Annotated in this window: 54 protein-coding genes and 1 pseudogene (2 of these 55 running past the window's edge); 26 read left to right on the forward strand and 29 right to left on the reverse strand. The window is 64.1% G+C overall.

The genetic code is table 11. The features are described 5' to 3' along the window. Nucleotides 1-505 carry the beginning of an FAD-dependent oxidoreductase gene (locus EYW42_RS08695; protein WP_135534878.1) on the reverse strand. The gene continues 731 nt to the left of window position 1, outside the view, so only the first 505 of its 1,236 coding nucleotides appear in the window; it begins with the start codon at nt 503-505; its stop codon lies off the left edge, out of view. Between the two features lie 155 nt (nt 506-660). On the opposite strand from EYW42_RS08695, the gene EYW42_RS08700 reads away from it, so the two are divergent. Then, a complete protein-coding gene (locus EYW42_RS08700; RefSeq protein ID WP_135534879.1) occupies nt 661-1,503 on the forward strand; it encodes a polyprenyl synthetase family protein in 843 nt (280 codons plus the stop codon). Nucleotides 1,504-1,534: 31 nt separating this feature from the next. On the opposite strand, the gene EYW42_RS08705 is transcribed toward EYW42_RS08700, so the two are convergent. After that, complete coding sequence (locus EYW42_RS08705; RefSeq protein WP_135534880.1) at nt 1,535-2,641, reverse strand: DUF373 family protein; 1,107 nt, start codon at nt 2,639-2,641, stop codon at nt 1,535-1,537. A gap of 82 nt (nt 2,642-2,723) precedes the next feature. After that, nucleotides 2,724-3,731, reverse strand: coding sequence for a PhoU domain-containing protein (locus tag EYW42_RS08710; protein ID WP_135534881.1), 1,008 nt, complete (start codon nt 3,729-3,731; stop codon nt 2,724-2,726). A gap of 303 nt (nt 3,732-4,034) precedes the next feature. Between EYW42_RS08710 and EYW42_RS08715 the strand changes: the two genes are divergently transcribed. From EYW42_RS08715 to EYW42_RS08740, 6 genes are all read left to right on the forward strand, one after another. After that, on the forward strand, nt 4,035-5,006 hold the full coding sequence (locus EYW42_RS08715; protein ID WP_135534882.1) for a PstS family phosphate ABC transporter substrate-binding protein: 972 nt from the start codon (nt 4,035-4,037) through the stop codon (nt 5,004-5,006). Nucleotides 5,007-5,036: 30 nt separating this feature from the next. Next, nucleotides 5,037-5,975 carry a phosphate ABC transporter permease subunit PstC gene (gene pstC, locus EYW42_RS08720; protein ID WP_135534883.1) on the forward strand — a complete coding sequence of 313 codons (939 nt, stop codon included), beginning with the start codon at nt 5,037-5,039 and terminating at the stop codon, nt 5,973-5,975. A 37-nt stretch (nt 5,976-6,012) separates the two neighbouring features. Further along, nucleotides 6,013-6,921: a phosphate ABC transporter permease PstA gene (gene pstA / locus EYW42_RS08725; protein WP_135534884.1), complete on the forward strand. Its 909-nt coding sequence runs from the start codon at nt 6,013-6,015 to the stop codon at nt 6,919-6,921. A 5-nt stretch (nt 6,922-6,926) separates the two neighbouring features. Next, nucleotides 6,927-7,802: a phosphate ABC transporter ATP-binding protein PstB gene (pstB, locus tag EYW42_RS08730; protein ID WP_135534885.1), complete on the forward strand. Its 876-nt coding sequence runs from the start codon at nt 6,927-6,929 to the stop codon at nt 7,800-7,802. 70 nt (nt 7,803-7,872) lie between these two features. Further along, nucleotides 7,873-8,865 (forward strand): radical SAM protein, encoded by a 993-nt coding sequence (locus EYW42_RS08735; protein WP_135534886.1) that lies wholly within the window; start codon nt 7,873-7,875, stop codon nt 8,863-8,865. A gap of 285 nt (nt 8,866-9,150) precedes the next feature. Next, on the forward strand, nt 9,151-9,981 hold the full coding sequence (locus tag EYW42_RS08740) for a DUF1109 domain-containing protein (RefSeq protein ID WP_135534887.1): 831 nt from the start codon (nt 9,151-9,153) through the stop codon (nt 9,979-9,981). 111 nt (nt 9,982-10,092) lie between these two features. Here the strand turns inward: EYW42_RS08740 and EYW42_RS08745 are convergent, their stop codons facing one another. Next, complete coding sequence (locus EYW42_RS08745) at nt 10,093-10,689, reverse strand: hypothetical protein (RefSeq protein WP_135534888.1); 597 nt, start codon at nt 10,687-10,689, stop codon at nt 10,093-10,095. An 89-nt stretch (nt 10,690-10,778) separates the two neighbouring features. On the opposite strand from EYW42_RS08745, the gene EYW42_RS08750 reads away from it, so the two are divergent. From EYW42_RS08750 to EYW42_RS08760, 3 genes are all read left to right on the forward strand, one after another. After that, nucleotides 10,779-11,255, forward strand: coding sequence for a TRAM domain-containing protein (locus EYW42_RS08750; protein ID WP_135534889.1), 477 nt, complete (start codon nt 10,779-10,781; stop codon nt 11,253-11,255). A 73-nt stretch (nt 11,256-11,328) separates the two neighbouring features. Further along, nucleotides 11,329-11,817 carry a Tfx family DNA-binding protein gene (locus EYW42_RS08755; RefSeq protein ID WP_135534890.1) on the forward strand — a complete coding sequence of 163 codons (489 nt, stop codon included), beginning with the start codon at nt 11,329-11,331 and terminating at the stop codon, nt 11,815-11,817. A gap of 100 nt (nt 11,818-11,917) precedes the next feature. After that, the gene (locus EYW42_RS08760) at nt 11,918-12,703 is read left to right on the forward strand and encodes an SDR family oxidoreductase (RefSeq protein ID WP_135534891.1); all 786 of its coding nucleotides are present in this window, start codon (nt 11,918-11,920) and stop codon (nt 12,701-12,703) included. 23 nt (nt 12,704-12,726) lie between these two features. On the opposite strand, the gene EYW42_RS08765 is transcribed toward EYW42_RS08760, so the two are convergent. The 6 genes from EYW42_RS08765 to EYW42_RS08790 form a co-directional block, all read right to left on the reverse strand. Then, nucleotides 12,727-13,755 carry a mannose-1-phosphate guanylyltransferase gene (locus EYW42_RS08765; protein ID WP_135534892.1) on the reverse strand — a complete coding sequence of 343 codons (1,029 nt, stop codon included), beginning with the start codon at nt 13,753-13,755 and terminating at the stop codon, nt 12,727-12,729. A 30-nt stretch (nt 13,756-13,785) separates the two neighbouring features. Next, the gene (locus EYW42_RS08770; protein WP_135534893.1) at nt 13,786-14,064 is read right to left on the reverse strand and encodes a DUF7091 family protein; all 279 of its coding nucleotides are present in this window, start codon (nt 14,062-14,064) and stop codon (nt 13,786-13,788) included. Between the two features lie 64 nt (nt 14,065-14,128). Continuing rightward, on the reverse strand, nt 14,129-14,980 hold the full coding sequence (locus EYW42_RS08775) for a hypothetical protein (protein ID WP_135534894.1): 852 nt from the start codon (nt 14,978-14,980) through the stop codon (nt 14,129-14,131). 3 nt (nt 14,981-14,983) lie between these two features. Continuing rightward, nucleotides 14,984-16,000 (reverse strand): alkaline phosphatase family protein, encoded by a 1,017-nt coding sequence (locus EYW42_RS08780; protein ID WP_135534895.1) that lies wholly within the window; start codon nt 15,998-16,000, stop codon nt 14,984-14,986. Continuing rightward, nucleotides 15,997-16,563 (reverse strand): methyltransferase domain-containing protein, encoded by a 567-nt coding sequence (locus EYW42_RS08785; RefSeq protein WP_135534896.1) that lies wholly within the window; start codon nt 16,561-16,563, stop codon nt 15,997-15,999. Before EYW42_RS08785 ends, EYW42_RS08780 begins: the two co-directional genes overlap by 4 nt. Then, nucleotides 16,541-17,329: a glycosyltransferase family 2 protein gene (locus EYW42_RS08790; protein ID WP_135534897.1), complete on the reverse strand. Its 789-nt coding sequence runs from the start codon at nt 17,327-17,329 to the stop codon at nt 16,541-16,543. Before EYW42_RS08790 ends, EYW42_RS08785 begins: the two co-directional genes overlap by 23 nt. A 268-nt stretch (nt 17,330-17,597) precedes the next feature. Between EYW42_RS08790 and EYW42_RS08795 the strand changes: the two genes are divergently transcribed. Beyond that, nucleotides 17,598-18,527 (forward strand): replication factor A, encoded by a 930-nt coding sequence (locus EYW42_RS08795; protein WP_135534898.1) that lies wholly within the window; start codon nt 17,598-17,600, stop codon nt 18,525-18,527. Then, a complete protein-coding gene (locus EYW42_RS08800) occupies nt 18,528-19,166 on the forward strand; it encodes an RPA family protein (protein ID WP_135534899.1) in 639 nt (212 codons plus the stop codon). A 425-nt stretch (nt 19,167-19,591) separates the two neighbouring features. Here EYW42_RS08800 and EYW42_RS08805 read toward each other — a convergent pair whose 3' ends face one another. Further along, a complete protein-coding gene (locus EYW42_RS08805; RefSeq protein ID WP_135534900.1) occupies nt 19,592-20,506 on the reverse strand; it encodes a TIGR03571 family LLM class oxidoreductase in 915 nt (304 codons plus the stop codon). A gap of 96 nt (nt 20,507-20,602) precedes the next feature. Here EYW42_RS08805 and EYW42_RS08810 point away from each other — a divergent pair, with 96 nt between their 5' ends. Beyond that, nucleotides 20,603-21,160: a hypothetical protein gene (locus tag EYW42_RS08810; protein WP_135534901.1), complete on the forward strand. Its 558-nt coding sequence runs from the start codon at nt 20,603-20,605 to the stop codon at nt 21,158-21,160. Between the two features lie 181 nt (nt 21,161-21,341). On the opposite strand, the gene EYW42_RS08815 is transcribed toward EYW42_RS08810, so the two are convergent. Next, nucleotides 21,342-21,671 (reverse strand): DUF7344 domain-containing protein, encoded by a 330-nt coding sequence (locus EYW42_RS08815; protein WP_135534902.1) that lies wholly within the window; start codon nt 21,669-21,671, stop codon nt 21,342-21,344. Between the two features lie 136 nt (nt 21,672-21,807). Between EYW42_RS08815 and EYW42_RS08820 the strand changes: the two genes are divergently transcribed. Continuing rightward, nucleotides 21,808-21,996, forward strand: a complete 189-nt coding sequence (locus EYW42_RS08820; protein ID WP_135534903.1) for a hypothetical protein — start codon at nt 21,808-21,810, stop codon at nt 21,994-21,996. 96 nt (nt 21,997-22,092) lie between these two features. Here EYW42_RS08820 and EYW42_RS08825 read toward each other — a convergent pair whose 3' ends face one another. The 5 genes from EYW42_RS08825 to hutU all read right to left on the reverse strand — a co-directional run bounded on the left by EYW42_RS08825 (nt 22,093) and on the right by hutU (nt 28,835). After that, nucleotides 22,093-23,013, reverse strand: a complete 921-nt coding sequence (locus EYW42_RS08825) for a ring-cleaving dioxygenase (protein WP_135534904.1) — start codon at nt 23,011-23,013, stop codon at nt 22,093-22,095. 168 nt (nt 23,014-23,181) lie between these two features. Further along, nucleotides 23,182-24,816, reverse strand: coding sequence for a histidine ammonia-lyase (hutH, locus tag EYW42_RS08830; RefSeq protein WP_135534905.1), 1,635 nt, complete (start codon nt 24,814-24,816; stop codon nt 23,182-23,184). Then, complete coding sequence (gene hutI / locus EYW42_RS08835; protein ID WP_135534906.1) at nt 24,809-26,068, reverse strand: imidazolonepropionase; 1,260 nt, start codon at nt 26,066-26,068, stop codon at nt 24,809-24,811. Before hutI ends, hutH begins: the two co-directional genes overlap by 8 nt. Continuing rightward, on the reverse strand, nt 26,065-27,027 hold the full coding sequence (gene hutG / locus EYW42_RS08840) for a formimidoylglutamase (RefSeq protein ID WP_135534907.1): 963 nt from the start codon (nt 27,025-27,027) through the stop codon (nt 26,065-26,067). Before hutG ends, hutI begins: the two co-directional genes overlap by 4 nt. Then, complete coding sequence (hutU, locus tag EYW42_RS08845; RefSeq protein ID WP_135534908.1) at nt 27,024-28,835, reverse strand: urocanate hydratase; 1,812 nt, start codon at nt 28,833-28,835, stop codon at nt 27,024-27,026. Before hutU ends, hutG begins: the two co-directional genes overlap by 4 nt. A gap of 85 nt (nt 28,836-28,920) precedes the next feature. On the opposite strand from hutU, the gene EYW42_RS08850 reads away from it, so the two are divergent. Continuing rightward, complete coding sequence (locus EYW42_RS08850) at nt 28,921-29,565, forward strand: helix-turn-helix domain-containing protein (RefSeq protein WP_135534909.1); 645 nt, start codon at nt 28,921-28,923, stop codon at nt 29,563-29,565. Between the two features lie 153 nt (nt 29,566-29,718). Here EYW42_RS08850 and EYW42_RS08855 read toward each other — a convergent pair whose 3' ends face one another. Further along, nucleotides 29,719-31,182, reverse strand: coding sequence for a YjiH family protein (locus EYW42_RS08855; protein ID WP_135534910.1), 1,464 nt, complete (start codon nt 31,180-31,182; stop codon nt 29,719-29,721). Nucleotides 31,183-31,400: 218 nt separating this feature from the next. On the opposite strand from EYW42_RS08855, the gene EYW42_RS08860 reads away from it, so the two are divergent. Continuing rightward, on the forward strand, nt 31,401-31,820 hold the full coding sequence (locus EYW42_RS08860) for a CopG family transcriptional regulator (RefSeq protein WP_135534911.1): 420 nt from the start codon (nt 31,401-31,403) through the stop codon (nt 31,818-31,820). Between the two features lie 364 nt (nt 31,821-32,184). Next, nucleotides 32,185-33,405 carry a twin-arginine translocation signal domain-containing protein gene (locus tag EYW42_RS08865; RefSeq protein WP_135534912.1) on the forward strand — a complete coding sequence of 407 codons (1,221 nt, stop codon included), beginning with the start codon at nt 32,185-32,187 and terminating at the stop codon, nt 33,403-33,405. A gap of 67 nt (nt 33,406-33,472) precedes the next feature. Here the strand turns inward: EYW42_RS08865 and EYW42_RS08870 are convergent, their stop codons facing one another. Then, complete coding sequence (locus EYW42_RS08870; RefSeq protein WP_135534913.1) at nt 33,473-35,572, reverse strand: DUF4129 domain-containing protein; 2,100 nt, start codon at nt 35,570-35,572, stop codon at nt 33,473-33,475. A gap of 101 nt (nt 35,573-35,673) precedes the next feature. Between EYW42_RS08870 and EYW42_RS08875 the strand changes: the two genes are divergently transcribed. Genes EYW42_RS08875 through EYW42_RS08885 form a run of 3 tightly spaced genes read left to right on the forward strand, consistent with a single transcriptional unit; the run spans nt 35,674 to nt 38,500 of the window. After that, nucleotides 35,674-37,131, forward strand: coding sequence for a DUF58 domain-containing protein (locus EYW42_RS08875; RefSeq protein ID WP_135534914.1), 1,458 nt, complete (start codon nt 35,674-35,676; stop codon nt 37,129-37,131). After that, nucleotides 37,128-37,598 carry a hypothetical protein gene (locus tag EYW42_RS08880; RefSeq protein ID WP_135534915.1) on the forward strand — a complete coding sequence of 157 codons (471 nt, stop codon included), beginning with the start codon at nt 37,128-37,130 and terminating at the stop codon, nt 37,596-37,598. The genes EYW42_RS08875 and EYW42_RS08880 overlap by 4 nt, the downstream gene beginning before the upstream one ends. Continuing rightward, the gene (locus EYW42_RS08885; RefSeq protein WP_135534916.1) at nt 37,595-38,500 is read left to right on the forward strand and encodes a hypothetical protein; all 906 of its coding nucleotides are present in this window, start codon (nt 37,595-37,597) and stop codon (nt 38,498-38,500) included. The genes EYW42_RS08880 and EYW42_RS08885 overlap by 4 nt, the downstream gene beginning before the upstream one ends. Nucleotides 38,501-38,504: 4 nt before the next feature. Here EYW42_RS08885 and EYW42_RS08890 read toward each other — a convergent pair whose 3' ends face one another. The 3 genes from EYW42_RS08890 to EYW42_RS08900 are packed head-to-tail and all read right to left on the reverse strand — an operon-like array spanning nt 38,505 to nt 40,859. After that, nucleotides 38,505-39,515, reverse strand: a complete 1,011-nt coding sequence (locus tag EYW42_RS08890) for an AAA family ATPase (protein ID WP_135534917.1) — start codon at nt 39,513-39,515, stop codon at nt 38,505-38,507. Beyond that, on the reverse strand, nt 39,508-40,581 hold the full coding sequence (locus EYW42_RS08895) for a DUF4350 domain-containing protein (RefSeq protein WP_135534918.1): 1,074 nt from the start codon (nt 40,579-40,581) through the stop codon (nt 39,508-39,510). Before EYW42_RS08895 ends, EYW42_RS08890 begins: the two co-directional genes overlap by 8 nt. After that, nucleotides 40,581-40,859: a hypothetical protein gene (locus EYW42_RS08900; protein WP_135534919.1), complete on the reverse strand. Its 279-nt coding sequence runs from the start codon at nt 40,857-40,859 to the stop codon at nt 40,581-40,583. The genes EYW42_RS08895 and EYW42_RS08900 overlap by 1 nt, the downstream gene beginning before the upstream one ends. A 90-nt stretch (nt 40,860-40,949) precedes the next feature. Between EYW42_RS08900 and EYW42_RS08905 the strand changes: the two genes are divergently transcribed. Continuing rightward, nucleotides 40,950-41,510 (forward strand): metal-dependent hydrolase, encoded by a 561-nt coding sequence (locus EYW42_RS08905; RefSeq protein ID WP_135535251.1) that lies wholly within the window; start codon nt 40,950-40,952, stop codon nt 41,508-41,510. A 9-nt stretch (nt 41,511-41,519) separates the two neighbouring features. Here EYW42_RS08905 and EYW42_RS08910 read toward each other — a convergent pair whose 3' ends face one another. From EYW42_RS08910 to EYW42_RS08925, 4 genes are read right to left on the reverse strand one after another with little or no spacing between them, the layout of a single operon-like run. Continuing rightward, a complete protein-coding gene (locus EYW42_RS08910; RefSeq protein ID WP_202613853.1) occupies nt 41,520-42,764 on the reverse strand; it encodes an ABC transporter permease in 1,245 nt (414 codons plus the stop codon). Continuing rightward, a complete protein-coding gene (locus tag EYW42_RS08915) occupies nt 42,761-44,002 on the reverse strand; it encodes an FtsX-like permease family protein (RefSeq protein WP_135534920.1) in 1,242 nt (413 codons plus the stop codon). Before EYW42_RS08915 ends, EYW42_RS08910 begins: the two co-directional genes overlap by 4 nt. Then, on the reverse strand, nt 43,995-44,729 hold the full coding sequence (locus tag EYW42_RS08920) for an ABC transporter ATP-binding protein (RefSeq protein ID WP_135534921.1): 735 nt from the start codon (nt 44,727-44,729) through the stop codon (nt 43,995-43,997). The genes EYW42_RS08915 and EYW42_RS08920 overlap by 8 nt, the downstream gene beginning before the upstream one ends. 44 nt (nt 44,730-44,773) lie before the next feature. Beyond that, nucleotides 44,774-47,326: a PGF-pre-PGF domain-containing protein gene (locus tag EYW42_RS08925; RefSeq protein WP_135534922.1), complete on the reverse strand. Its 2,553-nt coding sequence runs from the start codon at nt 47,324-47,326 to the stop codon at nt 44,774-44,776. 278 nt (nt 47,327-47,604) lie between these two features. On the opposite strand from EYW42_RS08925, the gene EYW42_RS08930 reads away from it, so the two are divergent. Both EYW42_RS08930 and EYW42_RS08935 read left to right on the forward strand, forming a co-directional pair. After that, nucleotides 47,605-48,699, forward strand: a complete 1,095-nt coding sequence (locus EYW42_RS08930) for a hypothetical protein (protein WP_135534923.1) — start codon at nt 47,605-47,607, stop codon at nt 48,697-48,699. A 41-nt stretch (nt 48,700-48,740) separates the two neighbouring features. Further along, nucleotides 48,741-49,763: pseudogene (locus EYW42_RS08935) on the forward strand (DUF1616 domain-containing protein); the annotation flags it as partial. Between the two features lie 170 nt (nt 49,764-49,933). Here EYW42_RS08935 and EYW42_RS08940 read toward each other — a convergent pair. Further along, nucleotides 49,934-50,716 (reverse strand): helix-turn-helix transcriptional regulator, encoded by a 783-nt coding sequence (locus EYW42_RS08940; protein WP_135534925.1) that lies wholly within the window; start codon nt 50,714-50,716, stop codon nt 49,934-49,936. A gap of 369 nt (nt 50,717-51,085) precedes the next feature. Here EYW42_RS08940 and EYW42_RS08945 point away from each other — a divergent pair, with 369 nt between their 5' ends. The 3 genes from EYW42_RS08945 to EYW42_RS08955 all read left to right on the forward strand — a co-directional run bounded on the left by EYW42_RS08945 (nt 51,086) and on the right by EYW42_RS08955 (nt 54,907). Beyond that, on the forward strand, nt 51,086-52,120 hold the full coding sequence (locus tag EYW42_RS08945; RefSeq protein ID WP_375137128.1) for a glycosyltransferase family 2 protein: 1,035 nt from the start codon (nt 51,086-51,088) through the stop codon (nt 52,118-52,120). A gap of 95 nt (nt 52,121-52,215) precedes the next feature. Beyond that, nucleotides 52,216-53,373 carry a glycosyltransferase family 4 protein gene (locus EYW42_RS08950; RefSeq protein WP_202613854.1) on the forward strand — a complete coding sequence of 386 codons (1,158 nt, stop codon included), beginning with the start codon at nt 52,216-52,218 and terminating at the stop codon, nt 53,371-53,373. A 112-nt stretch (nt 53,374-53,485) separates the two neighbouring features. Further along, the gene (locus EYW42_RS08955; protein WP_135534927.1) at nt 53,486-54,907 is read left to right on the forward strand and encodes a hypothetical protein; all 1,422 of its coding nucleotides are present in this window, start codon (nt 53,486-53,488) and stop codon (nt 54,905-54,907) included. A gap of 281 nt (nt 54,908-55,188) precedes the next feature. Here the strand turns inward: EYW42_RS08955 and EYW42_RS08960 are convergent, their stop codons facing one another. Next, entirely contained in the window at nt 55,189-56,283 is a 1,095-nt protein-coding gene (locus EYW42_RS08960) for a glycosyltransferase family 4 protein (protein WP_135534928.1), read from the reverse strand. Then, nucleotides 56,270-56,874: the 3' portion of a glycosyltransferase family 4 protein gene (locus EYW42_RS08965; RefSeq protein WP_135534929.1), read on the reverse strand. 460 nt of this gene lie beyond the right edge of the window; only the last 605 of its 1,065 coding nucleotides appear in the window; its start codon lies off the right edge, out of view; its stop codon occupies nt 56,270-56,272. The genes EYW42_RS08960 and EYW42_RS08965 overlap by 14 nt, the downstream gene beginning before the upstream one ends.

A 56,874-nucleotide genomic window follows, 5' to 3' on the forward strand; every position in this document is an offset into this window, starting at 1 on the left:
CCGGGGCGTTCGGTCGGATCGTCGCACCGTGCTCGCGGGCGCTCGCCGCCGTGGCCGCGACGAGCCGCGACGGGTAGATCACGCCGTCCGGAACCACCATGATGCGCTCGGCGTCGTCGGTCAGGTCCGGCACCTCGTCCCCGACTTCGTCGGGCGTACGCACCTCGGCGGGGACGTTCAGGTCGCGACAGGCGGAGAGTTTCTCGTCGAAGTACGCCGGGTCGTCGTCAGTCAGTTGCACGAAGTAGCCGCAGTCGCACCCGATGCAGTGCCCGGCGATGTCCCGCAAGATTCGGTTTTCCCGGATGCACTCACTGGCCCCGCTCGGGTCGTTCTCCGCGTAGCGCGCGCCGCTGTGGAGGAGGCCGTGCGACCGGCCGGTCGTCCCGCTCCCGAGGCCGCCGCGGTCGACCAGCGTCACGTCGACGCCGCGCATCGCGAGGTCCCGGGCGGTTCCGACGCCGGTGCCGCCGCCGCCGACCACGAGCGCGTGTGAACTGTCCATAGCCGTCGTACGGACGCCAGCGACAAGAGTGGGCGGCCACAGAAAGACGGCGACGTGATCGAGCGCGACGGCGACGGGACGCCCCGCGCGCCGGCGGACGCCGGCAACACGCGATTCCGTCACGTACTTGCGGGACCGGTCCTAACGCCGCAGTAATGGAGTTTCTCGAGCGTCGACAGTCGCTCATCGAAGATCGGCTCACGGCCGTCATCGACGGCGTCGAGCCGGCGGAGCTCGAAGACGAGGTTCGCCACGTGGCGCTGTCCGGCGGCAAGCGGGTTCGACCGATGGTGACGCTGCTCGCCTGTGAGGCCGCAAGCGGCGAGGCCGAGGACGCCGTCGACTTCGGCGTGGGCGTGGAACTCGTCCACAACGCCTCGCTCGTCGTCGACGACATCATCGACCGGTCGGACGTCCGCCGCGGCGTCGACAGCGCCTGGGCCAAGTACGGCTACGGACCAGCGATTATCTCTAGCGACGGGCTACTCGGAGAGGCGTTCGACCTGTTTTCCCCGAACCCGCAGGCGATGCAGATCGTCGCCGAGGCGATGGTCGAACTCGGAGAGGGCGAAGCGACGGAACTCGTGGCGAAACCCGAGTCCGAATCCGAGTACATGGAACTGGCCCGCCGGAAGACGGGCGCACTGTTTCGTGCCGCGGCCGAACTCGGCGCGGTAGCCGCCGACGCTGACGCGTTCACAGTCGAGGCGTTCGGCGAGTACGCCGAGCGCGTCGGCGTCGCGTTCCAGATCCGGGACGACGTACTGGACGCGACGGCTGACGCCGAGGAACTGGGGAAACCGACCGGTCTCGACGCGGAGATGGACCGCCCCTCGGTCGTTCAGGTGACGGACCTGACGCCGGACGGAGCCAACGAACGCGCCCGACACGAAGCGGACCAAGCGCTCGCCGCGTTAGAGCGCGTGGATACGACGGACACGCAAGCGGAGGAGTATCTGCGTGATCTGGCGAAGTTCGTTGTCGTTCGCGAGCGGTAACCGCGAGGCACTGACGAGTCACGCGCCGCCGTCAGACCGGTTCGCCGTCGCGGTCTGCCTCCGCGTCCTGGGGGAACCGAGACTCCATGATAGCGAACACGAGCGTACTCACGAGTCCGAGCAGCGTCCCGCCCGTCAGCGCGGCCGCGAGGACGGAAAGGCCCGCCATATCGAGGAAAAATGCGCTGACGGCGTCTAACACGATTGCGATAGAGAGCACGTAAAACGGCGCGTTCAGGTATCGCCACTCCAGACGGTCGGCGAGGTACTCGTCGGTGATCTGGCCGAGACTCGTGGTGATTCCGGCGGCCGCAAACCACTGGACGGAGCCGTGGACGAGCGCGGCGGCTACTTCGATCGCCCCGAGCGTCCCGTTCGTCTCCATCTGCGTCGCTTCGAGCTGGTTCAGACCGTCGACGCCGCCGATAACGAGTAACACGGCGGCGACGAGGTAGGTGATGATCGTCACTCGGCCCGCGTAGAGGCTGTTTCGCGCCCGACCGACGAGCGTGTCGAGCGTCTCCGCGATACCGAGTCCACGAGAGAGGAAGTAGAGTCCGAGCATCGCAGACACGATTCCGAACACGGCACCGCCGGGGAGTTCCAGCATGCTGGCGATGACCGCGAGCGGATAGATCAACAGCAGGATCCCGAGCGGTACGAGCACCGTCCCGCGCGTTTCGGGGTCGTTCAGCACCTGCTTCATCGTGTAGTAGACGGACTCCAGGTCCTGGGCCTGCCGGACGACGACGCGTCTGACGCCGTCGATCGTGACCCGAGAGCGGATCACCGGGACGACGCTCTCGTCCTGCGCACCGTCGGTGACCACGAGCGCCGTGACGCCCTCGCCGGTACGCAGACTGGCGAGCACCTCGTCGACCTCCTCGCCGACCTCGCGGTTGGCGCTCACGTCGCCGCCGTCGTTGCCCGTCACGGCAGCGACTTCGACCTCTTCGTCGGTTATCTCCTCGGCGATGTGTAACCCCTGGAACAGCACGTTGACGTCGCTGTCCTCCGGGTCGGTCGTGGCGAGGGCGACTGCGGCCTCCTCGACCGGATCTCGACCGACGACCGGGGTTCCGACGGTGGTCTTTCGACCGATGTCGTCGTCCAGGTCGACACAGAGCACCAACAGCATCGGGTGACAGTTCACGGCTTGCGCTTATTTGCTTTTGGGCACGGCGGTCAGCCGCGCCGCGTGGCATGGTTTCGGAGAGCGGTCACGGTCGCGGCGCTGCCCGCTGCAGCGCCGTCTCGGCGACGTTGCCGCCGTAGTCGGCGCTCCGCGACAGCGAGTCGACGACCAGGCCGAGGAGCTGAGCCTCTCCGGGGTCCAGATCGCGGAGATGCCTGCGTAGCTCGCGGGTGTGCTCGTCGATAGCGAGAATGGATTCGCGCGCCTCGTTGGCGAGTTCCTCCGACCGGTCGGAGTCGTCCATGAACAGCGCGTCCATGGCGTTGTTGATCACCGTGGTGGAGTCCTCGTGGAGAGCCTCTAATCCCGAGGTAACGTCGTCAGTGACGCCGTCGGGAACGTCGCCGAGTTCCAGCGCGAGGTGGGCTATCTTCGCGGCGTGGTCGGCGATCCGTTCGAGTTGGCGGGCGGAAGAGTGATAGTCGAAACACACCTCTCGCGGGAGTCCGAGTTCCTTGGCCGCTCGCGGCGAGCGCAGCGTCGCCCGGAAGATGCGCGACACCACGAAGTACAGCCTGTCCACGTCGTCGTCGCGCTCGATCACGTCCCGTGCCAGGTCGTCGTCGTTCTCGACCAGCGCCGTCACCGCGTCTTCGAGCATCGACCGGGAGATGAGCCGCATCCGCGTCACCGCGTTCTTGATCGACAGTTCGGAGGAGTCGAGTAGCTCCTGAAGGACTACCCGCTCGCTGGTCTCTTCGAGTACTTCGAGGCCGACGAGGCCCTGGACCGCGTCGCGGATGGCCCGGCGCTGGTCTGTCGTGATGCGATTGGCCTCTAGCGCGATGATGTCGAACCCGCTGACGTACATCGTCATCACCGCGCGGGTCAGCTGTTCGCCCTCCAGTTCCGACACGTCGAGTGACCCTTCGACTCGTTCGGAGTCGCTGCGCGGCGTGAGCAAGAGCGTGTCCTCTTCCGGATAGAACTCGACTTCGCTTCCGGCGCTAACCTCGTTGTCGTTCGCCCACGATTTGGGGAGCGAAACAGTGAACGTCGATCCGCCGGTGACCTGGACCTTTCGGGTCTCCATATCCGACAGTGCCGGCTCGTCCGGAATAAATCCACCTATTTCTATATATCTATGGTTCTTTCCAGCCATATTCTCTACTTTAACTACTCCGGCCGCCAGTACCTACGTATACATCTGAATGTCCCGGCCACTTTCAGAACGCTACTTTGGCGGCTAATTACCCCAATTTACCGCCTATAACGTCCCATATTATCGCAGAAACGACTGAGTTTGTAGTGGTGTTGGTATCAATCCATACCCCCACATACGTCTATATAGATTTCATAGCAGATTACTTATTATGACTACAGGATGGTTCAGATGATGCCAGAGCACACTGACAAGGTGCCCGGCGTGTCGCGACGTAAGTTCCTCGCCGCATCCGGCGTGGCAAGCGCAACGGCGCTTGCAGGGTGTAACGTACTCGGGGACGAAAGTAGTGACCTCTCCGGAGAGGTCAACATAACCGGATCGAGCACGGTGTACCCGATTTCCGTGGCGTTCGCCGAGGAGTTCAAGAAAGACCACTCGGACGTGGACATCTCGGTGGACCCGACCGGGAGCGGCGGCGGTTTCGAGAACCACTTCTGTCCGGGAAATAGCCACATCAACGGTGCCTCCCGCCCGATCAAGGACGAGGAGGTCGACCACTGCAGCGAGAACGGCGTGGAACCGCTCGAGTTCGAGATAGCGGGCGACGCGCTGACGGTCGCAGTGAACCAGAACGCGGACTGGGTCGACTGTCTCACGGTGGACGAACTCCACCAGATCTGGCAACCCGACGGCGCGGAAACCTGGAGCGACGTCCGCGACGAGTGGCCCGACAAGGAGTTCGAACTGTACGGCGCGGCCTCGACATCGGGGACGTTCGACTGGTTCACGGAGTACGTCAACGGCGAGGTCGGTGCCCACCGCGACGACTACGAGGCGACGGAGGAGGACAACCGCATCGTTCAGGGTATCGAAGGCTCCGATTACGCGATGGGGTATTTCGGCTACGCGTACTACGCCGAGAACAAGGACCGCATCAAAGCCGTCGAGATCGACGCTGGGGATGGCTGCACCGAGCCGAGTCTCGAAAACGCGAAGGACGGCTCGTACCCGATGGCGCGACCGCTGTTCATCTACCCCGCTAAGGACGCCCTCGAAGAGGAACAGGTCCAGGAGTTCCTGAAGTACTACCTCGAGAGCGCCGAAACCGACATGGTGAGCGAGATCGGCTACGTCCCCTCCAGCGAGGAGCAGATGAACGAGAACCTGGACAAACTCGAATCGAACATCGAGGACGTCTCGTAACGTAACGCGGGCGCTTCTTTCTCCCATCTCATGAGTAGAGAATCCACTCACGTCGATCTGACAGGGGACGCAGTGAGCCGCTCGGCGAAAGAACGCGGCGTGTGGCTGTTGTTGCTCACCTGCGCAGCCCTGTCGGTGTTCGTCACGTTCGGTATCATCGGTACCTTGCTCTTCGACGCGATCGATTTCTTCACCGAGGTGTCCCCGGTGGCGTTTTTCACCGGTACCGACTGGAGTCCGGCGATCAAGCCCTACTCGTTCGGGGTCCTACCGCTCGTGACGAACACACTGTTGGTCACGGTCCTGTCTGCCCTGATCGCACTGCCGCTCGGCGTGGCATCGGCGATCTACCTGAGCGAGTACGCGAGCGACCGCGTCCGCTCGGTTCTTAAACCCGGTCTGGAGGTTCTGGCGGGGATCCCGACGGTCGTCTACGGCTACTTCGGACTCGTGTACATCACGCCAGCGCTCGACGCCGTACTTCCGGTGAGCACGTTCAACGCGCTCTCGGCGTCCATCGTCGTCGGCATCATGATCATCCCAATGGTGTCGTCGATCAGCGAGGACGCGATGAGTTCCGTCCCGGACTCGCTCAGAGAGGCGGGGTACGGACTGGGCGCGACGAAGTTCGAGGTGTCGACCGGCGTGGTCGTTCCGGCCGCAGCCTCCGGGATCGTCTCGTCGTTCGTCCTCGCGCTGTCGCGGGCGATCGGCGAGACGATGGCAGTCGTCGTCGCGGCCGGGCAGTCGCCGACGATGATCACCCCATCGAACGTCGACACCGTGTTGTTCAACTCGATCCAGACGATGACATCCGCGATGATCGAACTCGGCGTCAGCGACCTGTCGGGCGGAACGACCGCGTACAAGGCGCTGTTCGCTATCGGTCTGACACTGTTTTCGATCACGTTCGTCATGAACCTCATCAGCACTCTCGTTGCCAGGCGCTTCCAGGAGGAGTACCAATGACGCTACACGCTCGTTTCCGAACGGAGGTGACCGCCTGATGGCGACTGACAGCGGGCGGGACTGGTTCGGGTCCGAGAAGACGACCGGCTACGCGAAAGGTCGCGCGTTCGAACTCGGCTGTCTCGCGGCGACAGTGTTCGGCATCTTCATGGTGTTCGTGTTACTGCTGTACGTCGTCGTCGACGCGTTCGCGCTGACCACTCCCGAGTACGGGCCGTGGCTCGACGGCGACTTCCTCACAAGCGCGCACTCGCGGTTCCCTGAGAAGGCCGGAATCTACCCCGCGCTGGTCGGGTCCGTGATGATGCTCATCGTGATCGCGCTGTCGGCCTTTCCGATCGGCGTCGGAACCGCGATCTATCTGGAGGAGTACGCGTCCGACAACCCGATAGCGACGCTCATCGAGATCAACATCGGGAACCTCGCTGGCGTCCCATCGGTCGTGTACGGCCTCCTCGGTCTCGCGCTGTTCATCCGGTTCGTCGGCCTCGGCACCGGGACGGTCGTCGTCGGCGGGTTCACGGTCGGCCTGCTCATCCTTCCGATCATCATTATCTCCGCTCAGGAGGCGATCCGGAGCGTGCCGGATTCGATGAGAACGGCGTCGTACGGGATGGGCGCGACCCGCTGGCAGACCGTCTGGCGAGTCGTCCTTCCGGAGGCACTGCCGGGTATCCTCACGGGGACTATCTTGGCGCTCGGTAGAGCGATCGGCGAAACGGCCCCGCTGATCATGATCGGTGCGGCGGCGACGGTGTTTAGCCCGCCGTCGTCCTTCTTCGACCGGTTCAGCGCGATGCCCCGGCAGATCTACGCCTGGGTCAGCTTCCCGAAATACGAGTTCCAGTACGGTGTGATGGCCGCGGGCGTCGTGACGCTGCTGACCGTGTTGCTCCTGATGAACGCCACGGCGATACTCATCCGAAACAGATACCAGCGGCAGTGATACCCATGTCACAGGAAACCATATCCGGCACCGACCCCAGTCCCGACGCGGACGACGAATCGCTGATCTCGCCGTCGCCGGGAGCCGACGCGGTCGGACACGAGCGAACCACTGGCGAACAGAGCGAAACCAGAACAGTCGTCGAAACGCAGGCGCTTGACGTGTACTACGGCGAAGAGCGAGCGCTCCAGGAGATAGACATCGAGATACCCGCGGAGAAGGTAACGGCGATAATCGGGCCGTCCGGTTGCGGGAAGTCGACGTTCCTGCGGTGTATCAACCGGATGAACGACCTGGTTGATTCGGCGCGCGTCGAGGGCGAGTTGCTGTTCGAGGGGAAAAACGTCTACGACGCGGACGTGGACCCGGTCGCGCTCCGACGGCGGATCGGGATGGTGTTTCAGGCACCGAACCCGTTTCCCAAGAGCATCTACGACAACGTCGCGTACGGACTCCGAGTGCAAGACGACACGGAGAACCTCGACGAGCGCGTGGAGACGGCGCTGCGCCGCGCGGCGCTGTGGGACGAGGTCAACGACCGCCTCGACGAATCGGCGCTCGACCTCTCGGGAGGCCAACAACAACGGCTCTGTATCGCCCGTGCCATCGCGCCCGACCCCGACGTCCTCCTGATGGACGAACCCGCCAGCGCGCTCGACCCCGTCGCCACCTCTCAGATCGAAGACCTCATCGAAGAACTCGCCCAGGACTACACCGTCGTCATCGTCACCCACAACATGCAACAGGCCGCACGCATCTCCGACAAAACCGCCGTCTTCCTCACCGGCGGCGAACTCGTCGAGTTCGACGACACCGGCGTCGTCTTCGAAAACCCCGAACACCAGCGCGTCGAAGATTACATCACCGGTAAGTTCGGGTAGCGACGCGTATCGGGAAGTCGCAACCGCGTTCCGGATAGCTTTTGAGCGTGCGACGTGTATCGGGAGACGAATGATATCGGAGGGCTGCGAACAGTGCGCCAAGGGCGGGAAGATGGTGATGTTCGTCTACGGCTACTGTGACCAGCGGGACTGTTTCTACTGTCCGCTCGGCGAGAACCGCAAGAACGTCACTGACGTGTACGCCAACGAGCGGAAAGTCGAGTCGGACGAGGACGTCATCACCGAAGCCAAGCGCATGGACGCGCTCGGCACCTCCATCACGGGCGGCGAACCGCAGGAAGCGCTGGACCGCACCTGCCACTACCTTGAACTGCTGACCGAGGAGTTCGGGGACGAGCACCACACGCACCTCTATACGGGTATCCCCGGCGGACGGGAGAACATGCGCCGCCTCTCCGAAGCGGGACTGGACGAGATCCGATTCCACCCGCCGCTGGAACTCTGGGGCGACATGCACGGCACGGAGTGGGAGGAGATCCTCTACATCGCCCGCGAGGAAGGGCTCACGCCCGCCTTCGAGATCCCGGGCATCCGCGCCGAGGAGGAGTTCCTGGAGTTCCTCGACGAGGGGGCCGCCGACTTCTGTAACGTCAACGAGTTCGAGATGAGCGACGGCAACTACCGCCGGATGCAGGAGAAAGGGTACGAACTGCAGGACGGCCACATGAGTGCCGTCGACGGGTCGAAGGAGATACTGGACGTGATGGGCGACCACGAGCGCGTTTACTTCTGTACGAGCGTGTTCAAAGACGCCGCTCAGCACCGCAACCGCATGAAACGGATGGCCGAGAACATCCAGCGCGAGTTCGACGAGGTGACCGACGACGGGACGCTCGTCTACGGCAAGACCCGAGCACCGGTCGAACGTCTCGACGAACTCGGCGTCCCCGAGGAGTTCTACACTGTGAAGACGGAACACGTCGAACTCGCGTGGTGGCTACTTGAGGAGATGGTCGAGGAAGGCGACGTCGAGGACGGCGAAATCGTCGAGCAGTATCCGACCGTCGACGGCACCGTCGTAGAGCGCACGCCGCTGGCGTGACGAACGTCGCTTGCGCCTCGAACGTCACTGGTGGACCTATCGTACACCTGCAAGCACCCGAGCGCCGCGAGGATCGATCGGTTTGTGGCCGAGTTTTTCGACGAGCGATTCGCCGAAGGCGAATAGGCGAAAAGGTCGTCCCGCGTCGCTGAATCCTGATAGACACGTTCCGGCGGGTCGAGTCTGACCGGAACTCTCGGCGTACGTCACCTCGTCGGAACGAATTCCTTTCAAGGACAGATTTAATACGCGTCTGAGTTATTCTTAATTACCCGGATTTGACCTATGGATTTCGAAATAGACGACGTCAAGATACTGTACGGACTCGGCGTGCTGTTCGGTCTGGGCGCGTTGGTCTACTTCGGCCGTGATCTGGTGTTCGAGCTGTCGGTACCGGTCAAATCGCTGCTGCTGTTGCTCGGATTCGTCGCGTTTTTCGCGGCCGCAAGCGCGATCGATCGCCCGACGCTCGACAGCGTGCTCTACGTACTGAGTGGGGGTGCGTACCTCATGTTTCTCGGCTACACGATCGACCGGTACGACGTCGGCGACACCGGCGTCTTTCTGGCGCTCGTTTTCTCCTCGATGCTGTTCATCGGGCTCGGCTACCTGCTGCGAGAACGAGAGGCCGGCCTACCGTGGCGACAGAGCCGGTACGTACTCGCCGTCGTCGCGATTGTCGCCGGCCTGCTGATCGTCGCCGACCTGCTCGGCGGTGGCGTCGTCTACACGGCCGCACTAGAAAACGAGGTGACGAGTACCCCCGACGATCCACAGATGATCGTCGGGACCGTCACCGCGAAAAACGAGTTCGTCGGAGCGCGGAAACTGTCACCGCCCTCAGTCAGCGCCTGTGTCTACACGCCTGACCGACGGGACTCTGACGCACAACTCGTCTGGCCCGATGACTACTCGTACGCAACGGCGGAGGTGATCGGGGGTGGAGAGGAAGTCGAACTGGATATTCGAGTGTGGCACCGTATCCCCGGCGAAGACAACGAGACGGCACAGCAGTTCACTGTCGAGCGCGCCGCGGAGTGTCCCGACGAAACGTCCGTCACGGAGCCGACAATCGTCGTCGTTCTCGACGAATCAGTCGGTACCGAGCGACGATAGGCTGAGAGGACACGTTCACGCGAGCGCGTAGCACGTGGTTCTCGTATACCGAGGGGAAAACAGATGCCGTGGGAGAAGCGTCGATACAGAGACACGGGGCATTGACGCGGCTCAGCCGCCGATGAGGACGTGTTCGACGACGAAGAGCGCGAGCGAAGTCGAGACGACGGCTCCGGCGCGGCGCTTTGCCCGCCGCCCCGGAGTCCGCGACGTGTAGTAACCGCCGCCGAGCAGGACAAGGACGGAGCCGAGAAGGGCCGGGAGAAGGGGGTCCGCGCCGCTGAACGCGCTGACCCCGACGACGGCGACGCCGACGAGCGCTGACCCGACCAGAACCGGGAACGGGGGGAGCGATTCGAGACTGCCGCCGTACTCCGCGTTGTAGACCACCGGCGGGAGAGCGAGCAGTGCTGCCACCACCGCGGCGAACGCCGGGTCCGCCGACGCACCGGCGAGACCGACGCCGGCCGCCAGGACGGTAGCGACCAAGAGAAGTCGGTCCGGCGGGAGGAGCCAGGTCGGGTCCTCCATCCGAACGACGGCGAACGTCGCAAAGGGGTACAACAGGGCGAGAACGAACGTCACCGTGACCAGCAGGCGCTCAGGATCGGTGACGAGCGCGGGCTCCAGTACGACGACCGCGGCGAGAACGGTCCCGGCGAGAACCAGTCCGACGAGTACGGCGAGTTCGGGGACGCGACGTGTCACTGATCGTGATTCGGAGAGGGCGTGAAAAAGCGTTATGCAGTGATCGCCCAAACGCAAGCGTTTAATCGCCCGGTAAAGTACCATGCCGCATGGCGGACTGTCCACTCGCCGACGAATGCCCCAGTTTCTCCGAACGGATCGAAGGGATGGGGTGCCAACACTACGGCGACCGCGGCGGCAAGGAGTGGTGTAATCACTACAGCCAGCCCATCGAAGACCTGCAAACGCAACCGGTCCAGCAACAGGAGGAACTCGTCGTCGACGTCGAAGACATCCACGAGAGCGGTGCCGGCGTCGGGCGGACCGAGGACGGCTTCATCGTGCTGGTCGACGGGGTCCTTCCGGAGGCTCGCGCCCGAGTGAAGATAACCGAGGTGCACTCGAACCACGCTCGCGCCGACGAGGTCGAGCGCCTCCCGATGGACGACGAGGAAGAACCCGACGAGGAGACGGACGGAGAAGAGACCGACGAAGCCGTCAGCGATGACAATGACGACGAAGACAGCGGCGGCCGCGGCCCCGACCGCGAGCGTCTGGGAAGCCGCGACAACTTCTGGGGCTCCTGAACGGCCGTTTCGGCCCGGTCGGCGCGTGGACAGTCCCGACCGTTTTTCGCATTGGGGTTCGTAGCCACACCCGATGAGCGACGCAGACGGTGACGAGGAAGCCGTGACCGCGAACGTCGACGAGTTGCTGGACCGGGTCGGATTCGACCCGACTGAGAGCGCGCTGACGCGTCGTCAGGCCGAGGTGCTCGCCCTGCGCCAGCGGGGGGCGTCGCAGTCCGCTATCGCCGAACTGCTCGGCACCTCGCGTGCCAACGTCTCCAGCGTCGAAGCGAGCGCTCGAACGAACGTCGAGAAGGCGCGCGAAACGGTGGCGTTCGCGGAGGCGCTGAAAGCGCCGGTACAGGTCGAGGTCGAGACCGAAACCGACCTGTACGACGTTCCCCAGCGCGTCTACGACGCCTGCGACGAGGCAGGTGTGAAGGTGAGCCACACCGCACCGGACCTGATGAAGATCGTCAGCGACGAGGCGGGCGACGCCATCAGCGGACGGAAGGTGAGCGAGGCGCTGCTGATCGGCGTCTCCAACGACGGCAGCGTCCGGGTCCGGCGGTCCGAGTGAGCGGTCGGGCCAGATCCTGGTGAATGGGCCGGACAGATCCGGCCGTCCGAGCGGATCCGGAGTCCCGAAAGATTAGTGCGCCCGTCGCGTTGGCCACGATATGGATCTCGGAATCGACGGCAACGCGGCACTGGTCACGGCGAGTTCGAGCGGTCTCGGCCTCGCGAGCGCCAAAGCCCTCGCCCGGGAGGGCGCGAACGTCAGTATCTGCGGGCGGTCGACCGACCGCCTCGAAGCGGCGCGCGAGGAGGTGGCGTCGGTCGCGGACGGCGAGGTACGCGCCCAGCAGGCGGACATCACTAGCCGGAGCGACATCGTGTCGCTGGTCGAGGAGACCGTCGACGTCTTCGGTGGCCTCGACCACGTGGTTACCTCTGCCGGGGGCGTTCCGAGCGGCGCATTCGTGGACATGGACGAGCGCGACTGGTACGCGGCGTACGACATGCTCGTGATGAGTCACGTCTGGACGCTGAAGGAGGCACACCCCTATCTGGAAGACAGCGACGCGGGCAGTATCGTCTCGATCACGTCCACCAGCGTCCGCGAGGCCATCGAGGGGCTTGTCCTCTCGAACGCGGTGCGTCGGGCCGTCATCGGCACAGTCAAAACCGTTTCGCGGGAGTTCGCGCCGGGCGTGCGGGCCAACGCCGTGTTGCCCGGTGCCCACGAGACGCCCAGGATCGAGGAACTCATCGAACAGGGCCTCGACCGCGGCGAGTACGGCAGTTACGAGGAGGGACTCGAAGACTGGTCGGCGGACATCCCGCTCGACCGCATCGGCGACCCGATGGAACTGGGCGACGCTATCGCCTTCCTCTCCAGCGACCGTGCGAGTTTCGTCAACGGCGTGGCGATGCCGGTCGACGGCGGCCGCCTGCGCTCCTGAGCGGCGGTGACCGCCGTCCCGGCTCAGAACTCGCCGGCATCGCGCAGTCGCTCGACGACCTCCCGGACGCGCTGTGCGTCGTCTTTCGGTACGACCAGCACGCGGTCGCCGTACGCGGCGACGACCAGGTCGTCGGCTCCGATGACTGAGACGTGGGTGTCACCGTCGCTGGCGACGACGTTGTCCGCGGCGTCTATCGTCAGCGCGTCGCCGAGGACGGCGTTGTCGTCACCGGCGACGACCCGCTCTAGGGCGTCCCACGACCCGAGGTCGTCCCACTCGAACGAGACAGGAACGACGTACGCGTCGTCCGTGCGCTCCAGAACGGCGTAGTCGACGCTTACCGGGTCGGTCTCGCGGATGGCGGCGGCGAGCGGGTCGGCGTCTCGGCGGTTCGGAGCCGTTTCCCCACCGTTTTCGGCCGCCGCGACGACGGTCGAGAGCGGCGAGTCCCGCGCCTCGCGCAGGAATGCGTCCGGCGTCCACGCGAAGATGCCGGCGTTCCAGTAACAGTCGTCGACGAGTTTCGCGGCGGTTTCGCGGTCGGGTTTCTCCCGGAACTGACGGACCGGCGCGTAGCCGTCCTGTTCCCGTCGCGGTTCGACGTAACCGTACTCGGTCGCCGGCCGAGTCGGTTCGACACCGAGCGTGACGAGGCCGTCAGTCTCGACGGCGACGCGGGCGGCGCGGCGAGCGGGGGACTCGAAATCGCCCCGGAGCCGGTGGTCGCTTGGCACGCACAGGAGAACGGCGTCGTCGACCCGTTCGCGGAGTCGAGCGGCGGCGTACGTCAGCGCGGGGCCGGTGTCTCGTGGCGCGGGTTCGACCAGTACGTCGGCGTCTGGAGCGTGGGCGGGCACCGCGTCGGCGTAGGCGTCGCGCGTGAGGACGACGGTTTCGTCGGCGAAATCGACCCTGTCGGCGGTCCGGGCGAGCAGCGAGCGGTCGCCGCCGAACGACTGGAACTGCTTGGGGCGGTCGCTTCGACTCGCGGGGTAGAGTCGCGTCCCGGTACCGCCGGCGAGTATCACTGCGACGATGGGGCGGTCCATACCGGCCAGAGCGACGCCGGGCGGGAAAAGTCACCAGGTCTCGATACGACCCTCGCGCACGTCCTCGGCACAGCCTTCGCAGTCCGGATGGCCCGCCTCGAAGCAGGCTGGGTGGCCCTGGTCGTCTATGTTCGCGGTTCGCTTCTCGGCGTAGCGTCGGCAGACTATCTTCGCTCGTCCGGCATCGTCCGTCGGCAGACCGTGTTGCAGGCGGGCGGACCGGTACGCGCGCTTCGCCTCGCCGTACTGCTTGCCCGCTTTGCGCGCGGTCGACTGGACGAACCGTGAGAGACGGCTGTCGTCACTCACGCCGATTCCCTCCGAGCGACATACGTGAGCGTTGTCGGCGAGGCATATATACTGTCGGCCGCGGCTACTCCGCGTATCCGAGGGCGCGTAGCTTCTCCTCGACGGAGCCGGCACCGTTCTGGACCTCCCGACGCGGTTTGAAAACCGCGAACGGGACGGTGACGAGCGCCGGGACGTAACACCGGGTCGGGTGAACGTACAGGCCGAACTCGCGGTAGCGACCGAACAGTTCGCCGTGGTCCGCGGTCACGACGACGGTCTGTCCGTCGCTGACCCACCGTCCGACGTACTCTCTCGTCACCGCCCACGTGCTGCGGACTGAGGTCCGGTACGCTTGCCAGGCCTTCTCCGGGTCTATCTCACCGGAGGAGAACAGCCGCTGGGACCTCGAACCGGGGTTCGCCGCCTGTTCACCGTGCCATTCCTCGACATCGGGAAACAGGGGAAGCCACTCCTCGCCACACACGCCGACGTACGGGGCGTGCGGGGGGAGTACGTGCGCCACGGCCGGCGTCTCGCCGTCGGAGACGCGCTCGTCGGTCGCCTCAAGCACCGGTTCGGGCAACACGGTGTTGAGGTAGTCGTCCCAGTGGGTCTCCCAGCAGGCGCGGACCTCGCTCCCGACGTCGACTTTCGAATACTGTACGTTCGCCGTCGAGACGTAGGCATCGTGCATCGTCCCCGCCGCCTTGACGGACGACAGCCACTCGGACGTGTTACTTCCGGGTGACTGAACCGCGTCGACGGGCCACTCGGCGACCTCGCGGAGCACGTCGTATCGGCAGGCGTCGAGGACGACCAGTACGTCCCACTCGGTCTCCTCCAGTCGCTCCAACTGATCCGGACGGTGCCACACCGGCGAGATCTGTTGGACAGCCCACTTTCTCGCACGGTAGGTGAACGGTTCTGCCGCCACGGCTCAGAGGTAGCCCAGGTCTTCGAGTTGGTCCCGGACGTCCGACGCGTCCCGGGACGTGACGGCGCTGTCCGCGCGGAACGCCTCGCGGACGGGCGGGTCGTCCGTCTCTCCGGTTGACGGCGTGACCCGCTCGATTCCGTCGCGAACGTCTACCACCGACTCGACGCCCCGAAGCGCTTCTGTGTCGGACGCCGCGGCGTACGGGTCGTGTGTGTGGTGGCCGTCCGTCAGGCCGTGGTCCGACACGCAAAGTAGCGTGTCGTCGGGTGCGAGCGCTGCGGCTACCTCTCCGGTCAAGGCGGCGGCGAGACGGTACGCCCGCTCCTGCCACCCGTCCTCGTCCACGACCGGCGCGAGGTGACCGACGGTGTCGAGGTAGCCGAGCCAGGCGAACACGAGATCGTAGTCGCGCTGGAGGCAAGAGCGGACGATACCGAGTTTCTCGGTGGCCTCGCTCACCAGACGCTCTTCGAGTTCGGGGACGGACACCCGGGGTTCGTGTGCCGTCTCGTCGTCGGCGCCCTCGTCGATCGAGAGGAACTCGCCGAGCGCGGCCCCGCGGTCGGCGTCTAGCCCGAGGCGCTCGTCGCGTTCGGTCGCGTAGTTCGGCACCGTGATAGCGCGGGCCGTGCGTCCGTCGAAGACGGTGTCGACGCCGCGTTCGCGGTAGTACGCCGGCGATTTAAAATCGAGACCGGCACCGCGTTCGCGGAGCAACGCGCCGATACGCGTGCGGAGGTCGTCGGGGACGACGCGGCGGCCGATCCGCGCGGCGACGCTGATCGCCGGGTTCCCCCAGGCGACGCCCTCGTCCTCGGTGGCCGCGTGGATGCCGTGGTCGTCAGGGTGAAGTCCGGTGATCATCGACGGCCAGACCTCGTAGGTGTGTGGCTTGCCGAGCGTCGGATTGTCGAACGTCGACAGCCGACGCCCGTGTTCGCCGAACGTACCGTCGAGGTCGAACGCCTCGACCAGGTTCGCGTCGAGGGCGTCCCAGCCGAGAACGACGGTTGTCACTTCCGCACCTCCAGTTCGAACTCGACCGGGCAGGACTTCCAGAACTGTATCCTGTCGATCCGTTCGGCCCTCCGCACGCGGAAGTCGGGGTCGAAGTAGCCGCGCGAACCCAGTTCCGTCGTCGAGTCCCAGAAGTCGAACGTGCGCTCGTCGAACCCGGCGACCATCGTCACGGGCGGCGCGCTCGGCAGGTTCTCCTCGGACAGCGTCCACGGGAGCGTCACCGGCTCGCCGCCGTCGGTCACAGTGTCTCGGGGATGAGCGACGTGCGTCGGGTCGACGTACGCGTTGCGGTCCTCCCAGTGCGGGGCGTTCCCCGTCAGGGTCGCACCGTCGCGGCAGACGCGGTGTATCTCCGCCATTACCTCAGGGAGGTTCGGTAGGTGTTCGAGAACAGAGTACGCGTACACTTCGTCGAACGTCTCGTCGGCGAACGGCCACGGCGTTTCTGACACGTCGTACACCACGTCCGTGGCGTCGTACGGCCGGACGTCCATGCCGACGGCATCGGCGTCGCGTTTGGTATCACCGCACCCGATGTCAAGCGCTCGCCGCGTCGACATCCGACTCACCTCCGTCACGGGCGATCCGGCCGGCGATCCACCCGGCCGCACGGCTCGCGTGGGGGACCGGATTCCGTCCCGTCGCGGCCGCGTAAGGGACGTTTAACGCGACATCCTGAAACCGCGAAAGGTCGTACTTCGCGCCGAGATACCCCTCCTGCCAGCCGATAGGATGACGCTCCTGATTCGCGTGTTCGAAGCGGGCCCGGTGGTTGAACACCCAGACGTTCCCGCGAGATTCGACGTACCTGCGGAGGTACTCGTCCTCTAGCACGTGCAGGTCCGGCGGGAACGATACACCTTCTACGGCGTCCCGTCGAAGGAGAGTCGCGTGCGTACCAGCGCGTCGCGAGCGGCGCTGGACCCAGTCGGACGGGTTCTCAGTGCGCGAGGCTTTCCGACCCTGAATCCCGCCGACCAGCGGTGCCGCGGCGTCCAGCATGTGGTCGAGGTAGTGTTCGGTCAGGCGGACGTCGTCGTCGAGAAAGAGGAACCAGTCCGCCTCGACGGTGTCGACGGCGAGTTCGCGCGCTCTCGGCAGCGAACACGGCAGGGACCGTATCACCGGTTCCCACCCCGCTTCCTCGGCGTGTCTGCGGGCGATAGATCGCGTCTCGTCGGTACTCTCGTCGTCTATCAGGATCAGTCGGTCGACCTGTACGTCCGCCGCCTCGGCGCTTACCCGTAATCGCTCTACGGTCCCGTCGAGGACGTCACCGCTATCGGCGGTCGGCATCGCCACGTCTATCGTATCAATTTCGTTCATTCCCCACAACCCGGTTTCTCGGATCGACGCGGGTGACGGGTTTTGTTCTATAGTGCCTACCGAGTTTTCGAGAAGCTTTACGTAGATATCCGGATTCGACTGGGAAGAACACGGATTCGGCTGGAAAGCATACGGACGCAACTGGTAACAAATCCGGATACACCTCCGGACCGTTCCACTTCCACCACGCTCTACGAGAGTTTTTATGTGAAGGCGACCAAGCGAGCACTGTCTCCCGACGAAACCAAGGTGGAGACGCGAGGAAACGATGAATCTACGCGAACACGCGGAAGACGTACACGGACAGTTTTCGGACCAGTTAGAGATAACGGTCGACGACGTAGAGGACCGACTCTCGACGCTGGTCGACGAGTACAAAGTACCGGTCGACGAGGCGCGCCGAAGCGTTACGAACCACTACCTCGACGAAGCGGACATGGACCGCGACGCCCTCGGGAGCGGCGGCGACAACGAGGAGCGCGGCCTCGGGGAAGTCGACGAGGCGGAGGAGTGGATCGACGTCACGGCCAAGGTCGTCGACCTCTGGGACCCCCGCAGCGACGCGGTCGGCCAGGTCGGTCTCATCGGAGACCCAACCGGCACGATCAAGTTTACTAAGTGGGCCAAATCCGACCTCGCGGAACTCGAAGCCGGCGAAGTGTACCGCCTCGAAAACGTCGTCACCGACGAGTACGAGGGGCAGTACTCCGTGAAGCTCAACCGGACGACGAACATCGAGAAACTCGACGAGGACATCGAGGTCGGCGACGACACGACCGAAGTCGAGGGCGCGCTGGTCGACATTCAGAGCGGCAGCGGCCTCATCAAGCGCTGTCCCGACGAGGACTGTACGCGCGTCCTCCAGAACGGCCGGTGTCAGGAACACGGCGAGGTCGAGGGCGAGTTCGACCTCCGAATCAAGGGCGTACTGGACGACGGCAACGACGCTCACGAGGTCATCTTCGACAAGGAAGCCACCGAGGAACTGACCGGCATGAACTTAGAGGAGGCCAAGGACATGGCGATGGACGCGCTGGACACCACCGTGGTCGCGGACGAAATGGCCGAGGACACGCTCGGCCACTACTACCGCGTCGCTGGTCCGGTGTTCGGTCGCTACGTCCTCGCAGACGAACTGGAGAAACTGGACGAGCCAGCGGACCACGAGGAACTGCTGATCAAAGCGAGGTCGATATAGATGAGCGACGCACCCACCCGCGAGGTCGCACGGCGCACCTTCGCGAGCGAGTTCAACGACGCGAGTTACACGTTCAAAGAATCCGACGACGAGCGCGCGCCCAACTACGCGCTTTTGCCGACTGGCGAACGCGCGAACCGGGTGTTCGTGGTCGGCACCGTCACCGAGAAAGAAGACGTCGGCGAGGACAGCGAGTACTGGCGCGGTCGCGTGGTCGATCCCACCGGCACGTTCTTCATGTACGCCGGGCAGTACCAGCCCGACGCTGCGAGCGTACTCCGTGACCTCGAACCACCCGAGTACGTCGCCGTTGTCGGCAAGCCCCGGACCTACGAAACCGACGACGGCACGGTCAACGTCTCGGTCCGGCCCGAATCGATATCTATCGTCGACGCCGCGACGCGCGACCGCTGGGTCGTCGAGACGGCCGACCGGACTCTCGACCGCCTCGAACGGTTCGAGGCGGGCGAAACGTCGGAGGAGTCACCCGACCCCAGCGGCGTCTACGAGTACGTCGAGATGGCCCGAGAGCAGTACGACCTGCCCGTCGAGAACTATCGGCGTGACCTCGTCACCGCCCTCGAAAGTTTAGACGAAGGCAAAGCGCCCGAGGACGACGCGCAAGTCGAAGCGGAGTAGACGAAGCCGTCCCGACGCCGCTGTTTTTCGCGGTTCCCGACCGTTGTACGGCCCGCTCCCGGCCGAGGCGCTACCGACCCAGTATTATTACTTGGTAATCGAATAATTTAATACTATCAAAATGATTCTTGAAAGCAGTTAGATGCCCAACCGGAATATCTGCGAATGCCCGGACTGTGGCCGCCTGGTGAACCAGAACGTCAACCAGTGCTGTCCAGAGTGCCGAGCAAGCCTATCTGAGGCGGGCAGTCCGAAGATCGCCTGAGCGACACCGGCGCGAATCGGGTTCTCTCCGGCAGCGGCCAGAGACGACCGATACGCCTCCGGGACCAGTCAGGTCGGCGAACGCGTCGGTGCGCATAGCCCGACGGACGAGTGCCGGAACCGGAGGTCCGCGGAACTATCGGTCCGTAAACAGTTCAGCATCAGACGCGTTCGATTATCTCCTCGGCGAACACGGACAGCGCCCGCTCCGGGTCGTCGTTTTCCAGGGAGACGAGAACGTGGTCGACGCCCGTCCGGTCGAGTCGGCGGAAGTAGTCGCGGAACCACTCGACGCCGGCGCAGTAGCCCTGATGCAACGGTTCGGGGCCGGCGTCGTGGTCGTCCGCGAGTTCCGCGCGGACGACCATCGCGAACGGCTTCTCACCGCCCGCATCGCGCCAATCGGCGAGATAGGCGTCGAGCGTGTCCTCAGGGAGGTGATAGAACAGCCAGCCGTCACCGTGGTCGCCGATCCACTCGACGGTTTGCCTGGCGTGGCCGGTCGGAAACAGCGGGAGCGTCTCGGTCGTCGGGTCGGGGACGACGGAGAGGTCGCCGTCGAGCGTTCCCCACTGCGAGTCGACGACCGGAAACTCCTCGCTCCAGACTGACCGGAGGACGGCAACGCTCTCGCGGAACAGCGCCCCGCGGTCCGACGGGTCGACGTCGAACGCGGGGTATTCGGGGTCGCGGTCGCCCGTGGCGACGCCCAGAACGAGGCGACCGTCAGAGAGTCGGTCGACGGACGCGGCGGCTTTGGCGACGTGGAGGGGGTGCCGGAGCGTCAGGACGACGCTTGCGGTGCCGAGCGCGATGTCGTCCGTTCGCGCGGCGACCTGAGTGAGCCACGGCCAAACATCGAACGTCTGGCCGGCATCGCCGAACTTCGGCCAGTACGTCGGTACGTCGCGAGCCCAGAGGGCGTCGAACCCGACCGCTTCGGCGCGGGCAGCGAGTCGCATCTCCTCGTCGACGTCCGGGGGCGACTCGTTTGCACCGGTTAGCGGGAACCCCGTTCCGAACGTGATGCCGTCAGTGCTGAACAGCCGTCGGTAGCCGGCGTTCTCGTGGCCCATCGAGTGCGACAAGGTGGCGGTCGTCCATTACGGTAGCGCTGTCGTTTCCTCCGGTCGTTCTAACGTTTTATATATCACTGGTCAGACGGTAGCACCGTGTCACGAGAAACATCGAATGAGCAGTCGGAGGACTCGGTCGCAAATCAGAGCGTCGCCCCGGCCAACAAACGGTCGTTCGGCGACGTACTCTCCGACAGGAAGAACAAAAAGCTGCTGAAGTACGCGGTAACCGTTATGGCCATCGTGGGTGCCGGGTTCGGTCTGACAGGGTCGATCGGAGCCGGCCAACTCGTCGACGGATCGTCCGACAGTGAGTTCCTCGGTGCCATGTTCTTCCTTTCGGTGTTCGTCTTCATGCTTCTGTCCGGGCCGATCCTCGGCGCACTCGTTGGACTGGAGTTCGACCGACGTATTGCAAACACCCGCGAGGCGCTGATAACGTCGTTCGCCAGCGGTGCGGTCGGCTACGTGGCGATGGTGATCACCGGCGTGTTGCTCGCGACCGTACTGATGCCCGATAACCTGGCTTCGTCAGGCGGCGAAGGCGGAGCGTTCGACCTCGGGGAACTCATCGTTCCGCTCCTAGTGATGGCTATCCCGATAGGGGCGGTGGCCGCTGGTATCGTGTACGCCAGCGATACGATTCTGGACTGAAGACAGACGAAGAGAGCCACGGTTCCGTCTATCCGGAACCGGTTTCACATCTACTGCCGGTTCGTTGGCTTCTGTGTGCCGAATGCGTCCGGTCTGTCGGAGAGCGTCGGCCCGTACTGACCGGGCCGGTCGTCAGTCGCCTCGTTCATGTGACCGAGGTCTGGTGTGACGGACGCAGCCGTCACTCCAGCGCGTCCAGATACTGTTCTACCTGCTCGGTGTTGTCGCCGAGCGCGATCGTGTCCGTCTCCTGGTCGTACTCGACGACGTTTGCCTCAGCGAGTTTCGGGACGTGGTTGTGATAGAGCGCCATGTACACTCGCTTGACCGTTTCGGCCGGTATCTCGCCGATCGGCATCTCTCGTTCGCGGACCGCGACTTCGTCCGCGAGGTCGGCCAGAGTCAACTGTGTCGCGTGCTCACAGAGACAGCGAAGGGCGTAACGCCGACGGCTGTCTGCGAGCAGATGGAAAAGCCGGTCAGTGGCGGGCGGGTTCGAATCCTCACCCATTCCTCCGAATCCCCATTGTGGCGCTAGTTTCGACAAGTGGATTTGAGAGTTGCGATAAACGGTCCACATTCGAGTGGTGGACTTATCAACTGCCGACGGATCCTGTTTTATCTCGTTTGCAGTCGAGAGAGGCAGTATGGTACGAGTGCTGAACAGTCATACGGACACGATCCACAAGTCACGGACGGACGAACATTACCACCGGACGGAGTGTGGCGCGCTCTCGCACGTAGACCATCACGAGGTAGAGGCGGTCGGCGACGAATTCGGCGACGACGCGGTCTCGCTGTGCGGCCGCTGTTTCGACGCGTCGGGCGGGTACTGATACCGTCTGACGGACCGTCGTGACGAGATTCGCACCCCCGTGTGTCGACAGTCTGCATCGGCCTCCGTCAGGAAGTATGGGGTCCGCGGCCAGGCCTCACAGTTCGGGAAGGCCCGCCTCTATCTCGTCGCGTCTGTCCTCTAACCACTCGGGAAGTACGAGTCGGTCCCCCAGTTCGTCGACGTCCTCGTCGACAGTGTATCCGGGCTCTTCGGTGGCGAATTCGAAGAGAACGCCGCCCTCTTCGCGAACGTACACCGATTCGAACCACTTCCGGTCGATGATCTCGGTCGGCCTGAGGCCCTGTTCCATCAGAACGTCTCGCCACTCGGACTGGTCGTCGGCCGTCACACGGAACGCGACGTGGTGGACAGTGCCCGCGCCGGGTTGTCCACGGGGTGCCTGCGGGTCTTCGCAAACGTCGACGACGTAACCGAGGTCGCCGTCTGATTCGAACCGACGGCGGTCGCGCTCGGACGCCGTTTCGCTGAACCCCATCGTTTTCAGGAGGTTCGCGGTCGGGTCGGCGGCCGACAGCGACAGGGTCACGCCGAAGAAACCGCAGATTGCGTGTTCCGCGGGTACCGTTCCCGCCGGCGAATCGCCGTCCGGCACGTCCTCGCGGGCGACTAGTTCCAACTGGAGGCCGTCCGGGTCGCGAAACGGGATCACGGTGTCGCCGAATCGCTCGCGCGGGTCGTCCGCGTCCACGCCCTCGTCGGCGAGGCGGTCGACCCAGTAGTCGGTCGAAGCGGCGGGTATCAGAAACGAGACCGTACTCGCCTGGCCGGTGCCGGCCCGTCCCTGGCGGGCGTTCCCGTACGGGAAAAACGTCATGCTCGTTCCGGGCGTACCGGTGCGGTCGGCGTAGAACAGGTGATACACCGACACGTCGTCCTGATTGACGCTCTTCTTGACGAGCCGAAGCCCGAGCGTCTCCGTGTAGAACGAGAGGTTTCGTCCCGGGTCGCTCCCGATGGCCGTGACGTGGTGGATGCCGGGAATGTCTCTGGGCATACCGTGACGTAGAGCGCGTCCGGAGATAACTGTGGGGCCGATCGCCGGGTTTCAGTCGGCTGGCGTATCTGATACCGTCAAGACTGGAGGAGACGACGAATATCGCGCTTGGAGTCGACCATCGGATATGGGTGCGCCCGAGGGGGACTTCGAGACCGCAGTCGAGCCTCACTCGACGAGGTCACCGAGCGCCGCGTCCAGCGTGCCCGACGTGATGACGGCCGCCGTGAGGTCGACATCCTCGTGAACCGGCCGGTCCTCAGTCAGGGGAGTCACGACCTCGCGGACCGCCTCGTAGACGCGGGCGGTTCCGACGCCGTGGGCGAGGTCGCCGTCCCCGTCGGCGTCGACCTCGTCGGGGTCGACGCCGGGTGCCGCCTCCCGGACTGCTTCGGGGGTGACGAACTCCGCGGCCTGGGCCGCACAGAGCAGTTCGGTGGCGACGATACGCGTGGCGTTGTCGACCGCCCGCCGCGCGTTCAGCGCGGACTGGCCGCTCATGCTGACGTGGTCCTCCTGCCCGCCGCTGACCGGCGTGTTGTCCATCGACGGTCGGCCGGTAGAACGGTTCTCGTTCAGCAGCGCCGCGGCGGTGTACTGTGCGATCATGTACCCCGACTGGAGGCCGCTGTCCGGCGCGAGAAACGGCGGGAGGTGCGGTTCCTGCAGGTTCGGGTTGAGCATGCGGTCGGTCCGGCGCTCGCAGATCGCCGCGAGTTCTGTGACGGCGTTGGTCAGGTAATCGAGGCGGAGCGCGAGCGGTTCGCCGTGGAAGTTCCCACCCGAGAGGACGGCCGCGCGGTCGGTGCCGCTGGCGCGGTCGTCGACCGCGTCCGGCGGGAAAACGAGCGGGTTGTCGGTAGCGCTGTTGAGTTCCGTCTCGACCGCTTCGCGGAGGTGGGTGACCGCGTCGCGGACGGCACCGTGGACCTGTGGAAGACAGCGCACCGAGTAGGCGTCCTGCACGCGGTCGCAGTTGCGGTGCGACTCGACTATCTCCGAGTCCTCGGTGAGTCGCTTGACGTTCCGTGCGCTGATCCGCTGGCCGCGGTGGGGTCGAACGGCCTGGATGGCGTCGTCGCAGGCGGCGGTCGTTCCCATCGTCACCTCCGTCGTCAGCGCGCCGGCGGCGTCGGCGGCGCGAACGGTTCGTTCGGCGTCGTGGACCGCGAGCGCGGCGAGACCGACCGTCAGTTGGGTGCCGTTGATGAGCGCCAGTCCCTCCTTCGCGGTGAGAGTCAACGGGTCGAGGTCGGCGTGGGACAGTGCGCCGTCGCCCGCGAGGCGGCGCGTTTCCCCCTCGCTCTCGACGAGGGCCTCCCCTTCGCCGATCAGCACGAGCGCCATATGCGCAAGCGGTGCGAGGTCGCCGCTCGCACCGAGGCTCCCGCGGGATTTGACTACCGGGTGTATCCCGTGGTTGAGCATCGCCGCGAGGTGGTCGACGACGACCTCGCGTATCCCGGAGTACCCCTTGACTAGCGCGTTGATGCGGGTCAGCAACAGCACACGGACCTCTTCTCTGTCGAGTTCCCGACCAGCGCCGGCGGCGTGGCTACGGACGAGGTTCGTCTGCAACTGCTCGACGTCCTCGGGCGGGATGCGCTGGTCGACGAGTTCGCCGAACCCGGTGTTTAGCCCGTACACCGTCTCGCCGCTGTCGAGGACGTCCTCGACGCGCTGGCGGGCCTCACGGACCGCCTCGCGGGCGTCGTCCGCGATACGAACCGTCGCGTCCTCCCGCGCGACGGCGACGACGTCCTCGGGCGTCAGCGACTCGCCGTCGAGGACGACGTCAGTCACGGACGACCACCCCGTCTTTCAGGACGGTGTCGACGGGTGACCCGTCGAACCGGTACGGAACGTGGACGTGCGACGGCGCGTCGAGGACAACGAGGTCACCGGGCGCGCCCTCTCTGAGTGTCCCGCTCCCGTCGTCGCGGGAAAGCGAAAGCGCCGCGTTCCGCGTCACGCCGAGAAGGGCGTCCGCGGGCGTCATTCCCATCTCGACGCAGGCGAGCGTCGCGGTGAACCCCTGGCTCCGCGAGAAGCAGTTCGGGTTGAAGTCAGTGGCGAGTGCGACCGGTGCGCCCGCCTCGCGGAACGGCTGGGGATCAGCGTAGTCCGCGCCGAGGCCGAAGGCCGTCCCCGGTAGGAGGACGGGAACGACATCGCTCTCGGCGAGGGCGCGGGCGTCCTCGGCGCTCGCGTGAAGCAGATGGTCGGCGCTGGCCGCGTCGACGTCCGCCGCGAGTCCCGCGCCGCCGAGATGCGTGAACTCCTCGGCGTGGACTTTCGGCGTCATGCCAGCCGCTCGGCCGGCTTCGAGGACGCGCCGGGACTGCTCGACCGAGAAGACGTCCTCCTCGCAGAACACGTCGCAGAATTCGGCGACGCCCTGGTCGGCGACGGCCGGGATCTGGTCCTCGACCACTCTGTCGACGTAGTCGTCTCCGTCCTGCCCTTCGGGGACGGCGTGGGCCCCCATGAACGTCGGCACGACGTCGACGGGATGCCGTTCGTCCGCCCGCCGGACCGCATCAAGCAGGCGGAGTTCGGTGTCGGTGTCGAGGCCGTACCCCGACTTCACCTCGACCGTAGTCGATCCGTGGTCGAGCATCGCGTCGAGATGTCCAAGCAGGTTCGCGAGTAGCGTCTCGTCACTCGCCTCGCGAGTCGAACGCACGGTCCTGAGGATGCCGCCGCCCTCCGCGAGGATCTCCTGATACGGCTTCCCGCGGAGTTTCGCCGCGAACTCGTCCGAGCGGTCGCCCGCGAACACGGCGTGGGTGTGCGGGTCGACGAATCCTGGAACGACAGCCTGTCCCGCCGCATCGATAGAACGGTCGGCGTTCTCCGGCGGGTACTCGCGAGTGACGGCGTCGGTGTCGCCGACCCGAACGACTCGGCCGTCGTCGACGACGACCGCCGCGCGTTCGCGAACGTCGAGCGCGGACCCCCCGTCGCTTCCCTCTCGGGTCCCGTCGCTCTCGGCCTCGTCCGGGCCGACGACGACCTCCCGGGCGTCGTACACGACCGCGTCGACGCCGCTCATCGTCCCACCCCCGCGCCGGCGAGGAAGTGGGCGAGAGCCCGGCCGCCGGCCGCGGCGGTGCGTCCGCCCTCGTCCAGCGGCGGTGCGCACTCGACGACCTCGAACCCGGCGACGCGGTCGTCCTCGGCGACGAGCCTGAGCGCGCGGAACAGCTCTCTGGTCGTGAGCCCGCCCGGCGTCGGCGCGCTGACGCCCGGCGCGGCGGCCGCATCGAGGACGTCCAGGTCGACGCTGACGTACAGTTGACTGGCGTCCCGGAGCGAGTCGAGCGCCCGGTCGACGGCGTCGACCACGTCGTCGCCCACCTCTTCCGCGGTGACTATCTCGTCGCCTCGCTCGCGAACGCTGTCGGCGTACGCCGTCGACGTTTCGAAGTGTCGAGCGCCAACGCAGGCGTAACCGTCGAGCCCTTGGTCGTACAGCTGGCGGTACGGCGTCCCGCTGGTCGCGTCCTCGCGCACCTCTCGGACATCGAGGTGCGCGTCGAAGTTGACGACGCCGAGAGTTCCCTCGTCCAGCAGCGGCGCCGCGTTCGGATACGTGAGCGAGTTGTCGCCGCCGAGAAACACCGGGAGCGCGTCGACCGCGTGGACGCGCGCCGTCGTCTCCGCGATGCGCTCCTGCCGCGCCAGGGTGGTCTCTTCGGCGTCGGCATCGGCCCCCGCCGCGTCGACCAGCCCCGCCACGTCACCGATATCCGCCACTGCGGCGACGGGGCCGGCGTCGAAGTGGTGCGTCTTGACACCGGCGAGCGCGTCGCGGAGGGCGGTTGGACCCTGCCGCGCGCCTTTCCGTCCGATGACGGCGCTGTCGGTCGGTTCGCCGACGAGGACGGCGTCGTACCTGTCTGCGGCCGCGAGGTCCACCGTCTCGATCACGTCGCCGAACTGCTCGTCATTGGGGTCGCCCGACGTACCGGTCCACCCGTCCCAGCCGCGGGGGTCGGTGAGCGCGGTCATCGCGTCGGGTCCCGCTGGTCGCCGTCCATCGGCACGGCGACGTTCGATTCTCGGGCTTCCGTGATCGCCTCGTCGTATCCCGCGTCGGCGTGGCGGATCACGCCCATACCGGGGTCGGTGGTGAACACTCGCCGCGCCTTCTCGGCGGCCAGGTCCGTCCCGTCCAGCACGACGTGGTTGTTGGCATGAATCGCGTTGCCGATGCCGACTCCGCCGCCGTCGTGGACCGAGACGATGTCCGCGCCCGCCGCACAGTTCAGCAAGGCGTTTAGGATCGGCCAGTCGGCGACGGCGTCGCTGCCGTCTTTCATCGCCTCCGTCTCCCGGTTGGGACTGGCGACGCTGCCCGCGTCCAGGTGGTCGCGCGTGACCACGATGGGTGCGGAGATCTCGCCCTCGCGGACGAGGTCGTTTATCCGGAGCGCGAACCGGGCGCGCTCGGTGAGGTTCTCGCGGTCAGCGTCCGCGCCGTCGCTCCCGCCGGTCTGATACCCTAGCCAGCACACCCGCGCCGGGAGGCCCTGGAACTCGACCTGTTCCTGCGCGAGGTCGATCCAGCGGTGAAGCGACTCCTTTTCCGGAAACAGTTCTTTGACCGCCTCGTCGGTGCGGTGGATATCGTCGGGGTCACCGGACAGCGCCATCCAGCGGAACGGGCCCCGTCCGCGGCAGAACTGCGGGCGGATGTACGCCGGGACGAACCCCGGATAATCGAACGCGTCTCCCCTGTCGCGGTGGGTTTCTACCTGTCCGCGGATGTTGTTCCCGTACTCGAACGCCGTCGCGCCGCGCTCTTGCAGTTCGAGGGTGGCGTCGACGTGGCGTTCCATCGTGTCTATCGATTCTTCGACGTAGCGCTCTGGGTCGTCCTCGCGGAGTTCGTCGGCTTCGGCGACCGTGTAGCCGCTGGGGTAGTACCCTTCGAGTTCGTCGTGGGCGCTGGTCTGGTCCGTGACGACGTCCGGGACGAATCCGCGGTCGAGCATCGCTTCGAGCATGTCCGCGGCGTTGATGTGGACGCCGACGCTGTACGGTTCGCCGTTCTCGGCCGCCTCTTTCGCTCGTTCGAGCGCGTCGTCGAGGTCGTCCGCCTTCTCCATGCAGTACCCCGTCTCGATGCGGCGGTCGATCCGCGACTCGTCGACCTCAGCGGCGATACAGACCCCCTTGTTCATCGTGACGGCGAGCGGTTGCGCGCCGCCCATGCCGCCGAGACCGCCCGTGGCGACGATCTTGCCGCGCAAGTCCGCACCGGAAGACGTCCCGTCTTCCGAATCTCCGCTCGCGGAGACGCCGTACTCCTGTCTGGCGAGTTCCGCGAGCGTCTCGAAGGTGCCCTGGATGATACCCTGCGTTCCGATGTACGCCCACGACCCCGCGGTCATCTGGCCGTACATGATGAGACCCTCCGCCTCAAGTTCGTGGAAGTGGTCCCAGTTGTCCCACTTGCCGACGAGGTTGGAGTTCGCGATGAGCACTCTAGGTGCCTTCTCGTGCGTGCGGAACCTGCCGACCGGCTTGCCGCTTTGGACGAGGAGCGTCTCGTCGTCCTGAAGCGACCTGAGTTCGCCGAGGATCGAGTCGTAGGCGTCCCAGCTACGGGCGGCCCGGCCCGTTCCGCCGTAGACGACGAGGTCCTCGGGGTTTTCGGCGACCTCGGGGTCTAGGTTGTTGTTGAGGACGCGGAGCGCGGCCTCCTGTCGCCAGCCCTCACACTCTATGTCCGTGCCCGTGGGGGCACCCTGGTACTCGCGCCACTGGTCGCTCGGTTCTCCCAGTCGATCTGAACGCGCTTCCTGTCCAGCCATATTACGTGATAGAACCTCCCACGGCGAAAGCACAGGACCGCCACACGGAGGCATATTTATAAGCAAGCCGGGGGACTACCCGATAATGTACGAGGCGACGATGCGGGTGAGAGATTCGGATCAGCCGGTGCCGACGGCCGGCCGGGACGTCCGCGTCGACCTGTGGTGTAACGACCACTGCGACCTGGTTCGCGCAGTCGGAAGCGACGCGGACGCCGTCCTCGAAGAAGTCGCAGACGGTGTCGGGATCGCGGACCGGATCGACCAGGGGGACGAACGGGTCGCGATCACGGCGGACTGCCTGGCGGCCGAGCGGACGGACAACGTCGAGCGCTACGTGGCCGAACACGGCTGTCTGCTTCTCCCGCCGCTCCGGTACGTCGACGACGACCGCGTCTGTCGCATCCTGGCGCTCGATTCGACCGCGTTGCGCGACGTGTACCGCGACCTGATCGCGGACGGCCACGACGTCACGGTGGTGTCGAAGCGGGACGTGACGACTGTGACGGGCGATCGACCGCTGCTCGACCCGGGCGGACTCGTCCCGGATCTGACCAGCCGTCAGCGCGAGGTGGTTCTGACGGCGATAGAGAACGGCTACTACGAGATCCCGCGAGAGATTTCGACCGAAGCGATCGCCGACGAGGTCGGTATCGGACGGCGGACAACCGAGGACCACCTCCGCAGGGCGGAGAAGAAACTCGTGACGGCGTTACAGTCGTATCTCTGAGCGAGAGAGTCGAGGATCTGAACTGCGGGAATGGACGAGGGTCTGAGCCACGAGAAGAGACGAGGAGACGACACAGTGCCGGCCGAAAGAGCGCTGAAGGAGTTCGGACAGTCGGGCAGTCCGGGGAGTGTCCCGGCGGTACAGCCGACAGTATCAGAGCATTCCGAGCGCCGCGACGATATGAGTCATCACGGCGATGAGCGGAACGAGGATGACGGTCCGCATGACGAACAGCAGGACGAGATCCCGGAACCGGATCGGGATGTCGCTGAACATGTCCATCATCATCGGCCCCACCGCGGAGAAGAAGATGAGTTGCGTGATAGAGAGGACGGCGATGAAAAAGCGTGCCATCGGTTCCGCTTCGACCACTAGCAACGCGGGGATGAACATCTCGGTGATGCCGATTATCATCGCCGGCGCGACGAGATCCGGGTTGGGGAGGCCGAGCGCGGCGACGACCGGCACCAGCGGTCGGGCCAGGTAGTCGAACGTTGGCGTGTACTCCGCGACGAGTACGGCCGCGAGGCCGACCGTCAGGATGGTCCCGAGGATGAGAACCGCGAGTTTGAGGCCGTCGACGAATCCGCGGACGCCCGCGTCCACGATCGATCCGGCCTCGTCGGCCTTCCGCACGGCCTCGCTCAGTGCGAACCGACCGTAGTCGACGGGCGACCCGGCAAACGGCGTCTCGGGGTTCGGTTCGGCGACGTACGCTTCGGGAACCCGGGAGAGCGGCGGGATCCGGACGAGGATCACCCCGCAGACCGCGATACAGATGAGATACGCCAGGAAGATGATCGGGAACAGGTGGAGCAGGTCGACCGTCGTTGCGACGACGCCGACGAAGCCGATGCTGACCGTCGCGAAGCACGTACAGATGATGTATACGTCGCGCATGCTGTACTCGCCGCGGTCGAAAACGTTCCGGGTGACGTAGAGGCCGACGCTGTAGGATCCGACCCACGAGGCGACGCTGTCGAGCGCGGCGCGCCCGGGAATGTGAAACAGGGGCCGCATGACCGGGCGGGCCATCGTCCCGACGAACTCCAGGCCGCCGAGTTCGACGAAGAGGTTGATGAATATCGCCCCGATGGGGATGATGACCGCGACGCTGAGGATGAGCGTCCCCCACACCAGACCGCCGACCCCCGGCGCGTGAAGCCACCCCGGTCCGAGTTCGAAGAACATGATCGGCGCTAGAACCGCGCCAGCGACCCGTAGCAACCAGAAGACGGTCGACGTCTCCCAGTACGGGAGTTGGAGGCGGTCCGCGACGGTCTCGTCGACGCTGATGAGTCCCCAGTCGACCAGTTCGCTTACCGTCGTGAGTAGTCCGCCGGTGACGATGAGAATCAGCGCTAACGCGCCCGAATACGTCGGATACGTGTCCGTGACTGCCGAAACGACGATGTCGAACGGGACCGTCACTGACCCCTCCCACGGCACCGGGACGAGGAAGAACACGAACCCGACGAGGAACGCGACGACGAACTTCGCGATCGGTTTTGGTCGGAGGTCGACGAGATCGACTTCGTCTATCGTCTTGGTCTCCTCGGGAGAAGGTGGCGTATGACTCCGTTGTTCGTCTCGGTCCCATGCGTTTTCGTCGAACATGTCCCTCTGTGTTTCCTTCACACACACAGTTCGTGGAGCGCCATATGGGCATGGTTTTATATACATTTTTATTTCAGTGGCGGATCCGAGGTATCGATCGGCATCGTCCACAGCGCTTCGAATCCGCATCCTGACCCGACCCTGGGTTGCGTCGGCGCGGTTTCGTTGCGAACGTCTGACAAACTTTGAAGTGGATCCGCGGCGGAGAGTTCGACAGTATGGGCAACAAGAACAAGACGATCTCGTTTCGCGTCAGCGAGGACGCGTTCGAGCGACTGCGCGACATCGCGGACGAACGGGACCTCTCGCTTTCGGCCGTATTTCGCGACTACGTGGACACGCTCGTTGCCCACGACGGTCAGGTTCGGGTCGTTCCCGAACACGAACTCGACGGGGGCGACGAGGACGATTCGACGTTCCCGCCCAAAGTCGAGGTGTCGAAGAGTTTCGTCCGCGAACACGAACGGCTCGAACTGGAAGCGGACCACCTCCGCGAACAGTTAGAGGAGCACAAGCGCTACGTGACGGAACTGCGACAGCGCCTGGAGGACGAAACGGCGGACGAAGAGGTGATCCACCTGGACGAACTGGACGACGAAGACGAGGCGGACGACGAGCGTCCGTACCGATACACGTAGCGTGACGAAGGAACTCGCTTGTTCTCTCGGTCAGGGGACGTTTCAGATCGGACTACTGTCTCTCAGTGTCGGGTTCGCGAGAGAGGGCAGTAACCGTAGGTCCGCTGATACCAGATAAGATCCCTTACTCAGGTAACGGCCGTCTACACCGGATCCCGGCCGTCTGTACGATCGAATTTCCGCGTTTCCGTGTTCGCTCGTGGTGTTTAGGACACGCAAGGGCTGATCCGTTCGGACCGGTATAGGTATATTATTTTTGTGTGAATCCAGTTTACATATTTAATTTACCTCGTATTTCGGTAAAAACTATCTGGTCGGTTTATTCGGTCCGCAGTTGCACACTCGTCTTAGTTAGCGTGATACAATGAGAGAGATTAGCCGGAGAACGTTCCTCAAAGCATCAGCAGCAACGACAGTTGGAGTTAGCACCCTCACCGTACCCGCCGCCGCACGCGGGCGGCCGAAAGCGCAGTCGGTTCTCGGCGATTTCGATATGGACGGCCAGTTCACGGTCGAGAACCACCGAGTCGCGGACCCGGCGACCGACGACGACCTGTGCGACGGGGACCCGCGCGCCGAGACCGAGCGCGAGAACGTACTCCACGTAACGTCGAACGGACGCAGCACGCGCGATTACTCGGCCGGTCTCGTCAACCTCGAAGACCGCTTCGACGAACCGCTCACCCTGAACGAAGTCTCGGCAGACGAAAGCGTCGCGTTCAACTACTTCCAGGGACCGCACAACGAAAACGCCGCCCCTGACGAGGTGTTCCTGATAGTCCGGAAAAGACACGCCAGTGGCGGCGGGGACGACGATACCGGTCTGTTTGCCGCGTTCAAGACGATAGACGACGGCGTCGATCCGGACCCTCGAACCGTCTCCTGCGAGGACGATAACAAACGGTGGCGGGGGGTCGACGTCTCAGCGCAGATAACCGGTCGCGGCCGGAGCTGGTCAGACGTTCAGGTTTCGGAAGACGATATCCGGAGCGGACAGATGGCAGCCGAGACGGCACGGACCCTCGGGAGTCAGAGAGACCGGTTCGAGAGCCTCCTCGACCGGTACGGGGAAGGGTCTGAACTAGTCGCCGTCGGATACGGGAGAGGGAGCATCAGACAGGAGATAGCGCTCGACGTGTACTACGACAACCTGGTGGTCAGGCGGAACGGAGACGACCCCGTCGAACTCGATTTCCCGGCGACGATCCCGATGGACGTCGAGTTCAGGCCCCCACAGATCAATACCGCCGGCAGGGGCACGCTCAACGCGTCACTCTCTCTCCGTCAGGAGGAAGTCGGTCTCGATCCTAACGACGTGATCGCGGATTCGGTCAAACTGATGCCATACACCTCCGTCGCACCGGTCGCTGGACGGGGCGCGACAGCCAGGTCTGTCAACGTGACTGGCGGCGGCCTCCGAGCCAAGTTCCGGGCGGACCGGGCCGCCGATGTCCTCGGAACGGGCGAGCAGGAAGTTCTGATCTGGGGCAGGTTCGACAACGAACCCCGAGACGTCTTCCTCGCACAGGGGTCACTGACAGTGCGTGACCCGAGCAGATTCGATCGACGCTCGTCCCGCGAATGAGCGCTGTCGGTGCCGTCGCAGTAGCGACTCCGGCACCGAACCCCGCCCTTTTTTGACGTGTGACCGCTCAGCGTGCGGTCGATATCTCCGTCGTTTCCACAGCGTCGATGATGGCGTCGACCTCCGACTCCGAGAAGCCAGCCGGCGCGTACGCTGCCCGTTCGTACGCTTCAGTCAGCCGTTCTAGCAGTCCGGCCGTCTCGCCGTCGATCCCCGCCGCCTCGCACGCCCGGTAGAACTCCCAGTGCGTCCGGACCGGCGGAACGTCGAACGCGCCGGACAACCGCCGCCGAACGTCACCGTAGGTCAGTTCGACGGCCTCGTCGGGCCGCCCGGATTCGAGCGCCGCTCGCGCACCGTCGAGCGACGGTTCATCGGTCGGACCCGGGTCTCGAACTGGAGTTTCAACGGCGTTCTCGCCGCTCGCGGCGCTCTCGGCGGGACTCGATGGGTCACTCGTCGTCCGACGCCGTCGCCACAGGAGGCCGCTGCCGACCGTCGCCATCGCGATCACCAGCGCGACCTGAAGGAAGCGACGCCACTCGGTCGGCAACAGTTGCGTCCGTTCCGCCGTTCCGGTAACGGTGATATTAGTCGACGCCCGCGCGTCGGCGAGATTCGTCCGGTTCACCGAGTAGACGACGGCGAGACGGACCCGTCCGCTACCGTCGTCGAGGACGGACGGCGGAACGGCGATAGCAGTTTCGTACCGGCCGTTGTCGTCGGTCCGGACGGTGTCGACGACTGAACCGTTCACCCTGAGTTCCACGCGCTGGTCGGCGACGGCCGTCCCGTCGACCGCGGTCAGCCGTCCAGTGGCGTTGATCCGTTCCGCACCGCTCTGGGACGCCGAGAGCGTTACCGACGTATCGGACTTCCGAACGGTCACCGCCGCCTCGGCGGCCGTCGACGAGAGCGCTCGCTCGCGGAACGGCAGCGACGCGTTGATCCGTCGGTCGCCCGTCGGAACCGCGGCCGGAAGCGGCGTCGTCAGGGAGAACGTTCCATCGTCGTCGGTTCGGGTCTGCCCGAGGGGGACGCCGCCGACTCGGATCTCGACCGGTACGGCACCGACGGGATCGCCGTCGACCGACACCGAACCGGTGACGGCGGCCGACTCGTCGAACGCGATATCGGACGGCGTCTCGTCGAGCGTTACCGTCGGCGTTTCCTGCGATAACTCGACGGTGACGTTCTCGGCGGCACCGAGATATATCGAGGCGTCAGACGGGACGAACCGGACGGTCGCGTTCCGCGTGTCCAGCGGTTGCACCGTCGGACGGAGCATCAGATCGAAGTGGCCGGTCGCGTTCGTGGTCGCGCGGCGCCGCCGGTCGCCAAACTGTAGCACGACAGTTTCGTTGTCGAGCGCCGACGCGTTCGCCGTCGTTACCTGACCGGTAACCGCGAGTGGGTCGCTGAACGACACCGTTCGGGACCGGCGCTCGACGGTGAGCGTCGTCTCGACGAACTCTACCTCCCGTATCTCGCGTTGCGTTGCGGTGACGTTTTCCGTGATTTTCGCTACTTCCCGCGACTCCGCTGTGAGGTCCCTGTCGGTTCTGTTCGAGACGATCCGATAGTCGGTACGGAGCCCGGACCCGCTGTTGTTCACGTCCCCTGCGATGCGGTCGAGCGTTCGGGCGAGGCGTCGCGCGCCGGACTCGTTCCCGTTCCGCTTGGCCTCCCGATATCGTTCTCTCGTCTCGCGGTACGCCTGTGCCGACGAGACGAACTCCTGTTGGTTCTCCTGTGCCCGTTCGAACGTCGAGCTATCGTTTCCGTCGCTTCCCGTCTCGCCCTCGACGTCGACGAGTCGTTCGAGACGGTCAGAGTACCCGTCGCCGACGACCGCTCGCGCGGCGTCGTACTCCTCCTGGCTGAGGCGGAGGGTGCTCTCGCCTAACTGGTCGGCCAGTCGAGCGGTCAGCCAGTCGCTGACATCGTCCACGTCGCCCTCTTCGCCCGCCTTGGACGGGTTCTCGTGTGGCGTCGAGGTGTTGTTCTCCTGTCCGTCCGCCTGGCTGAGAGCGCGGGGATCGCGGTCGGACGGCGGCGGATCTACGGCGTCAGTTGCGGCGGCCGTTGCCGTCGACGGAACGATCGCCGCTCCACAGAGGAGGATCCCGATCGCGAGGGCAACAGCGCACTGTCGGCGGGGGTCCATCAGCTATGGGTAACTGATTCCGGGAAGCGACAAAAACGCTTCCGTGGCCGAGGGGAGGCGACCCCCTACCTTCAATTATCGGGGCGGAGACTAACGAAATAATGGAGCCGTCACGTCGGTACTGGGCCATCGTCGCGCTCGTCGCGTTCCTCGCGGTCGGCGGGGCAGCGATCCGCCGACCGACACTGATCGTCGGTGCGGCCGTCCTCGGTGGCTGGTTGCTCGCCCAGCAGTTCCGGTTCGTCCGAGGTTTGCGCTCGACGGTCGGGACGGTCGATATCGAACAGACCCTCTCTCAGCGCACGGTCACGGCCGGTGACAGCGTCACCGTTGCCCTTTCCGTCACCAAACCGGCGCTGACGACACTCGATCTCGCGGTTACGGCGTCGCCGCCGCTCGGTACGACGGGAGGTGCCGATCCGGACCGGACAGTAGCGTTAGGCGGCCAGGAGGCAACGACCGCGTTCGAACTATCGCTTCCCGTCGCGGGCGAGTTCGAGTTCGACCGGCCGCGCCTCTCCGCGACCGACGCGCTGGGCCTGTTCCGCGCGGTCGTTCCCGTCGGCACCGCCGAATCGATCACCGTCGAACCGCGCGCTCCGAGAGACATGCACATCGGCGAGGCAGGCGACCGGATCGCGACGGGACTCGGCGAACACACCTCGGACCAGCGCGGGTCAGGGCTCGAACCCGCGACGGTCCGACAGTACACTGCGGGCGACGACGTCCGCCGGATCGACTGGAAGGCGACGGCCCGGCTGAACCATCCCCACGTTCGCGAGTTCGAACTCGAAACCGATCCGACGACGGCGCTGTTCGTCGACCACCGTTCGGCGATGGCGACGGGACGCGACGGGCAGACGAAACTCGATTACGCCCGCGAAGTCGCCCTGGCGTTCGTCAACAGCGCGCGGTCGCTACGGAGCCGGGTCGGCCTCTACACAGTCGGGGACGCGGGGACGACGAACGCTCTCTCCCCCCACAGTTCGGCGGAACACTACCGGCGGCTCCGACGCGTTCTCGGCGACCTGCGACCGATCGGTACCGACGAGACGGCGAGCCGAACGCTCCGGCCCCGCAGAACGACGGGCGAGACGAGCCGTGCCGCCGCGTCACTGGCCGACGACGAGTCCCCGTTCGGGCGCACGCTTCGGCCGTACTTCGATGCACGTACGAGCTACGTCCATCGGATCGCGGACCAGCCGCTTGCGAGGACCGTCCGGCAGCAATCCTTACAGTTGAACGACACGGCTTGGTCGATCATCGTCACCGACGATACGAACCGCGAAGCGATCAGAGACGCCGTCACGGTCGGCCGCCGGGGGAACGGGCAGGTCATGGTGTTTCTCACACCGAACACGCTGTTCGAAGCCGGCGGTCTCGCCGACCTGAAGGCCGCCTACGAGGCGTACGCGTCGTTCGAGTCCTTCCGCCGCTCGCTGTCGAGTCTCGAACGGGTTTCGGCGTTCGAAGTCGGGCCGGGACGACGGCTGTCTGCCGTCCTGTCGGCACAGTCTTCGAGACGTGAACGCGCGACGCCGGGGAGGGGATCCACGTGAGTGAGCGCCGATCGGGGTTCGTCACGGTCTCTCATGGCCCGGTCGGTGTACTGGGCGTCATCGTCGCGGCGTCGGCGCTCGCGGTCACTGCGGACCAGTACGGTCTCGTCGGCGGCGCACTGCTGGTCCTCGCGGTGATCTTTCCGCCCCCGTACACCGTCGCGCTGGGGCACGTGCTTCTCGTTGCACTCGATCCGAATGGGCTTTCTCCGGCCGCACTGGTCGCCGTCGAGGCCGGACTGCTCGCGTCGCTCGTCGACGCGAGCGCGTCCACTGCGCGCGGTCGCGATGCGGTCGCGGTGCTGACTGCTGTCGGCCTTGTCGTCGGTGTCGTCTGGGGGAGTCTCCGCTTGGGGGCGACACACTGGACAAGCGTCGGCTTGCTGGCACTCGTTGTCGCACTCGGGAGTTACGGGCTGCACCGCTACGAACTGGTTCGGTTCGACCTCGTGGGGACAGATAGATGAGCGGGAACGAACAGCTATCGACGACCCAGGAGAAAGAGGAACCGACCGCTAGCGACGACGAACGATCGACCGGCGACGGAGACGACGAACTCCAATTACAGGTCGAACTGCTCCGCGAGGAGAACGAACGTCTGCGACGCTCGTACGCGCTGGCGAGGCGGAGTAGCTACCGGCGGAGCGCTCTCGGACTCGCCGCGGTCGGCGTGCTCGCGACGGTCGGTGCCGTACTTTTTCCCACCTCACGGGATGTGTTACTGGCTCTGGGCGGGACGGGGCTGTTCGGTGCCGTCCTGACGTACTACCTCACGCCGGAGCGGTTCGTCGCCGCCGACGTCGGCACCGCAGTGTACGGCGCGATGGCGGACACGGAGGGCGCTATCGTCGACGATCTCGGCCTCACCGACCGGACGGTGTACGTTCCAACCGGTGCGTCGAACCCGGAGGCGTGGCTGTTCGTCCCGCAGCACGCCGAGTACGAGATCCCCGACGGTGACGCGCTCGCCGCCCCGTTCGTCGTCGGCGACGAGCCGAGCGAGCGCGGCGTCTCGATACGGCCGACCGGGAGCCCGCTCGTCCGTGAGTTCGACGCTGTCCGGACGGGCGACCCCGGCGACGACCCGGCTGCCGTCGTTGACCAGTTCGCCGACGCCGTCACCGAGCAGTTCGAACTCGCGGAGAGCCTGAACGCCGATGTCTCACCCGACGAGCGGCGTGCGACGGTCGGCGTGACCGACAGCGCGTTCGGCGGCGTCGACCGGTTCGACCATCCGATCCCGTCCGTTCTCGCTGTGGGATTGGCTGGGGCACTGGACGCGCCAGTCGTTGCCGAGACGACGAGCGGGGACGCTGAGCGCGCGGACTATCTGGTGACGCTCCGCTGGCCCGAGACCGCGACGGCGTGACGGTTCAGCCGTCAGTCATCCGGCCGCCGTCCGCCGTCACTGAATCCGAGCCGGAGTCTGCCGATGTCGACTCGCCGCTCGGCGATTCGACTCCGGCGACTATCTCGTCGACGATCGCCGACGGCGAGACGTCTCCGAGTTCCGCGTCGGCGTTGAGAACGAGGCGGTGTGCGAGGATCGGTTCCGCGAGCGCCTTCACGTCGTCCGGGATGACGTACCCTCGGCCGTGGATCGCCGCACGCGCTTTCGTCGCGTCGAGGAAGGCGAGCGACGCTCGCGGCGACCCGCCGTGTTCGACGTCCGGGTGTGAGCGCGACTCGGCGACAATGTCGATGATGTACTCCCGGACCCGTTCGTCGATGTAGACGTCTGCGACGGTGTCGCGGGCGTCCACGATGTCGTCCCTGTCGACGACCTGCTCGACGCTCGATGCGTCGAGCGTGGGGTCCTCGTCGAACCGCGAGAGCAGCCGCGATTCCTCCTCGCGGTCCGGGATACCGACGGTGAGTTTGAACTGGAAGCGGTCGCGCTGTGCCTCGGGCAGTTCGAAGGTCCCTTCCATCTCGATGGGGTTTTGCGTCGCGATTACCATGAACGGGATCGGCAGTCCGAGCGTCGTCCCCTCGATCGTGACGTGGTCTTCCTGCATCGCTTCGAGCAGTGCGCTCTGAGTCTTCGGCGTCGCGCGGTTGATCTCGTCGGCGACGACGACGTTCGCGAAGACGGGGCCGCGCTGAAGTTCGAACTCTCCGGTGTTCTCTCGATACACCTGCGTCCCGGTGATGTCCGCGGGGAGGATGTCCGGCGTCATCTGGATCCGCGAGTACTCCAGGCCGGAGACCTCGGCGAAGAGGTTCGCCATCGTCGTCTTGGCGGTCCCTGGAACGCCTTCCAGCAGGACGTGGCCGCGCGTCAGCAACGCGATCGTGATACGCTCGATGAGGTCGTCGTTGCCGATAAGCACCGATGACATCTCGTCCCGAGCCTTCTCGTACAACGTCGCCGGATCAGCCATTGTTTTCACGTTCGATGCGGCGCTCCATAATGGCTTGTGTCACCCGTCGGACGCGCTCATCGTTCCAGTCGGGATGCCGGTCGCGGACGGCGGTCGCCACGTCGTCGGCCGAGAGTTCCGGTGGCTCTGACGGCGACTCGCCGGAACTGACGGACGGAACCCGCCTCCCGGCGGTCGGCCACTGCGCCCAGGCGGCGATGGCGATAACGCCGGTCGTCCCGAGCAGTATCTGGAGGACAGACGACCGCTGGACGCTGATGAGGGCGGCCATGAGCGGCGGCACGTGCTCGGAGTGCGAGTAATCGAGCAGGACGCGGTCCGCGGACCCGAACAGTCCCCTGACGAACGCGCGGTTCCCCGGCCGGTCCAGCATCGCGTTGATGAACAGGCTCGGGTCGCCGACGACGACGACTCGTCCGTCGCCGACGGATTCCGCCGTCGCGACCGGATACTCGGACAGTGTTTCGGAATTGTCGAGTTCGTCGTTACGGTTCCCGTCGAAATACGCGTAGGCGGAGGTCGTCGCGAGGACGGTAGTGCCGTTCGGTCGGACGGCAGTTCCGTGGTTCAACGTCAGGCGTTGGACGTCAGTCGGGAGCGAGCGGTTCGAGACGTTGGTCGCGAGCGGGAGCGCCGGCGAGCGGTAGTGTCGGCGTTCGTCGCGCAGCGGCCGCCCGTCGACGCGAGCCCTTGCACCGAGGTCGACCAGCAGCGCGTTGCCGCTGTCGCCGAAGTCGTCCGCGACGACGAGCGTCCCGCCGTTTTCCACGTACTCGCGGAGACGCGCGGCGTCGCGGTCGTCGTACCGCTCGTCCGGAGAGAGGACGAGCGCGATGGAGTCGTTCGTCGCGACGGAGTCGTACTCGTCGACATCGCGGACGACGAACGGTTCCGCTCCGTCCGCCTCCGCGGCGCTCCGCAGGTCTGATGCGCCGTCCCAGCCCGGGTTGAACGCGCCGAATCCGGCCGCCGACGTACTCGCCGCGACGCCGACGGCGAGGACGGTGCCGAGCGCGAGCGCCGCGAGAAGCAGTTGCGGGTATCCGAGGTCGAACGGGGAGCGCATCAGCCGAACACCCCCGGCGGCAGGATTTCGAGGAGTCGCCTGACGACGATGGACGCGAAGACTGCGAGTCCGAGCAGGATGATCCATTTCAACCGCGCCCGCCACCGCGGCGTGACGCCAAGCGACCCGGTGAGTTCGACCACGACGAGAAAGCCGATGAGCGAAACGACGAAAAACAGCTCAAGCGAAAACGCCCCCAACAGCGAGAGAGAGAGGATCGTCGCGAGCAGCCAAGCTACCTGCGCGTGGATGAACTGCCAGCGTCGGCGCGTGGCCATTATTTGTGAGTGATACCGTCGAGATACAAAGTAATGATCCATCCCGCTGTCGAAGTCGGTTTACGGCCGCCCGGTGAACGTGCGGATAGAATGTGGCCCTGGGGACATCTCGCAGTCGGGTATCTGCTCTATTCGGCGTACGTGCGTCGATACGACGGCCGACCGCCGGGCGGAATCGCGGCGTTGGCGCTCGCGTTCGGGACGCAGTTTCCGGACCTGGTCGACAAACCGCTCGCCTGGAGCGTCAGCGTCCTGCCGAACGGCCGGTCGCTCACACATTCGGTACTCGTCGCCGCGGCGGTCGTCTGTCTCGTCGGTCTGGTCTGTCGACGCCTCCGCAACGGGCCTGTCGCCGTCGCGTTCGGTCTCGGATACCTCAGCCATCTCGCCGGCGACGCCCTCCCGGTCGTCCCCGGCGGAACGGCGGACGAACTCGCGTTCCTCCTCTGGCCGCTCCTGCCGCCCGTGGAGTACGACACCCAGCAGGACTTCGCCGCGCACTTTCTGGGGATCGAACCGACGCCGTTTTTCATCTTCCAGATCGCTCTCTTCGCGGCGGCGCTCGTCGTCTGGGTGCGGGACGGCAAGCCCGGAGCGAGCGAGCTGAGAGGCCTTCTCGGGAGACGGGAAGAGAGCCCTCGAACGCGGTGATCGGTCGTCTTACCGGTCCGCGCCGGCGACCGGGTCGTGCCGGGAAACGAGGACGGCGACCAGAAACCCGCTGACGAGACTGACGGCGATTCCGAGCCCCGCGCCGCCGACGAGTATCCGCGGCGAGAGACGGACAACGCCGTCGAAGCCGACGATGGAGCCGACGAGGCGGTTTACCCCGAACGCGACGGGAAACGTCGCGAGAACGCCCAGCACGCTTCCCAGTAGTCCCAGAAACAACGCCCACAGCGTCGTCGTCCCGACGGTCGTCCACCGTGACCATCCAAGCGCACGGAGAACGCTCAGTTCCCGGCGTCGCTGGTAGATCACCGACGACAGGACGTTGGCGGTCAGCGCCAGTCCGCCCGCGACGGCCAACGTAACCAGACTCGCCGCGGCCGCGAGAACGACGGCCCGTTCCCCGAGTATCGCCCGTATCTGCTCCTCGTTCGTCCGGACCTCGTAGTCGGGGTGGGCCCGTTCTATCTCCGCTTTCACCGCGGCCGTCTCTGCGCCGTCACGCACGTCCACGGTGATGAACGTCGCCCGGTCCGAGGCGGTCGTCCCTGTGACCTCCTGGAGTTCGCTCAGATGCATCGTCACGGTGGGCGTCCCCAGAAACCGCGAGTACGTCGGCGAGATGCCGACCACCGTGAACTCGTGGTTCCGCGCGGTTTCGATCGTTCCGCCGACGTGGAGGGTATCGCCGACGGTGACGTCGAAGCGGTTCGCCGTCTGGCGGTCGATCACCAGTTCGTGCGTCATCGGCCCGTCGTAGCTGCCGTTCGCGTAGTGGACATCGTCGTTTCGGAAGGGGTTACCCTCCGCGATAGAGACGGACGGTCCCCGCGCCGGCGCACCCGCCCCGACGTGGGTCTGGAAGTCCGACCCGTTCGGGCTGACGTAGACGGACTGAAACGCCATCGGCACCGCCGTCTCGACACCGTCGCGCGACTCGATACCGTCCGCGACCTCGTGTGCGTCGACCACGGTGTTCTCGATACCGCCGACAGTTCCCGGGTCGAACCTGACTGGGCCGCCGGTCACCCAGAGGTCGCGGTCCGCGGCGTCGAACTTCGTCTCAGCCGTCGCGAGGACGCCGACGCCGACTCCGGCGAGCACCGTCGCCGCGAGGACCGCCAGTGCGATACCGACGACGGCGAGCGTGGTCCGGGCCGGGTCGTGACGGATCCACGCCCCGGCGACGCCGGCCATCGCGCGGAGCCGCTGGACGGCTCGTAACGGTCGGATCACCGCGTTATCACCTCCATCGGCCGGGTGCGATAGCTCAGGTAGACCGGGTACAGCGAGGCGACGACACCGATCACGATAGCCAGACCGATGCCGTAGGGTACCAACACGGGAGAGAAACGGGCGGGCGGGGCGTCACCGACGACCGACGCCGCGATCCGGTTCGTCCCCTCGATACCGGCGGCTCCGAGGCAGACGCCGAGAAGGCCGCCCAGGAGAGCGACCGTGAGTACTTCGACGAGAACGACCAGCGCTCGCGACCGCCGCGTGTAGCCTACCGCCGCCAGCAGTGCGAGCCGTCGGCGGTCGTTCGTGACCTCGAGTCCCATCATCGTCGCGACCGTCAGCGCGCCGACGCCGACGGCCGTGACGAACGCGGCGACGACGACGGCGAGCGGGAGTTCGTCCTCTCCGCTGCGGTCAAGCCCGACGCCGTCCCGCGCGATCACGTTCGTTTCCGGATAGACGCCCTCCAGGTCGCCGCGGACGCTCGGGTCGTTCGTGATGACAAGTATCTGATTCGCGTGGTCGCCCTCGGTCGTCCCCGTGACCGACTGGAGTTCCGCGAGGTGAACGACCGCTATCGGGACCGAGCCGACACCCGCGGAACTCGCACCGTCGACATCCTCGACAGCCACGCGCTGCGTTCGGACGTCTCGCGTTCGAAGCCGAAGGTCTGTGCCTTCGGAAGCGTTCAGCAGGCCGGCCGCGCTCTCGCTCAGGACGACCTCGTTCGTCGGGTCGCCGCCGTAGCTCCCGTTCGCGTACCGGGGGTCGCCCGCGGTCAGTTCGCCGGTCGAGACGCCGGCCACTTCGAAGGGTTCGTCCGACGGCACGACGCCGACGACGAGGACGTACTCCCCGACCCCCGCGGAGGGGTTTTCGAGTCCGACGAACTCCAGCAACACGGGCGAGGCGTGGTCGACCCGGGAGTCGTCGGCGATGGACAGAGCCGTCGCGTGTGAATCCCCCAGTCGGAGGCCGTCCGACGCTACCGTCATCGTCGAGGAGCCGTCGTCCGGAACGATCCAGTAATCCACGTCCTCGCCGCCGACGGTCGCGCCGCTCGCGAGACCGAGCGCTACGCCGGTGACTGCGAGGGTGAATCCGACGGCGACGGCGACGCCGACGACGGTGACGAGCACCCGTCGAGAGCGCCCGCCGACCAGTCTGGCGACGGCGCTCCGGGCACCGACTCCGACCAATCCGACGAACCGTCTCAGCCTCGATCCCTCAGCCATCGTCGACGATCTGTCCGTCCCGTAGGTGGAGAACCCGGTCGGCGCGACGCAGCGCCCGGTCGTCGTGCGACGCGAGCACCACCGCTCTGTCGTCCGCGACCTCGGTCAACAGTTCGAGAACGCGCTCGCCGGTCGCGGAGTCGAGTTCGCCGGTCGGTTCGTCGGCGAGCACGATATCGGGGTCCGTCACGAGCGCGCGGGCGATGGCGACGCGTTGCTGTTCGCCGCCGCTCAGTTCGTCCGGACTGTGTGCGGCCCGGTCACCCAGTCCCACGGTTTCGAGGAGCGATTCGGCGCAGTCGCGCCGGGCGCGCTTCGAACGGCCACGCTGGATCAGCGGGACCGCGACGTTCCCTCGGGCGGAGAGCGAGGGAAGCAGGTAAAAGCGCTGGAAGACGACCCCGACGTGGTCCAACCGGAGTCGGGTTCGGCCGCGGCCCGAGAGCGCCGTTACGTCCGTCCCGGCGAGTTCGATCGTTCCGTCGGACGGTTCGTCGAGGCCGGCGAGGAGATGGAGCAGCGTGGACTTGCCGCTCCCGCTCGGTCCCGCGATTCCGACGACCTCGCCGCGGTCGACGGCCAGCGAGACGCCATCGAGCGCGGTCACGCTCGGACGGTCCGTCGACCGAACTCGCGAGAGCCACCCGTCCGCCCCGCGGGTGTACTCCCGAGTGAGCGACCGGCACGAGAGGAGCGTCTCGTCGTTCGAGCGCGTCTCCGTCTCCATGACCGTCCCATCTCCTCCAGTATTACTGTCCGAGTTCAGCCGGGTCACTCCGGGTCCTCGTCGACGATATCCGTCGGATCCAGTTCGTCTTGCGCGCCGTCGGCACCGTCGTCAGTAGCCACACCGCCGCTGTCCGCCGCAGCGCTCGTCTCGCCCGGCGACCCGGCCGACCCGACCCCGCCGCGGTCACCGAGGGCGGCCGACGCGTCGGAATCGTCAGCGTCGGATCCGTCCCCGCCGAGTCCGCCAGACAGGAAGTGGCGGCCGCCGTTTCGCAGTGTGTAGTAGAGGATGCCGGCGACGACGAGCGACGCGAGCAAAAGCGGGAGGAGTACCCCGCCGGTGCTCTCGTCTTCGTCGCCGGTCCCCGAACCGGTCGTCGCCGTCGTCGTCCGCGGCGGTTCGTAGACCGCGAGTTCGCCTGCGTCGACGCCGGCGATGCCGATCTGATACCGGCCGTTCTCGTTGAACTGTCGCGTGTACGTCACCGTCTCCGAGTCGCCGGTGCCGAGGGTGACCGACTGTCGGTCGACGACCGTCCCGTCGACGGTCAGGTTCACCGTGAACGTCCCCGCAACGTCGGCCGTGTTGTGGACCGTGGCGCTCGCAGTCGTGGCGTTACCTGCCGCGATCCTGTCCGGGTCGAGCGTCACGTCGGAGGTCCGGAGCGCGGACCGGGGCGCGGCCTGCGGTTCCGCGGTCGAGACGGCGAACACCGAGAGCCCGGGCGACGTAGCGGTGTAGCGGTAGCCCGCGTCCGTCGACCCGCGTACCGTGGTGTCGAGTTGTTCCCACTCGCTCCCTGTGTATCGATACAGTGTGACGTCGCCGGGATCGAGTCCGCGCGTTTCGAGAACTGTATCGTCGACAGTGAACGTAAGGGAGACATCGTCAGTCGGCGGGTCCTCGTCGTGAGAGACGTTGATGTACCCGATGTCCGAGTCCGTCCCGTGGACTGAGGGGACGGGCTCGGGCCCCTGCGTCACGGTCATGTCGAAGTCCGTGTCCCGTGTGAACTCGACAGCTACCCGTTCCAGTCTGACGCCCTCGCGGTCGGCGAGCACTGACGACAGGTTGAGGTCGACGGGGTCGTACGCGGTGGCGTCGCGGATCTCGACGGCTGCCCCTTCGCCAGCGTCCGTGACAGCAACGTCCATCTCCGGAGTCGGGTCGCGGCCGTTCGACGGCGGTGCACCGCCGCCCGGCACGGTTCCGCCACCGTCGTCGGGAGCAGTTCCGTGGCCGCCGCCGGACGACAGGCGGAACGTGTCCGTCTCGGTGTACATCGCGCCGTCGGCGTCGACGGCCACGTGAACCCACCGGTAGCGCGTATCCGTCGTCCAGTTATCGAGCGTCTCGACGGTGAGCGACTCGCTCGCCGAACCGTTGACCGCAGTCATCGAAGCGTCGAGACGTTCGCCGCCCTCCGCGGGGACGTACTCCGTGTCCGGGTTCAACTGGGCCGGCGCGACGCTATCGACGAACGTCGGGAGGGAGACCGACCCGACCCGCCGGGCGTCTGTCACCGTCGTCCCGTCGACCGTGACCGTGCCCTCGAAGCGTGCGACGCCGTTCGTCTCGGCGACCGAGTGTTCCACGACGACGTCCTCGGATGCGTTGAAACCTGCCGAGAGGTCCTCTCGGACGTCGACGACGAAGCTCTGGTTCACGTATCCCGTCGTCTCGTCGTAGACGACGACCGTGTGGCCGACGGGACCGTCCGCGTTTTCGACTGACGCGTCGAACGTGAGATTCGTCCCCGGCGTTACCGTCGACTGCCCGTCGATAGTCGTCGGCGCGACCGACGACGCCCCCGTCCGAACGGCCGCCTGATCGACGCCGAGCAGCGTCGCGTCCCCGTCGACAGAGAGGTTCCCGTCCGCGACGACGAGTCCGTCACCGTCCGAGGCGTTCGCCAGCAGTAACACGTACTGTCCGGACTCGGGCGGGTCGAACTGGACGGTCGCCCGGCCGTCAGCGTCGAGTTCTGTATCGCCGACGTGCGTGAACGTCAGGTCCTCGTTGATCTCCCCGAGGTTCATGTCCAGCAACGAGAGCGAGCCGACCTCGGTCCCCAGAATCGTACTCCCGTCACCGGACGGTTCGAGACGCCCGGCGACGAGACGCACGTCCGTCCCGCCGAACTCCGCGGAGCTGCCGCCGGCCCGGACCGCGTCGAACTCGACGGAGACAGTGTCGCCCTCCTCGAACACAGCTATCGGATCCGCGTTCAGGCTCGCCTCGCCGGCGTCCGGGCTCCGGACCCGCCAGTCCGCGTTCGGTACCTGCATGGCCGCGTCGGACTCGTCCGCGCGCAGTGGGAAGATCGCGCGCTCCCAGATATCGACCTCGTCCCGGAGGCGGTCGCCGGCGGCGGTTCCGTGCGTCTCCTCGCCCGACGAGTTGTCCGTTCCCGGTACGACAGCCGCTGACGGTCCGTCGGACGGCATCTCCGATGTGGACGGAACTGCCACCGCGGATCCGGTCGCCGATGCGGTTGACGGTGTAGTGGTGACCGCGACTGCGACGCCGCTCATCACCGAAAGCGGCAGGGCAAGTGCAACGGCAACGACCGTCACACCCCGTGTGCTCGCCATCGGTTTACACCTCCGTGACGGACTCGGCCGAGACCGCCCTCTCACGAAGGTGTCGCGCTCGATACCGCGATAGTCCCCCAGACCTCCGTGCGTTTTTATTACCTCTTATTTTAGTCGAATCATTTACCATATCAGATGAATCAATACACTATCTCATAATATTTTTTCACGATATCTAATATGTAATGTCCCGCACCGGCCAAAGTTCCGTGCCCGAGAAACCGTCGCACCCCCATTTTATACACAAGTATTATTACTGAAATTGAATATCATATAGTGTGAATAGAACTGTCCCGGTGGCTATCGTACTTATCGCCGCCACGATACTCGCGGTTCCCGCCCACACGACAGCAGACACCGGACCGTCCGACCACGAACTGGCCCCTGACAGGTACGAGATGACGGTCTCGGATGCCATTGAAACGCCCGTGCGAACGGTCACGTTACAGGAGACAGACCACGAGATATCGAGTCTCACCGTCGTGGATCCCGGTGAGTCGGTCTCGGTCAGCGTCAGCGGTCCGAACGAAACGTACCGCGTTTATCTCTACAACGGGGACGAACAGATCGTTTCGGAGAGACGCGGCGACGGAGACGGGTCGTTCACGTTCGATCTTTCGGGCTACGACCCGGGGTCGTACATGCTGGCAGTGCAGCAGGACGGCTATTACCGGACGGTTCATCCGGTCGTAGTTCGCGGCTACGAGGTGACCGTCGACGCCGCGGAGGAGGTGACTGTCGGCGACGACCTGACCGTCACCGCGAACGTGTCGCGGATCGCGGACGCGCCATCGCCTGACAGTGTCGAGGTGACAGTGGTGGACGACGAGACCACCGTCAGAGCGTCCGCGACGCAGACATCGGAGGGAACGTACACCGCATCGGTGTCGACGGGGGACATCGGAACGGGCGAGTATTCGCTCTACGCGGGCGTGCGCTCCGACGATCCGGCGTTCGGCGAACGAGCGGTCGTCGGTATCAGCCGTTCGGTAGATCTGTCGGTCGAGCAGGACCGAACAACCACCGAAAGCGGTCCGTCGAACGGCGGACCGTCGGGAGGCGAGAGACCGGCGACGACGCCGGCATCAGAGACGACGCCGGAAACAGTGACGCAGACGACACAGTCCTCGGCGACTGTCACGACGACGGCGACGGGTAAGAGGACCCCGACGAGAACCGAAGGAACGACTGAGTCGACGTCGAACGCCACCGGAGACGCTTCGGTTCTGACGCCTGACTCGTCGACGACAGCGCCTGATAGCGACGACGGCGGTAGCGATAGTTCGGGACAGTCAGGACTGGGGATCCTCGGCGCGATCTCCGCGATGGTGTCGATGAGTCTCCTCGCTATCAGGCGGTCTCGTTCACGGTGAGACCCCGAAATTTTTTGCGCCCTCCAGTGTGGGAATAATGCATGTCCACAGAGACGGACTGGAGTCACCTGCTCCCCGCGCCAGTCCGTTCGCTCCCGGCCGATCTCGTCGCTATCATTGCCGTCGTTAGCCTCACGAATCTGGCAGTGCTCGGTCCAGTTCTCCGGGACACGCCAGTCCGAGTCGCGCTCGGCCTCCCGTTCGTCCTCTTCGTACCGGGATACGCGTTCATCGCGGCACTGTTTCCGGAGGACGGGACCCCGCCGTCCGAGGTGGAACGAGACGGTCGCTTGACGACCGCGCTCCACTGCGACCGCGGCATCGACGGCATCGAGCGTGTCACGCTCTCGTTCGGGCTGAGCATCGCCATCGTTCCCCTGCTCGGATTGACGCTGAACTTCACGCCGCTGGGCGTCCGCCTCGTCCCCGTACTGGGAAGCGTCAGCGCCTTTACGCTCCTTGCGACCGTCGTGGCCGCGCATCGCCGGCGGGACCTCCCCGAGGACGAGCGGTTTCGGGTCCCCTACCGCGCCTGGATCGCAACCGGACGGTCGGAACTGTTCGAACCAGATACCCGTGGAGACGCCGTGTTGAACGTGATTCTCGTCCTCAGTGTCTTGCTCGCCGTCGGGAGCGTGGGGTACGCCGTCACCGCCCCGAACGAGGGTGAATCGTTCACCGAATTCTACCTCGTTACCGAGAACGAAACCGGCGACCTCGTCGCCGAGGAGCATCCGACGGAGTTCACGCGGGGCGAGAGCGAAGAGATCGTCGCGGGCGTAGTCAATCGGGAACACGAACCCGAGGAATACCAGGTCGCAGTCGAACTTCACCGAGTCGAACTGGCGAACAACTCGACGCGAATACTGGAACGAGAAGCGGTGTCACAGCACGCGACAGGGGAACTCGGACACAACGAGACGTGGCTCCGAACGACCAACGTCTCGCCGACGATGACCGGTGAACGTCTCCGGCTAACGTACATGCTGTACCGTGACGGCGTCCCTGACCGGCCGACCCCCGAAAACGCATACCGGGAGTTGCATCTGTGGGTGAACGTGACGGAGTCGGAGAACGAAACGACAGCGGACAGCGACGACGCAGTTCGGGAACCCAGTCGTTCGACGGTACGGGGTGGTTCGGCCGGGCAGGACGCGACACAGAGTCGTCTCCCTCGAGTACGAGTCCAGGTCGCCCGCGTCGGACGGGGGACCGCAACTCGGCCGCTCTGACTTCACTCTATTTCGGCTTCCACAACGGGGTCCGCCTGCTGGCGGTGCGATTCAAAAAGCTTCGACGCCCAGGTGACCGCCGCTCGCGTGTCGTTAACCATGAGACCAGCGATACTGCTCTGGTCGGTGTAGACGACCACACAACAGTACGTCGTCTCGTCGTGGTCGGCGATAATGAGACCGAAGGGGAGATCGCCGGTCACGTACGGCTGATAGTCGCCGGCCGCGATCCGGTCCGCTATCCAGTCGTACGTCGCCTGAACGTGTTCGTACACCGCTTTGCAGAACACGATTTCGGCGGTTGCACCCCCGTCGATCGCCATCCGGAGCGCGTCTTCGGCCTTCGGCGCAGCGTGGGCCTGCGAGAGCCCGCGGATCCGGTCGGCATCGCGAATGATCTCGGTCAGGACGGAGACCGGAACGGCGGGAGCAGGCTCTTCGGCGACGAAGACCTCAGCGTCCCAAATGAAGTCCAGACTGATCGGTGTCTCTTTCGGGAGGTGTTGGAGCAGTTCGTCTGCAGCGACGATGGCTTCGGCGCTCTCTTCGTACCGTGAGTACTGTTCGTAAAGGAGTCGTCCACAGACCGTCAGTTCGTAGGCACTGTTTTCGTACGCGACGAGTCCGAACTGTTCGAGGTCCTGTACACCTCGGTTTACAGTCGAGCGTGAGACATCGAGTTGGCTGACCAGTTCCCGTTTCTCCGACGGGTTCTCGGCGAGCGCGTCGAGAAACTCTATCCGCTTAAACACCGTCTCCATCATCTCGCGCAGGCCTTCGTTCATTCGTTTCGCTCTGTGCTATAATTACAGGCAGAGGATTTTTATATCTATTTCGTAGTCTGATTGAAATTTCAGTAGGTGAATTTACTAAATCCTCCATTGTAGCTGAAAATCATCGATGGAGGTAATCGCATCGTCACCGTCACGTACAGTAGTTACCTTGGATAAGATTAGATAAATAAACTATATTTATAGAAGAATGAAACCAAGAGCACAGAGGTGGGTGTCCCGAGGAGGGGTCCATCGCGTTAGGGAACGTAGCCGACGCACTCTACCGGCCGCAGTTATCCGTGAGGGCTGGTCCAAGGGTGCCGAGTACGACGGGTGGAAAGTGGAGCCAAATGTGGGGTATACTGCAGGAAATTCCGCGTCATGATGCAAGTACCGATCATTACCCTCGATTCGATCCTGTTACTACTTGCAATAGGCGTCCTCCTTTGGGGGTTCGAACGATATCGGTCACGGTTCGTCAAAAGCGACCTTTTCGCCGCAGTGATCTTCGCCAGTGGACTGTTGGCCATGGCCTTCGCTCCGGGGCTTTTCGGAGTACTCGGCGGGGCCCTCGATATACAACAGCGACCACTCGTGATGTCGATGGCGGCCAACCTCGGCTTGCTCACGTTCCTACTGTACGTGTCGAGCGTCGTCCAGAACGTTCGTGGCGACCTCTCGGAACTAACGCGCAATCTCGTAGTCGACGACGCGCCGATGACAGACGGCGGCCGAGAGAGCATCTACGTAGTCATTCCGGCGTACAACGAGGCAGAGACTATCAAGTCGGTGGTTCAGTCACTCCCGGACCGAGTTCGAGGACACTACATTCAACCCGTAGTCGTTTCGGACGGGTCCGCTGACAACACCGCAGAACGGGCGCGGTACAACGGTACCATCGTCGTCGAACACCCGCTCAACCAGGGCCAGGGCGGCGCGCTGAAGACCGGGTTCGAAATCGCGCAACGCGACGGGGCGGCAGTCGTCGTGACGATGGACGGTGACGGACAACACCCGGTCGAGGAACTCGACAGACTCGTATCGCCGATCATCGACGGAGAAGCGGACTACGTGATGGGATCGAGACATATCGGCCAGGACGAATCCGGGAACAGTATCGTGAGACAGAGTGGAATTCGGTTCTTCACGGTGCTGATAAACGTGCTGACGAAGGCGGACATCACCGATTGTACGAACGGTTATCGGGCGATTCGGGGGTCCGAACTGGATGAGTTAACGCTGACTGAAGAGCGGTTCAGCGCACCGGAACTGATCATCGAAGCTCGAAAGAACGGGCTGCGTATCAAAGAACTCCCGATCATGATCAAAGAGAGACAGGCCGGCGAGACAAAGAAACCACAGATCGGCTACGCGGTCGGACTAACTCGGGCGATCCTCATCAGTTGGCTACGATAATGACCGATCCGTCTCCCCGTTCTGGAACGAGACCCATTCGGACGGTACTCTCCCGTGTGTAGCAGTGTGAATGTCGCAGTGAGTTCAATACAGCAATGACAGATCAGTGTGAGGCCGAGAATCTGAAGATACTACGTGTAGCTCAACAAGTGTATCCGAAAGCCCTCGGTGGCGGCGCGTATCACGTTCACGCATTAAGCAGAGACCAGGGCTTGAGAGGTCACAACGTAGAGGTAGTAACCGTGTCCGACGACAGCCGTGGATACAGAGACGACCACTACGACGTGACCGCATATCCCTGTACTGTGGAACTGTTTAAAAATCAGTTTTCCGCAGACGTTCTCAAGTCGCTGATCGACCTGGGCAAATACGACGTAGTGCATGCACATTCTCATCTGAGAGCGACGACGAATTTCTGCGCTCTGTCCAGGTGTATCAACGACACACCGTTACTCATCACGAATCACGGCAGTCACTCTCAAAGCGTCCCGTACTGGTTCTCTGAGGTGTACAACCGCACCGTTGGACGGTTCACGATGAATCGTTCGGACGTCGTTTTTTGCTACACAGCCGAAGAAAAGCGGCAGCTCCGTGAGTTCGGGATCAGTACGGACATTGAAATCGTCCACAACGGCATCGACCACGAGATGTTCCGACCGCAGACCGACTCCGACCCTCGAATAGAGTCGTCCGGTCCAGCGATCCTGTTTGTCGGAAGACTTTGTGAGGGGAAACGACCGCAGGACGCTCTGATCGCGTTCGAAACGGTCAAACGGACGTATCCTGACGCGGAGTTGTTCCTGTGCGGGGACGGCCCGTTGCGGACTGATCTCACTGACTTGGCCGAAAGGCTTGGGTGCAGGAAATCAGTGCATTTTCTCGGCCACATCGAGTACAACGCGATGCCGTCGATCTATTCGGCCGCCGACGTTCTGGTCCTTCCGAGTCGGACGGAGGGATTTCCACGGGTCGTTTTGGAGGCGCTCTCGGCTGAAACGCCAGTCGTAGTTTCCCATCTCGAACAGATCGCCTCGCTTGTACAGCAGGTCGGCAAAACAGCACCGGTCGGGGACGCGGAGGCCTTCGCTGAGAGGGTCCTCTCGCTGCTTCGTGACCAAGAGAGACTAGCACGGTTGGGGGAAAGCGGCAGAGAAATCGTCAAAGAGAGGTTTTCATGGTCAGAAACAGTCGAGGATGTAACTACGGCAACCCGAAAAAAAGTCCGCAACAAACGTGAAAATGACACGTTATAGTCGAAGTTCGTGTCTGAAATTGGCCATTATTCTGCTGTCGTTCGTACTGATCAATTCCTCGATCATCTACTCTGGGCAGTATATGGGCTCAGGGTTTTTATTTAACCTCCGTGTGCCAGAATATATAGAAGCCGCTTCTACCGGATCTGTTAGTTTAGACGGTGGCGCATTCGAAACCTTTCCACTGTCTCCGTTTTACGTTATAACCCTCTCCGAGATCACTGGGTTGGGAGTTCTACGATCCCTGTACATCCCGGTCGTCCCGGTGCTGTCGTTTTTTATCTATGTATACGTCTGTAGCGTTCTGTTCGACGACTTTCGTGTAGCCCTCCTGCTCGGATTTAGCGCAGCGGTCTTTCACTACGGAACTGTCCTCCATTTTGTCGAATACTCAGTCGGGTCCCTTCTATACCTCATCACTGTGACAGCTGTGTACAGGTATCTGGAATCGGGAGATAAACGTATAGGGGTCGTCTCTCTACTGCTTTTCCTGGGTGTTAAATCGTTCTCTCCCCACGCTGAAGTCTGGGCAGTGACGTTCGTTTTCGCTTTTTGTTTCCTTCTACCGTTGGTGAAAAACGAACCCGTTCGAACAGTATCCGGATACGCAACGATAGTGTTGATCCTTTTGTTCTCGTTCAATAGTAAAGTGTACGATCAATTGCTGCCGGGACTATTAATTGGCGAACGGAGGATCCAACCGCTGACCCATTTCATGGAGTTCCTGTTCCAACTCGGGGGGAAGAACAACCCGATTAACGAGAAGTTCATTGCGCCGGGGTTTTCCCGACAGATACCGCAGTTTATCGACGCGACTTACGTTCTACTGACTGGACTGCTCGTTCTCATTGCAGTGATCAGTTACGCCCTGTTGCTGGTGTTTCAGGGAAGGGATAGTTTGTCTTCGCCGGATGTGTTCGCATTATTGTTGGTGTTCGCACTTCTCCTTGACACGCTCCTCGTCTTCTCATTCGGAAACGTGAGCTACGAGTTTTTGCGATTAGCTGGCCCGATACTGGGAGTGTACACCGTTTTCAGGATCGTCGCGGTGACTGGTAGAACAGGATATAACACGGCGTACATCGGTAAATCACTGGTCGTGGCGTTTCTCGTCCTGACGCTGCTTTCACAGGCAGCGTACTTCGCCTACGACGTTCCAGAAACGAAAGTCGACGAGACGCAGACGGAATCCGTCGCCGTTCACCTTGAGTCGAGTTCAGATTCCGCTGTGTTCACTGGATTTAACGAATTCGGCGTGATACGGAGTTATTACGCAAAAGCCGGCGAGGAAGTGCCGTTTTCTCATTCGGAATTCAATAGCCGCCGATATGAGTATATAATAGGCGCTAACAGCACCGAGAACGGAAGTTTCGACTCTTTGATCGTGAGCGAACAGATGTGGAACCGGAATTTCAAAGGCGACGACACCTGGCGGTATTACGAGTCCCTATCGAGATATGAAACCGAGATCGATTCGAACCCGAGACTCAGCAAAACGTACACATCCGACGAATACACGGTGTATCAAGACTGACCGGTGAGTTCTATGAATACGAAGAAACGCGTTTGGACCCGGTTCCTATGTTAGAACTGCTCCTCATAATCACAGGGCTCGTAGCGGTAACAGCCCTGTTGACGTTTGAAAACACGGCGGTGGTCGGGATCTGTTGTTTAGCTACGTCGTCTGTGATCTCTTATTGGTTGATCAACTACCACTCTCTGCCGACTATCGTCGGGGCCGGCGTGAATTCCCTTATATTCATCTCCGCGGTTGGAGGGTACTACCGATTTCGCCGCCCTTGACCCCCGGAAACGTTAGTTACTCTTCCGTAAGATCGACTCGACGGAGCGGAGGATCTGCTCGCCGGTTACCCGGTTACTGTGGTTCTCTTTGACGTATCTTCGTCCTTTTCGACCGATATCTCGCCGTCGAGTCGGCGAAGAGAGCAATGACCTCATCGTTCGCCGAAATTCGGCCGTGTCTGAGTACGTAATAATACCGGTCGGATCGTCCGTATAATCGTCGATACCGAATGCACTGTTAGTGAGGACGGGAAGCTCCCACGCTTGAGCTTCGAGGAAGACGTTCGGCATTCCGTCCGTATAGCTCTTATAGATGAATATATTGGACATGCTGTACAGTTCGAAGATGTTATCGACGTGTCCAACAGCGTTGATCCGACAGCGAACATCAGGAGACGGATAGACGCGGTTTATGTCTTCGAGTAACTCCGAGAGATAGTAGCCGCTACCGGCGATAACGAACCGTACCGATCGGTTCTCGGATAGGATCGGCTTCAGCGCCTCCAGCGTTTCTCGGGCCCCTACGTATTTCCCCTTGAACCGTAAGTTCGCGACAGTCAGAACGATAAAAGGGTCATCCTCTTGCAGATCGGCAGCGTCGTCGCTACTATCGCTGACCTCCTTCGGCACTGGCGTGAGTTCTATCCGCTCCGGAGGACAACCCGTATACTGTTCGACGCTACGCTGGATCTCGTTGGAAACGACTAGGAATCCGTGGGTGAAACGGAACGTAAACCGACGAAGCAGACTCCGAGCCTTGTATATTGAATATTTTTTATAGTTGCGCTGCTGGATATGTTCTTTCCTCTTTGCTCGGTTGACTCGCCACGCATCGCCACCCAGTCGGACGATCAACGTAGTTCGAGTCAGTATCGAGACTATCGTCGCAACGAAACTAGCGAACCCGTCTCCTTTCGCGAGGATAACATCCGGCCGCTTAACTACCGCGTGATACAGTGCCGAGAGCAACAACAAAGGATATCTCCAGACGAGACTGCTATCCGAATTCGTAGTCAGGATGGACGCTGAGACGTCAGTCGTCGAAAGCGGCTTTGCAAGTTCTTCTGTTCTGGTTTCAGAGACGACTACGATTTCAGTAAGAGTCATCGATTACTTCCTCAACTGTGTTCACCAGCTTTTTTCGAACGTTTTTCCGGTAGAACCGTTCCGGGCTTTCGACAGGTAAGCGCTCCCAGTTCGTCAGTTTGGACACGAATTCGCTCTTCGAGTTGAACAGATTAGACGTTGCCTCCGCGATGTCACCGACGTTTCGAGCCAGGACAGGAGTGCCCGTAGACAGCGCTTCTAAGATCACTCGTGGAACGCCCTCAGTCAAGGACGGATGAATAAGGAGGTCAGCGGCGTGTAGATACTCCGGTATTCGGCCCGGATCGACCGGGCCAACGAAATCGACGTGATCCCGTATCACCGAGAGTTCAGGTTCCGTTCCGTCTCTCTGTCCGACGAAGACAAAATGCAGATCTTCCCGTCGTTCGACTACCCGTGGAAGCGTTTGTCTCAGTAAACGCGACCCCTTCTGCGGAGTGAACCGCCCAATGAACAGAATTACGTCCCTGTCCGTGCCGAAGTCGATTTCGCCCAACTCGTTTCGTTGAAACCGTTTAGAGTTAATCGACGGGGGGATCTTGACGGTTTTTTCCTCCGGGACGTTCCGTCGGACGAGCCGTTTCCGACCGG

Origin of the sequence: Halostella pelagica, assembly GCF_004762015.1 — an archaeon.
Lineage (GTDB): Archaea > Halobacteriota > Halobacteria > Halobacteriales > Natronoarchaeaceae > Halostella > Halostella pelagica.

Bases quoted from the DNA above. Each gene is read 5' to 3' on its own strand.
- EYW42_RS08700 (WP_135534879.1), top strand. From the start codon at position 661: ATGGAGTTTCTCGAGCGTCGACAGTCGCTCATCGAAGATCGGCTCACG.
- EYW42_RS08705 (WP_135534880.1), bottom strand. From the start codon at position 2,641: ATGCTGTTGGTGCTCTGTGTCGACCTGGACGACGACATCGGTCGAAAG.
- EYW42_RS08710 (WP_135534881.1), bottom strand. From the start codon at position 3,731: ATGGAGACCCGAAAGGTCCAGGTCACCGGCGGATCGACGTTCACTGTT.
- EYW42_RS08715 (WP_135534882.1), top strand. From the start codon at position 4,035: ATGCCAGAGCACACTGACAAGGTGCCCGGCGTGTCGCGACGTAAGTTC.
- pstC (WP_135534883.1), top strand. From the start codon at position 5,037: ATGAGTAGAGAATCCACTCACGTCGATCTGACAGGGGACGCAGTGAGC.
- pstA (WP_135534884.1), top strand. From the start codon at position 6,013: ATGGCGACTGACAGCGGGCGGGACTGGTTCGGGTCCGAGAAGACGACC.
- pstB (WP_135534885.1), top strand. From the start codon at position 6,927: ATGTCACAGGAAACCATATCCGGCACCGACCCCAGTCCCGACGCGGAC.
- EYW42_RS08735 (WP_135534886.1), top strand. From the start codon at position 7,873: ATGATATCGGAGGGCTGCGAACAGTGCGCCAAGGGCGGGAAGATGGTG.
- EYW42_RS08740 (WP_135534887.1), top strand. From the start codon at position 9,151: ATGGATTTCGAAATAGACGACGTCAAGATACTGTACGGACTCGGCGTG.
- EYW42_RS08750 (WP_135534889.1), top strand. From the start codon at position 10,779: ATGGCGGACTGTCCACTCGCCGACGAATGCCCCAGTTTCTCCGAACGG.
- EYW42_RS08755 (WP_135534890.1), top strand. From the start codon at position 11,329: ATGAGCGACGCAGACGGTGACGAGGAAGCCGTGACCGCGAACGTCGAC.
- EYW42_RS08760 (WP_135534891.1), top strand. From the start codon at position 11,918: ATGGATCTCGGAATCGACGGCAACGCGGCACTGGTCACGGCGAGTTCG.
- EYW42_RS08765 (WP_135534892.1), bottom strand. From the start codon at position 13,755: ATGGACCGCCCCATCGTCGCAGTGATACTCGCCGGCGGTACCGGGACG.
- EYW42_RS08785 (WP_135534896.1), bottom strand. From the start codon at position 16,563: ATGTCGACGCGGCGAGCGCTTGACATCGGGTGCGGTGATACCAAACGC.
- EYW42_RS08790 (WP_135534897.1), bottom strand. From the start codon at position 17,329: ATGAACGAAATTGATACGATAGACGTGGCGATGCCGACCGCCGATAGC.
- EYW42_RS08795 (WP_135534898.1), top strand. From the start codon at position 17,598: ATGAATCTACGCGAACACGCGGAAGACGTACACGGACAGTTTTCGGAC.
- EYW42_RS08800 (WP_135534899.1), top strand. From the start codon at position 18,528: ATGAGCGACGCACCCACCCGCGAGGTCGCACGGCGCACCTTCGCGAGC.
- EYW42_RS08805 (WP_135534900.1), bottom strand. From the start codon at position 20,506: ATGGGCCACGAGAACGCCGGCTACCGACGGCTGTTCAGCACTGACGGC.
- EYW42_RS08815 (WP_135534902.1), bottom strand. From the start codon at position 21,671: ATGGGTGAGGATTCGAACCCGCCCGCCACTGACCGGCTTTTCCATCTG.
- EYW42_RS08820 (WP_135534903.1), top strand. From the start codon at position 21,808: ATGGTACGAGTGCTGAACAGTCATACGGACACGATCCACAAGTCACGG.
- EYW42_RS08825 (WP_135534904.1), bottom strand. From the start codon at position 23,013: ATGCCCAGAGACATTCCCGGCATCCACCACGTCACGGCCATCGGGAGC.
- hutI (WP_135534906.1), bottom strand. From the start codon at position 26,068: ATGAGCGGCGTCGACGCGGTCGTGTACGACGCCCGGGAGGTCGTCGTC.
- hutG (WP_135534907.1), bottom strand. From the start codon at position 27,027: ATGACCGCGCTCACCGACCCCCGCGGCTGGGACGGGTGGACCGGTACG.
- hutU (WP_135534908.1), bottom strand. From the start codon at position 28,835: ATGGCTGGACAGGAAGCGCGTTCAGATCGACTGGGAGAACCGAGCGAC.
- EYW42_RS08850 (WP_135534909.1), top strand. From the start codon at position 28,921: ATGTACGAGGCGACGATGCGGGTGAGAGATTCGGATCAGCCGGTGCCG.
- EYW42_RS08855 (WP_135534910.1), bottom strand. From the start codon at position 31,182: ATGTTCGACGAAAACGCATGGGACCGAGACGAACAACGGAGTCATACG.
- EYW42_RS08860 (WP_135534911.1), top strand. From the start codon at position 31,401: ATGGGCAACAAGAACAAGACGATCTCGTTTCGCGTCAGCGAGGACGCG.
- EYW42_RS08865 (WP_135534912.1), top strand. From the start codon at position 32,185: ATGAGAGAGATTAGCCGGAGAACGTTCCTCAAAGCATCAGCAGCAACG.
- EYW42_RS08870 (WP_135534913.1), bottom strand. From the start codon at position 35,572: ATGGACCCCCGCCGACAGTGCGCTGTTGCCCTCGCGATCGGGATCCTC.
- EYW42_RS08875 (WP_135534914.1), top strand. From the start codon at position 35,674: ATGGAGCCGTCACGTCGGTACTGGGCCATCGTCGCGCTCGTCGCGTTC.
- EYW42_RS08885 (WP_135534916.1), top strand. From the start codon at position 37,595: ATGAGCGGGAACGAACAGCTATCGACGACCCAGGAGAAAGAGGAACCG.
- EYW42_RS08890 (WP_135534917.1), bottom strand. From the start codon at position 39,515: ATGGCTGATCCGGCGACGTTGTACGAGAAGGCTCGGGACGAGATGTCA.
- EYW42_RS08895 (WP_135534918.1), bottom strand. From the start codon at position 40,581: ATGCGCTCCCCGTTCGACCTCGGATACCCGCAACTGCTTCTCGCGGCG.
- EYW42_RS08900 (WP_135534919.1), bottom strand. From the start codon at position 40,859: ATGGCCACGCGCCGACGCTGGCAGTTCATCCACGCGCAGGTAGCTTGG.
- EYW42_RS08905 (WP_135535251.1), top strand. From the start codon at position 40,950: ATGTGGCCCTGGGGACATCTCGCAGTCGGGTATCTGCTCTATTCGGCG.
- EYW42_RS08915 (WP_135534920.1), bottom strand. From the start codon at position 44,002: ATGGCTGAGGGATCGAGGCTGAGACGGTTCGTCGGATTGGTCGGAGTC.
- EYW42_RS08920 (WP_135534921.1), bottom strand. From the start codon at position 44,729: ATGGAGACGGAGACGCGCTCGAACGACGAGACGCTCCTCTCGTGCCGG.
- EYW42_RS08925 (WP_135534922.1), bottom strand. From the start codon at position 47,326: ATGGCGAGCACACGGGGTGTGACGGTCGTTGCCGTTGCACTTGCCCTG.
- EYW42_RS08940 (WP_135534925.1), bottom strand. From the start codon at position 50,716: ATGAACGAAGGCCTGCGCGAGATGATGGAGACGGTGTTTAAGCGGATA.
- EYW42_RS08945 (WP_375137128.1), top strand. From the start codon at position 51,086: ATGATGCAAGTACCGATCATTACCCTCGATTCGATCCTGTTACTACTT.
- EYW42_RS08950 (WP_202613854.1), top strand. From the start codon at position 52,216: ATGACAGATCAGTGTGAGGCCGAGAATCTGAAGATACTACGTGTAGCT.
- EYW42_RS08960 (WP_135534928.1), bottom strand. From the start codon at position 56,283: ATGACTCTTACTGAAATCGTAGTCGTCTCTGAAACCAGAACAGAAGAA.